This window comes from Fodinibius salicampi, from assembly GCF_039545095.1.
GTDB classification, from domain to species: domain Bacteria; phylum Bacteroidota; class Rhodothermia; order Balneolales; family Balneolaceae; genus Fodinibius; species Fodinibius salicampi.
The window spans coordinates 1-57,671 of sequence record NZ_BAABRS010000001.1; the positions used below are offsets into that span (position 1 = coordinate 1).

General features: G+C 42.4%; 53 protein-coding genes and 1 pseudogene (1 of these 54 running past the window's edge). 26 read left to right on the top strand and 28 right to left on the bottom strand.

The window, feature by feature from the left end; translation table 11 throughout:
* From ABEB05_RS00005 to ABEB05_RS00020, 4 genes are all read left to right on the top strand, one after another.
* Nucleotides 1-181, top strand: a 181-nt coding sequence (locus ABEB05_RS00005) for a hypothetical protein (protein WP_265786351.1), incomplete at its 5' end; no start/stop codon positions are given.
* A gap of 50 nt (nucleotides 182-231) precedes the next feature.
* Nucleotides 232-1,740, top strand: coding sequence for an acyl-CoA dehydrogenase family protein (locus ABEB05_RS00010; RefSeq protein WP_265786353.1), 1,509 nt, complete (start codon nucleotides 232-234; stop codon nucleotides 1,738-1,740).
* Between the two features lie 19 nt (nucleotides 1,741-1,759).
* Nucleotides 1,760-2,446 carry an SIR2 family NAD-dependent protein deacylase gene (locus tag ABEB05_RS00015; RefSeq protein ID WP_265786355.1) on the top strand — a complete coding sequence of 229 codons (687 nt, stop codon included), beginning with the start codon at nucleotides 1,760-1,762 and terminating at the stop codon, nucleotides 2,444-2,446.
* Nucleotides 2,447-2,488: 42 nt separating this feature from the next.
* Nucleotides 2,489-3,424: an SGNH/GDSL hydrolase family protein gene (locus ABEB05_RS00020; protein WP_265786357.1), complete on the top strand. Its 936-nt coding sequence runs from the start codon at nucleotides 2,489-2,491 to the stop codon at nucleotides 3,422-3,424.
* On the opposite strand, the gene ABEB05_RS00025 is transcribed toward ABEB05_RS00020, so the two are convergent.
* Both ABEB05_RS00025 and ABEB05_RS00030 read right to left on the bottom strand, forming a co-directional pair.
* Nucleotides 3,421-4,089, bottom strand: coding sequence for a hypothetical protein (locus ABEB05_RS00025; protein ID WP_265786359.1), 669 nt, complete (start codon nucleotides 4,087-4,089; stop codon nucleotides 3,421-3,423). The two genes, ABEB05_RS00020 and ABEB05_RS00025, sit on opposite strands and share 4 nt — an antisense overlap.
* A 60-nt stretch (nucleotides 4,090-4,149) precedes the next feature.
* Nucleotides 4,150-4,845 carry an SDR family NAD(P)-dependent oxidoreductase gene (locus ABEB05_RS00030; protein ID WP_265786361.1) on the bottom strand — a complete coding sequence of 232 codons (696 nt, stop codon included), beginning with the start codon at nucleotides 4,843-4,845 and terminating at the stop codon, nucleotides 4,150-4,152.
* 198 nt (nucleotides 4,846-5,043) lie between these two features.
* On the opposite strand from ABEB05_RS00030, the pseudogene hisC reads away from it, so the two are divergent.
* The 3 genes and pseudogenes from hisC (at nucleotide 5,044) to ABEB05_RS00045 (ending at nucleotide 11,485) form a co-directional block, all read left to right on the top strand.
* Nucleotides 5,044-6,147 (top strand): annotated as a pseudogene (hisC, locus tag ABEB05_RS00035) (histidinol-phosphate transaminase).
* Between the two features lie 65 nt (nucleotides 6,148-6,212).
* A complete protein-coding gene (locus ABEB05_RS00040) occupies nucleotides 6,213-8,273 on the top strand; it encodes an alpha-ketoacid dehydrogenase subunit alpha/beta (protein ID WP_265786363.1) in 2,061 nt (686 codons plus the stop codon).
* A gap of 161 nt (nucleotides 8,274-8,434) precedes the next feature.
* A complete protein-coding gene (locus ABEB05_RS00045; RefSeq protein WP_265786365.1) occupies nucleotides 8,435-11,485 on the top strand; it encodes a two-component regulator propeller domain-containing protein in 3,051 nt (1,016 codons plus the stop codon).
* Between the two features lie 9 nt (nucleotides 11,486-11,494).
* Here ABEB05_RS00045 and ABEB05_RS00050 read toward each other — a convergent pair whose 3' ends face one another.
* From ABEB05_RS00050 to paaA, 15 genes are all read right to left on the bottom strand, one after another.
* Nucleotides 11,495-12,193: a DNA alkylation repair protein gene (locus ABEB05_RS00050; protein ID WP_265786367.1), complete on the bottom strand. Its 699-nt coding sequence runs from the start codon at nucleotides 12,191-12,193 to the stop codon at nucleotides 11,495-11,497.
* 12 nt (nucleotides 12,194-12,205) lie between these two features.
* The gene (locus tag ABEB05_RS00055) at nucleotides 12,206-12,967 is read right to left on the bottom strand and encodes an enoyl-CoA hydratase/isomerase family protein (RefSeq protein ID WP_265786369.1); all 762 of its coding nucleotides are present in this window, start codon (nucleotides 12,965-12,967) and stop codon (nucleotides 12,206-12,208) included.
* Between the two features lie 113 nt (nucleotides 12,968-13,080).
* Nucleotides 13,081-13,287 (bottom strand): endonuclease domain-containing protein, encoded by a 207-nt coding sequence (locus tag ABEB05_RS00060; protein WP_345694217.1) that lies wholly within the window; start codon nucleotides 13,285-13,287, stop codon nucleotides 13,081-13,083.
* Between the two features lie 221 nt (nucleotides 13,288-13,508).
* On the bottom strand, nucleotides 13,509-15,566 hold the full coding sequence (gene paaZ, locus ABEB05_RS00065) for a phenylacetic acid degradation bifunctional protein PaaZ (protein ID WP_265786371.1): 2,058 nt from the start codon (nucleotides 15,564-15,566) through the stop codon (nucleotides 13,509-13,511).
* 2 nt (nucleotides 15,567-15,568) lie between these two features.
* Entirely contained in the window at nucleotides 15,569-16,006 is a 438-nt protein-coding gene (locus tag ABEB05_RS00070; protein ID WP_265786373.1) for a hypothetical protein, read from the bottom strand.
* 4 nt (nucleotides 16,007-16,010) lie between these two features.
* Nucleotides 16,011-16,604, bottom strand: coding sequence for an acyltransferase (locus tag ABEB05_RS00075; protein ID WP_265786375.1), 594 nt, complete (start codon nucleotides 16,602-16,604; stop codon nucleotides 16,011-16,013).
* Nucleotides 16,605-16,738: 134 nt separating this feature from the next.
* Nucleotides 16,739-17,944, bottom strand: a complete 1,206-nt coding sequence (gene pcaF, locus ABEB05_RS00080; RefSeq protein ID WP_265786377.1) for a 3-oxoadipyl-CoA thiolase — start codon at nucleotides 17,942-17,944, stop codon at nucleotides 16,739-16,741.
* A gap of 39 nt (nucleotides 17,945-17,983) precedes the next feature.
* On the bottom strand, nucleotides 17,984-18,463 hold the full coding sequence (gene paaI, locus ABEB05_RS00085) for a hydroxyphenylacetyl-CoA thioesterase PaaI (protein WP_265786379.1): 480 nt from the start codon (nucleotides 18,461-18,463) through the stop codon (nucleotides 17,984-17,986).
* 33 nt (nucleotides 18,464-18,496) lie between these two features.
* On the bottom strand, nucleotides 18,497-19,675 hold the full coding sequence (locus ABEB05_RS00090; protein WP_265786381.1) for a 3-hydroxyacyl-CoA dehydrogenase NAD-binding domain-containing protein: 1,179 nt from the start codon (nucleotides 19,673-19,675) through the stop codon (nucleotides 18,497-18,499).
* Nucleotides 19,676-19,683: 8 nt separating this feature from the next.
* Nucleotides 19,684-20,469, bottom strand: a complete 786-nt coding sequence (locus ABEB05_RS00095; protein ID WP_265786383.1) for an enoyl-CoA hydratase-related protein — start codon at nucleotides 20,467-20,469, stop codon at nucleotides 19,684-19,686.
* Between the two features lie 20 nt (nucleotides 20,470-20,489).
* The gene (locus ABEB05_RS00100) at nucleotides 20,490-20,903 is read right to left on the bottom strand and encodes a hypothetical protein (RefSeq protein WP_265786385.1); all 414 of its coding nucleotides are present in this window, start codon (nucleotides 20,901-20,903) and stop codon (nucleotides 20,490-20,492) included.
* A 3-nt stretch (nucleotides 20,904-20,906) separates the two neighbouring features.
* Nucleotides 20,907-21,416 carry a 1,2-phenylacetyl-CoA epoxidase subunit PaaD gene (gene paaD, locus ABEB05_RS00105; RefSeq protein ID WP_265786387.1) on the bottom strand — a complete coding sequence of 170 codons (510 nt, stop codon included), beginning with the start codon at nucleotides 21,414-21,416 and terminating at the stop codon, nucleotides 20,907-20,909.
* Nucleotides 21,417-21,489: 73 nt separating this feature from the next.
* A complete protein-coding gene (gene paaC, locus ABEB05_RS00110; protein ID WP_265786390.1) occupies nucleotides 21,490-22,281 on the bottom strand; it encodes a 1,2-phenylacetyl-CoA epoxidase subunit PaaC in 792 nt (263 codons plus the stop codon).
* Nucleotides 22,278-22,592, bottom strand: a complete 315-nt coding sequence (gene paaB / locus ABEB05_RS00115; RefSeq protein WP_265786392.1) for a 1,2-phenylacetyl-CoA epoxidase subunit PaaB — start codon at nucleotides 22,590-22,592, stop codon at nucleotides 22,278-22,280. The genes paaC and paaB overlap by 4 nt, the downstream gene beginning before the upstream one ends.
* Before the next feature lie 50 nt (nucleotides 22,593-22,642).
* Nucleotides 22,643-23,587: a 1,2-phenylacetyl-CoA epoxidase subunit PaaA gene (gene paaA / locus ABEB05_RS00120; protein ID WP_265786393.1), complete on the bottom strand. Its 945-nt coding sequence runs from the start codon at nucleotides 23,585-23,587 to the stop codon at nucleotides 22,643-22,645.
* A 472-nt stretch (nucleotides 23,588-24,059) separates the two neighbouring features.
* Here paaA and ABEB05_RS00125 point away from each other — a divergent pair, with 472 nt between their 5' ends.
* The 5 genes from ABEB05_RS00125 to mddA (ABEB05_RS00145) all read left to right on the top strand — a co-directional run bounded on the left by ABEB05_RS00125 (nucleotide 24,060) and on the right by mddA (ABEB05_RS00145) (nucleotide 30,085).
* Nucleotides 24,060-26,003, top strand: a complete 1,944-nt coding sequence (locus ABEB05_RS00125; protein WP_345694218.1) for a tetratricopeptide repeat protein — start codon at nucleotides 24,060-24,062, stop codon at nucleotides 26,001-26,003.
* Between the two features lie 222 nt (nucleotides 26,004-26,225).
* On the top strand, nucleotides 26,226-26,678 hold the full coding sequence (locus ABEB05_RS00130; RefSeq protein ID WP_265786395.1) for a cupin domain-containing protein: 453 nt from the start codon (nucleotides 26,226-26,228) through the stop codon (nucleotides 26,676-26,678).
* An 84-nt stretch (nucleotides 26,679-26,762) separates the two neighbouring features.
* Nucleotides 26,763-27,263: a hypothetical protein gene (locus tag ABEB05_RS00135; protein WP_265786396.1), complete on the top strand. Its 501-nt coding sequence runs from the start codon at nucleotides 26,763-26,765 to the stop codon at nucleotides 27,261-27,263.
* Between the two features lie 443 nt (nucleotides 27,264-27,706).
* A complete protein-coding gene (locus tag ABEB05_RS00140) occupies nucleotides 27,707-29,326 on the top strand; it encodes a tetratricopeptide repeat protein (RefSeq protein WP_265786397.1) in 1,620 nt (539 codons plus the stop codon).
* Nucleotides 29,327-29,338: 12 nt separating this feature from the next.
* Nucleotides 29,339-30,085: a methanethiol S-methyltransferase gene (mddA, locus tag ABEB05_RS00145; RefSeq protein WP_265786399.1), complete on the top strand. Its 747-nt coding sequence runs from the start codon at nucleotides 29,339-29,341 to the stop codon at nucleotides 30,083-30,085.
* A gap of 81 nt (nucleotides 30,086-30,166) precedes the next feature.
* On the opposite strand, the gene ABEB05_RS00150 is transcribed toward mddA (ABEB05_RS00145), so the two are convergent.
* Entirely contained in the window at nucleotides 30,167-30,784 is a 618-nt protein-coding gene (locus ABEB05_RS00150) for a TetR/AcrR family transcriptional regulator (protein ID WP_265786401.1), read from the bottom strand.
* A gap of 193 nt (nucleotides 30,785-30,977) precedes the next feature.
* Here ABEB05_RS00150 and ABEB05_RS00155 point away from each other — a divergent pair, with 193 nt between their 5' ends.
* From ABEB05_RS00155 to mddA (ABEB05_RS00195), 9 genes are all read left to right on the top strand, one after another.
* Entirely contained in the window at nucleotides 30,978-32,066 is a 1,089-nt protein-coding gene (locus ABEB05_RS00155; RefSeq protein WP_286668526.1) for a class I SAM-dependent methyltransferase, read from the top strand.
* 125 nt (nucleotides 32,067-32,191) lie between these two features.
* Nucleotides 32,192-33,817, top strand: a complete 1,626-nt coding sequence (locus tag ABEB05_RS00160) for a tetratricopeptide repeat protein (protein ID WP_265786403.1) — start codon at nucleotides 32,192-32,194, stop codon at nucleotides 33,815-33,817.
* 101 nt (nucleotides 33,818-33,918) lie between these two features.
* Nucleotides 33,919-34,722 carry a class I SAM-dependent methyltransferase gene (locus ABEB05_RS00165; protein ID WP_265786405.1) on the top strand — a complete coding sequence of 268 codons (804 nt, stop codon included), beginning with the start codon at nucleotides 33,919-33,921 and terminating at the stop codon, nucleotides 34,720-34,722.
* Nucleotides 34,723-34,736: 14 nt separating this feature from the next.
* Nucleotides 34,737-35,264, top strand: coding sequence for an OsmC family protein (locus ABEB05_RS00170; protein ID WP_265786406.1), 528 nt, complete (start codon nucleotides 34,737-34,739; stop codon nucleotides 35,262-35,264).
* The gene (locus ABEB05_RS00175; protein ID WP_265786407.1) at nucleotides 35,261-36,082 is read left to right on the top strand and encodes a class I SAM-dependent methyltransferase; all 822 of its coding nucleotides are present in this window, start codon (nucleotides 35,261-35,263) and stop codon (nucleotides 36,080-36,082) included. The genes ABEB05_RS00170 and ABEB05_RS00175 overlap by 4 nt, the downstream gene beginning before the upstream one ends.
* A 196-nt stretch (nucleotides 36,083-36,278) precedes the next feature.
* Entirely contained in the window at nucleotides 36,279-38,513 is a 2,235-nt protein-coding gene (locus ABEB05_RS00180; protein WP_265786408.1) for an IGHMBP2 family helicase, read from the top strand.
* 296 nt (nucleotides 38,514-38,809) lie between these two features.
* Nucleotides 38,810-39,889, top strand: coding sequence for an alpha/beta fold hydrolase (locus ABEB05_RS00185; RefSeq protein ID WP_265786409.1), 1,080 nt, complete (start codon nucleotides 38,810-38,812; stop codon nucleotides 39,887-39,889).
* A 288-nt stretch (nucleotides 39,890-40,177) separates the two neighbouring features.
* Nucleotides 40,178-40,771 carry a class I SAM-dependent methyltransferase gene (locus ABEB05_RS00190; protein WP_265786411.1) on the top strand — a complete coding sequence of 198 codons (594 nt, stop codon included), beginning with the start codon at nucleotides 40,178-40,180 and terminating at the stop codon, nucleotides 40,769-40,771.
* Between the two features lie 316 nt (nucleotides 40,772-41,087).
* Complete coding sequence (gene mddA / locus ABEB05_RS00195; protein WP_265786413.1) at nucleotides 41,088-41,891, top strand: methanethiol S-methyltransferase; 804 nt, start codon at nucleotides 41,088-41,090, stop codon at nucleotides 41,889-41,891.
* A gap of 84 nt (nucleotides 41,892-41,975) precedes the next feature.
* On the opposite strand, the gene thpR is transcribed toward mddA (ABEB05_RS00195), so the two are convergent.
* From thpR to ABEB05_RS00215, 4 genes are all read right to left on the bottom strand, one after another.
* A complete protein-coding gene (gene thpR, locus ABEB05_RS00200; protein WP_265786415.1) occupies nucleotides 41,976-42,521 on the bottom strand; it encodes an RNA 2',3'-cyclic phosphodiesterase in 546 nt (181 codons plus the stop codon).
* Between the two features lie 13 nt (nucleotides 42,522-42,534).
* The gene (locus tag ABEB05_RS00205) at nucleotides 42,535-44,226 is read right to left on the bottom strand and encodes a S8 family peptidase (RefSeq protein WP_265786417.1); all 1,692 of its coding nucleotides are present in this window, start codon (nucleotides 44,224-44,226) and stop codon (nucleotides 42,535-42,537) included.
* Nucleotides 44,227-44,268: 42 nt separating this feature from the next.
* Nucleotides 44,269-45,087 carry a hypothetical protein gene (locus ABEB05_RS00210; protein ID WP_265786419.1) on the bottom strand — a complete coding sequence of 273 codons (819 nt, stop codon included), beginning with the start codon at nucleotides 45,085-45,087 and terminating at the stop codon, nucleotides 44,269-44,271.
* A 204-nt stretch (nucleotides 45,088-45,291) separates the two neighbouring features.
* Nucleotides 45,292-46,104: a protein-L-isoaspartate(D-aspartate) O-methyltransferase gene (locus tag ABEB05_RS00215; protein WP_265786420.1), complete on the bottom strand. Its 813-nt coding sequence runs from the start codon at nucleotides 46,102-46,104 to the stop codon at nucleotides 45,292-45,294.
* Nucleotides 46,105-46,296: 192 nt separating this feature from the next.
* On the opposite strand from ABEB05_RS00215, the gene ABEB05_RS00220 reads away from it, so the two are divergent.
* The gene (locus ABEB05_RS00220) at nucleotides 46,297-47,016 is read left to right on the top strand and encodes a hypothetical protein (RefSeq protein ID WP_265786422.1); all 720 of its coding nucleotides are present in this window, start codon (nucleotides 46,297-46,299) and stop codon (nucleotides 47,014-47,016) included.
* Nucleotides 47,017-47,048: 32 nt separating this feature from the next.
* Here the strand turns inward: ABEB05_RS00220 and ABEB05_RS00225 are convergent, their stop codons facing one another.
* Complete coding sequence (locus tag ABEB05_RS00225) at nucleotides 47,049-47,429, bottom strand: hotdog fold thioesterase (RefSeq protein ID WP_265786424.1); 381 nt, start codon at nucleotides 47,427-47,429, stop codon at nucleotides 47,049-47,051.
* Between the two features lie 183 nt (nucleotides 47,430-47,612).
* Between ABEB05_RS00225 and ABEB05_RS00230 the strand changes: the two genes are divergently transcribed.
* The 3 genes from ABEB05_RS00230 to ABEB05_RS00240 all read left to right on the top strand — a co-directional run bounded on the left by ABEB05_RS00230 (nucleotide 47,613) and on the right by ABEB05_RS00240 (nucleotide 53,257).
* A complete protein-coding gene (locus ABEB05_RS00230; RefSeq protein WP_265786426.1) occupies nucleotides 47,613-49,412 on the top strand; it encodes an AMP-dependent synthetase/ligase in 1,800 nt (599 codons plus the stop codon).
* A 49-nt stretch (nucleotides 49,413-49,461) separates the two neighbouring features.
* Nucleotides 49,462-51,834, top strand: a complete 2,373-nt coding sequence (locus tag ABEB05_RS00235) for a 3-hydroxyacyl-CoA dehydrogenase/enoyl-CoA hydratase family protein (protein WP_265786428.1) — start codon at nucleotides 49,462-49,464, stop codon at nucleotides 51,832-51,834.
* Between the two features lie 241 nt (nucleotides 51,835-52,075).
* Nucleotides 52,076-53,257: an acetyl-CoA C-acyltransferase gene (locus tag ABEB05_RS00240; protein ID WP_265786430.1), complete on the top strand. Its 1,182-nt coding sequence runs from the start codon at nucleotides 52,076-52,078 to the stop codon at nucleotides 53,255-53,257.
* Nucleotides 53,258-53,278: 21 nt separating this feature from the next.
* Here the strand turns inward: ABEB05_RS00240 and ABEB05_RS00245 are convergent, their stop codons facing one another.
* Complete coding sequence (locus tag ABEB05_RS00245) at nucleotides 53,279-53,824, bottom strand: DUF488 domain-containing protein (protein ID WP_265786432.1); 546 nt, start codon at nucleotides 53,822-53,824, stop codon at nucleotides 53,279-53,281.
* A gap of 84 nt (nucleotides 53,825-53,908) precedes the next feature.
* On the opposite strand from ABEB05_RS00245, the gene ABEB05_RS00250 reads away from it, so the two are divergent.
* On the top strand, nucleotides 53,909-54,769 hold the full coding sequence (locus tag ABEB05_RS00250) for an SDR family oxidoreductase (protein ID WP_265786434.1): 861 nt from the start codon (nucleotides 53,909-53,911) through the stop codon (nucleotides 54,767-54,769).
* A 71-nt stretch (nucleotides 54,770-54,840) separates the two neighbouring features.
* Here the strand turns inward: ABEB05_RS00250 and ABEB05_RS00255 are convergent, their stop codons facing one another.
* The 4 genes from ABEB05_RS00255 to ABEB05_RS00270 form a co-directional block, all read right to left on the bottom strand.
* A complete protein-coding gene (locus ABEB05_RS00255) occupies nucleotides 54,841-55,692 on the bottom strand; it encodes a hypothetical protein (protein ID WP_265786436.1) in 852 nt (283 codons plus the stop codon).
* A 92-nt stretch (nucleotides 55,693-55,784) separates the two neighbouring features.
* Nucleotides 55,785-55,964, bottom strand: coding sequence for a PspC domain-containing protein (locus ABEB05_RS00260; protein WP_265786438.1), 180 nt, complete (start codon nucleotides 55,962-55,964; stop codon nucleotides 55,785-55,787).
* Nucleotides 55,965-56,032: 68 nt separating this feature from the next.
* Nucleotides 56,033-56,698: a CDP-alcohol phosphatidyltransferase family protein gene (locus ABEB05_RS00265; protein ID WP_265786440.1), complete on the bottom strand. Its 666-nt coding sequence runs from the start codon at nucleotides 56,696-56,698 to the stop codon at nucleotides 56,033-56,035.
* Nucleotides 56,699-56,944: 246 nt separating this feature from the next.
* Nucleotides 56,945-57,671: the 3' end of a M56 family metallopeptidase gene (locus ABEB05_RS00270; RefSeq protein WP_265786442.1), read on the bottom strand. Its footprint extends 1,064 nt past the window's final position; 727 of the gene's 1,791 nt are visible here — the last part of the coding sequence; its start codon lies beyond the right edge, outside the window — the gene reads right to left on this strand; the stop codon is at nucleotides 56,945-56,947.

A 57,671-nucleotide genomic window follows, 5' to 3' on the forward strand; every position in this document is an offset into this window, starting at 1 on the left:
GGACGTGACCCTCTGCAGCGCCGATGGTACTGGCCGACCGGCCGGGAGCGTAGGTCCCCGACTGCTCTTTTATTTACCAAGAGGTGATTCCCCACGGGAGTCACCTCTTTTTTTTATTAGATACAATCAGTCTGTTTTTAAAGGTTTTTTTATCCAAAAGATTAAATTCAATATATTGTAGTAATGACTGGACTGGCTTTTGGCTTTAATTCATAACCGTGAGAAAGAAAAATGGAATTTTCTAAGTTTATTAATCGCTATAAAAAGCGGCTATATACGCTTTTTAATGAACAGGAAGATATTAATGAGCTAAGCCTGACCCGTGGGCTGCCCAATGATGTATTTGAGAAGGTTATGGAGTGCAACCCTCTAAGTGTTTTTATACCTGAAGAGTATGGAGGAAGAGGAATAAAAACGCACGAAGCGTTATCTATGTTGGAAGCGAGTTCCTACGAATCCTTACCTCTTTCATTGATGATGGGAATTAATGGAGCTCTTTTTCTTCAACCGGTTGCAAATTATGGTTCAGAGGAAGTAAAGCAGCCTATATTTGATCGATTTGTGAATGATAAATGTATGGGGGGGCTAATGATAACGGAACCTGATTTTGGTTCTGATGCGTTGCGAATGGAAACTTCTTTTGAAAAGGTAGGAGAGGAAGGAGAATCAACTTATGAAGTTTCAGGAACGAAGCATTGGGCAGGGTTGACGGGTAGTGCAGACTATTGGCTTATTACAGCAAGACGAAAGAGCAAAGGAAGATTAGGAAGAGATATCGGATTCTTTATCCACGATAGCCGGAGAGGTGGAATAGAGGTTGAAGAGTATTACAAAAATTTAGGACTTTATATGCTGCCTTATGGGCGCAATAAAATTAACATTTCGGTACCGGAAAACTATCGACTGCAACCTGAGTCTACAGGTATTAAAATGATGCTCGATGTACTTCACCGGAGCCGGTTGCAATTCCCGGGCATGGGTATTGGCTTCCTTAAAAGGATGATGGTTGAAGGCATTACTCACTGTAAAGAGCGATCGGTTGGTGGACAAAGTCTGTTTCAGTACGATCAAGTAAAGAAACGGTTAAACCGCCTGCAATCCTCTTTTACTATTTGCTCGGCCATGTGTGCCTTTACTAGTCAAAATGTACCAATGTCGAAGAATGTTGCCGGAATGGATATAACTGCCAATACGATCAAGACCTATACAACCGATCTCATGCAACAGGCCGCCCAATCGCTCTTACAACTAACAGGGGCAAAAGGATACCGACTTGATCATATTGCCGGACGGGCCCTTATTGACAGTCGGCCATTCCAGATATTCGAAGGATCCAATGATATCCTCTATCAACAAATTTCAGAATCTGTTCTGAAAAAAATGCGGAAACTTAAGCTTGAGAATCTTTACCGGTTTTTAAGTGATTTTAGTCATACCTCCAGGGCATCAGATTATTTTAGTGACATTCTGGATTTCAAAATTGACCAACAGCTTGCACAAGATCGCCTTGTTGAGTTGGGACGAATCCTGAGTCGCGTTATTTCCTTGGAATTTACTCTTCGACTTGGAGATAAAGGATTTAATCAAAAACTCATCCAAAATGCGATTGGAACCCTGGAGGTAGAGGTAGAACAGATGGTAACCTCTTTTATCAGTAATAAAACTCCGGATGTAGTGGAGGATTATGAGGAATCGAGTTCATGGTTAGATTCTATTACTCCACAAATTTTGCATTCCTAGCTTAAGAAGACAGATCTATATGGATGAGGTCGTTGTCCTGACAGGTGCCGGTATGAGTGCGGATAGCGGGCTTAAAACGTTCCGCGATTCGGATGGTCTGTGGGAAGGCTATGATGTGCGCGACGTAGCTACCGTTCAGGCTTGGCAAGATAATAAGGAAAAGGTTCTGGATTTTTATAATAAGCGTCGAAAACAGGCCTTTGAAGCTGATCCTAATGCCGGACATAAGGCACTTGCAAAGCTTGAAGAGAGTTATGAAGTAACCATTATTACACAAAATGTGGATTCCCTACATGAACGGGCCGGGTCAGAAAATGTCGTACATCTGCACGGTGAACTCTCGAAAGTTAGAAGTGAAAAAGATCGGTCCCTGATCTATAATATTGGGGGTCGCCCAATTGAAGTTGGAGATGCCGCTGAAGATGGTAGTCAGCTGCGGCCTCATGTGGTCTGGTTTGGAGAACCGGTACCTAAAATGGAAGAAGCTTATTCCATTATATCCGAAGCGGATATTCTAATAGTTATTGGTACCTCTCTCGTTGTTTATCCGGCAGCAGGTCTGGTTGATTTGGCAGATTCTGATATTCCTAAATATATAATTGATCCCAATAACCCAGAGTTAGCGGACTATACAGGATGGAAGCATATAAAGAAAACAGCTGCTGTTGGAACGCCTGAACTAGTAGATGAATTATTATCATTATAGCAGGCTTATTAATGAATAATATTAAAAGAGTATATACGATTTATGTCTGAATACCGAGCAACAGAAGATGAGAAAGAAGTTTTAGAAAAGTATTTGCTGCAATTTCTAAATTTGGAGAAACGGTATCCCTTATTGCCTGGTATCAAAAATGAAGAGGCAATTGCAGGGCTGATGGGAATTGAACATGATGAATTAAGGAAATTGAGGGATCGGTTTGCTGCAAATGCTAAGGAAGCTGCTATTGAACTGCTGGAAGATGGTGAGGTGGCAGAATGGATCGAAAAACTTCCGTTTGAAAAGGGCGATACCATTGTTGCTCTCGGAGATTCTATTACCGATGATCTGCAGGGGTGGTTTAATGTATTTCAACACGTTCTGGAAATAGGACTGGATACCCCGGATTTAACCTTTGTAAACAGCGGTGTTTCCTACGATACCTCAACAGATGCATTAAAACGTTTGAATAGGGATGTATTGGATCACGATCCGGATTGGGTAATAGTGGCACTTGGGACCTTTGATGCGCAACGTTTGCATGTGGCTCCCGATCGTCCATTGGTTTCGCTGGCGGATTACTGGGAAAATATGAATACTATAGAATCTACTGTTGCCGAGGTTACGGATAATCCACTTATCTGGATGACGCCTCCCCCCGTTATTTCCGAGATGCTGGAAGATATACGGCTATTTAACTTTAATATTTATGAGGAGGACTTAAATGGATACCGTGAGATCCTTACAGGAAAAAAAGGATATATCGTTGATCCTTTGGGAGAACGCATGCATGATGAGGATGATGAAAGCGAGGATGACAATTTACCTTCAGCATGGAATTACTTGAGTGATGGACTTCATCCTTCCCTTTCAGGACATGTAAATACTGTGAAGGAACTTATTCGGTTTCTTGCTTTAGCTAAAGATCCTGAAGAAGGATCAAGCTTTGAGACTCCAGATGATTATGAGCCCGAAATGGATTAAAGTGCAATATTAACATCCATAAAAGTAAAAACCGGATGGTAATGAGCACCCATTGTGGAAGAGGTTAATTCTTTTTTCTCCATGACGGTTGGATTAAAAAGGCCGACTTCCAGAGAGCGATCTTTGTTTTCATAAGTGACAAATCCATTCACTTTCGATGGATTTGATGTGGAGGCTTGGGAAAAATCTGGTCCTTCAGCTAATATGAAAGCGTCAATAAGTCCGAATCCAAACCCGGCCCAAGCTCCAATAGCTGATCCGTATTGCAGTGATTCTACCAGGGGTTCGCGAATAATTAAAGATACAGAGGAGGCGATAAGTGCGCCTCCTGCAGCCCCATAGAGGGTATCCAACAGAGGAATAACCGAAGTATTAGTTGCATCATTGAAGGTAGCTGAAATATAAAATTGTTGTCCCTTATCAATTTTAGAAATATCATGTACTCCAATGCCAATGCCGTAAAGCGTTCCTGCCCCTAATCCGGTACGAACAGGGCCAAAGTAATCGCTGTCCTGTAGAGCCATAGTTGCTCCTCCCAAGAGCACACCGTTAACGGCTCCATTTAATGTATTTTGTCCAACGAGCTTTATTGACTGACCCTGAGTGGGACTGAAACTGAGTGCAATTATTCCAAGTGTAAATAATAGCAGAATTGTTTTTTTCACGGTAATCATATATTGGGTTAATAGTGAGAGATAATTCTTTTAGCTTTTTATTGTGAAAATTTACTCGGGATCTTCCAAAGCTACAGGTAATATTTTTCCATTGTAGAACTTAGACCCATTTAAGGCAAAATCGGTAATATAAGTTCCCATTTCTTCTGGAGAAACAGGAGCTTCGATGCCCGGAAAAGCCTGTTCAAGCATTTCGGTTTGCACAGCACCCAGGCATAATGCATTTGCACAAATGTTATGTTCGGCAAATTCAGTAGCAAGACATTCCGTCAAAATAGAAAGCCCCCCTTTGGATACGCTATAAGCTGCAAGACCCGGAAATTTGGCACTACCCTGAAAGCCGCCCATACTACTGATATTTATAATATGAGCGTCGTTATTAAAAAGGGGAAGCAAATGTTTTGTGATATTTACTGCACTAATCAGGTTACTTTCCATTTGAGAGCGCCAGTCATTCAGGGTAAGTTCCTGAAACGATTTGTTGATTAGTGCACCGGCGTTATTGATAAGAATATCTACTCCTTCATATCTTGAAGTAAGCGTCTGTATTAATTCTGTTACAGATTTTTCCACAGTTAGGTCCGTGGGATTAGAAAAAATATTTTCAGGATATTCGTTCTGTAGTTTCTGTAACGGAATTTTTGATCGTGCTACCGCTACTACCTGATGATTTCTTTCAGCCAGTTGCTTGCAAACCTCACGGCCTATTCCACGGCTGGCACCAGTCACTATTGCAACTTTAGACATATGAATGAGTTTTTCTTTTTGAAAGAATGTAAGAACTCCATTAGGATCTAACAATATGGAATTCGAGCCATAATTTCATTGATTAACATTGTTAAAAAGGGCTATTTTAATCATATTGAATTCCCTGCGAAATGGGGTTAATAAAAAAAGCCAATAGAATTTAACTTCCATTTAAACATAGAGAAAGGTGCATTTTCTATGGATGACCAGCAATTAGTACCATATAATATTCGTGATCTGTCTCCATATGTAGCCGGAAAAACCATCGAGGAGGTTCAGTCGGAATATAATCCTCCGGAAATATCAAAACTGGCCTCTAATGAAAACCGAATGGGATGTAGTTCCGTTGTGAAACCGGCTGTTATTAAGGCAATACAGGAAATACAGGATTATCCGGATCCCATTTCTCGAAAACTAACTCAGGCTTTGGCAGAAAAATATAGAGTAGATCCTGAGAATATTATTTTAGGAGCGGGTTCTGAGAGTTTGATTGCTAATCTTTGTCGCACTTTTTTTTTGAATAATGAGGAAGCGATTACAGCAAAGGCAACCTTCGTTGGCTTTTTTGTACAGGCAAATATCCGTGGCATTTCTATCAAAAAAATACCACTGTCAAAGGATTATCGCTATGATCTGGAAGCAATGGCCGAAGCCATAGAGCCAAGTACAAAGATGGTTTATATCGCCAATCCTAATAATCCTACGGGTACCTATATAACGCAATCGGAATTTGAACGGTTTATGCGCCGCGTTCCAGACAGGGTGCTGGTAATTATGGATGAGGCTTATTACGAGTATGCTCGCGAAGTTTCGGATTATCCTGACTCTCTTAGCTATGATTATAATAATGTTATAACGCTTCGAACATTCTCTAAAGCATATGGTCTGGCGGGCTTACGGATTGGCTACGGTATTGGTTCAAAAAAAATGATCAGTCATATGAAGAAGACAAAGCTTACGTTTGAGCCTACAGCACCAGCCCAGGCTGCTGCTTTTGCAGCTTTAAAAGACCAGGATTTTTTACGAAGAGCTTATAAGCGCGTATCCGAAGGAAAAAAGAATCTGTATCAATTTTTTGAGCAACAGGGAATTGCTTATGCTCCGTAGATAGCTAACTTTGTGATGATACAATTGGAAAGCGAGCAAGGAGCTATTGATTTTACCCAGAAAATGCTGGAAGAAGGAGTTATTTTGCGCCGGCTCCATGCATTTGGCTTACCTGCGTGTATACGAATAACGGTTGGTCGAAAAAAAGAAATGGAACATTTTAAACATGCGTTTAAAAAAATAGCGGATCAATAAAGTGTAAAACTTTATAAACAGCCATGTCAATAAAAGAAGTCGATAATCAGAATAAGTCCCGGAATATGAAAACGATTGATTGGGAGAACATAGCACAGCTGATGCTGTATTCACGGGCCATAGATGATAAAGAGGAAAAGGAACTGGTACCGGATAAAGAGGTGCTATACCAGTTTTCGGCCAGGGGACATGAACTCGGACAGCTTTTGTTGGGAGCGCATCTTTACCATGAGCACGATGCGGCCAGTGCCTATTATAGATCACGCCCCCTGATGCTTTCATTGGGACTTAGTTTGGAGGATGCTATGGCTGCTCCCATGGCCAAATCAGGGGGATATAGTGATGGAAGAGATATCGGTGTCGTATGCAATAAACCTGGCTTGGGAGCTCCTACAGTGCTACCTATGGCTGGTGATGTGGGAGCTCAATACACGCCGGCCATAGGATGGGCCCAGGGCATTCGCTATCATCGAAAGAACCTGGAGAATAAAAACTATGAAAATGCTATTTCTGTAGTCATGGGAGGGGACGGTTCTGTTGCCACCAATGGTTTCTGGTCGGCATTGACTATTGCCACAACGCAAAATCTGCCCATACTTTTTTATATCGAGGACAATAATTATGGTATATCCGTACCTGCAGACTATCAGACGCCCGGTGGAAATATCGCAAAGAATCTCTATTCCTTTAAAAATATGCGGATTTTTGATGGGGACGGAACTAGTCCTGAAGAGTCTGCCGAGCTTATTACTCAATCAGTTAATTATGTGCGTGATCGCAAAGGCCCTGCTCTTATTCATCTAACCATGCCACGTCTGAATGGTCATTCTTATCAGGATAATCAAGCCTATAAACCAGACGAGCTGCTGGAAGAAGAGCAGCAACGGGACCCATTAAATAAACTTAAATCATTTTTAGTGCCTGATCGGGTGTCAGAAGCCGATTGGAATGATCTCAAAGCAAAGGCTGCGGAATCTGTTGATGAGGCAAGTCGGGCTGCGTTGAACAGGCCTTCACCGGATAAAGAACAAGCAACCCGTTATGTATTTTCCGAGTATAAGGAGAATGGGAGTCCTGAAATCCAGTTAGTGGGCGGGCTTGCTCCCTCGGGACACCAATTTCCGGATCAATCTACTGAACCCAATGCTGGTAAGCAGCGAATAAATATCGTTGAAGGAATCCGAAAAACGCTTGATTATGAGCTTGAAACTAATCCAAAAGTAGTAGTATTTGGAGAGGATGTGGGGGCCAAAGGTGGGGTACATGCTGCGACAATGGGCTTGCAAACTAAATACGGTCAGTCGAGAGTATTTGATACAAGTTTGTCTGAAGAGGGTATTATTGGCCGCGCTGTTGGATTAGCATATTCTGGGTTAATGCCGGTAGCCGAAATACAATTTCGAAAGTATGCGGATCCGGCTACAGAACAGCTTAATAACTGCGGCACTATACGCTGGCGAACAGCCAATAAGTTTGCGGCTCCAATAGTGGTACGGATGCCCGGTGGTTTCGCAAAGTGTGGTGACCCGTGGCACAGTATGTCAAATGAGGTGTTTTTTGCTCATGCGGTGGGTTGGCAAGTAGCAATGCCGAGTAATGCGCAAGATGCCGTGGGTTTGTTACGATCAGCAATGCGAAGTAATAATCCCACGATTTTTTTTGAACATCGGAATTTGCTGGATGCAAAATATGCTCGTCGTCCTTATCCGGGGGATAAATTTGTGGTGCCTTTTGGTAAAGCTGAGAAACTTCAGAAGGGAAAGGATCTTACAATCGTTACCTGGGGTGCTATGTGTGAGCGTTGTGAGGAGGCTGCAGGGTTGACAGATTATTCCGCTGATATTTTAGATTTACGAACGTTAATGCCCTGGGATAAAGAATCTGTTTTGGAGTCTGTAAAAACTACAAACCGGTGCCTAATTGTTCATGAAGATACCCAAACGGCCGGCTTTGGGGCAGAGGTTAGTGCAGTATTGATGAAAGAAGCTTTTAAATATCTTGATGCACCTGTTGAGCGTTTAACGATGCCTGATATTCCAATGCCTCATAATGTCGAATTAATGAATGCTGTACTTCCGGATGTTCAGAAAATATCGAATAGTATTGAAAATTTATGTTCTTTTTAAGATTATAATTTCGGCAATAACCACTATAGTTAATTGGGTATTAAAAAATGATAATACCTATTATAAATACTGTTTTTTACTTATTATACAGGCTGATGGATGAGAGTAGGGCTAATCTGCTAAAAATACGGGAGAGTTATGACGGCAATGGATAACAGTTTATGAATTTCAAAAGACTCTTTTTGATCGGGGTTCTCTTAACCCTTCCTCTTTTAGGATATGCCCAGCGATATAATTTGCAAATTTATTCTGTAAATAAGGGATTACCTCATTCGCAGGTCCATAGCTTATTACAAACTTCAGATGGATTTTTATGGGCCGGTACCTATGGTGGAGGACTTGCAAAATTCGATGGGAGAGACTTTACTACTTATACCATCAATGATGGGCTGAAAGATAATAGTATTGAGATTATCTACGAGGACAGTAAGGAGAATTTGTGGGTCTCCACCTATCGCAGCGGTATCGCAAAAATGGTGGGCGATCAATTTGTCTATCCTTTTAATAACAGTATTCTGGATACCTCTGAGGTATATGCAGTTCAGGAAATGAGTAATGGTGAGCTTTGGATTGGAACGTACCGGGGAGGGGTATTTATCCATGATGGTTCGCAGCTAAGAAGATTAACTACTGAGGATGGCCTGAAGAATAATACCGTCTGGGATTTTTGGGAAGCGGAGAATGGAAATATTTGGATAGCAACCGATGGAGGCTTATCCGTTTTAGAGAAAGACGATCTGGTCGAAGGAACTGAATTTAAAAATTATACCGTAGATGACGGACTTAGTGGAGAAAGTATCTATCGGATAGTTCCTCACCCAGAAGATGGAGGGTTATGGTTTGCAAGTAGTAATGGCATTACTACCTGGGATGGCTCTTCTTTTTCAGCTATTACAGAGATAGGTGGGGTTGAACTTGACTATGTGTATGATCTCATTGCTGACTCAGACGGGAATATGTGGATCGGCACCTATGCTGATGGAGTCTTTGTCCATTCTGATAGCACTTCAAGACATATTACTAAAGAAAATGGATTAAGTAGTAATCATATTTACGACCTGTATGAGGGGCACGATGGAAACATCTGGATTGCAACAGATGGGGCTGGCATTAATCGCTATGGTGGAGAAGGATTTACTTTTTATGGAACAGAGTCGGGCCTCAATTCTCCTAAAATTTACAGCCTGTTAGAAGATAGTAGAGGTACTATATGGACAGGAACCAGTAATGGCATATTTTCATTTGACGGGGAGACATTCAATGAGTTGCCGTTCCCTGATAGGTATGAAAATTCAAAAGAAGTCTGGGATATTGCTGAATTACCTAATGGTGAACTATTATTTTTAATGCCGGATAATGCAATTTATAAGTATGATGGACAAGAATTAACGAATTATTCTGAAGGGGAAAACCTGGATTTATGGTTTACGTACGATTTGTACGTTGATCAAGATAGTACAATTTGGATATCCACCGATGAAGGTTTGTTTCAGCAAAAGGAAGGAGAGACAACACATTATGATCGCATAGATGGCCTCGCTTCTAGTATTGTATACCAGGTTTATAAACATAAAGGGTACTTATGGATAGCTACTTATAACGGTATCAGCAGATATGATGGGACAGAATTTAAAAACTATACAACGGCGGATGGTATTGCCCACAGAGAGATTACCTACATAACTTCAGACCGGAAGGGTAACCTATGGCTGGGTACCGCCGGTGGTATAACTCTGATGGAGCTCGATGAAAACGGTGATGTAACCGCTATTGAAAACTTTGGACAAGAGACGGGTATGGAGTTAGTGACAACCCAATATCTGTGGTTTGATAAGTCCGGAATGCTGTGGCAGGGAACCAATGGAGGTATACACCGGTTAGATGTTCCCGGCTATTGGGAAAACGGAGATATGAACCTCATGCATTATCAATTATCCGCCCAGGGAATTGGTATTGAAACAAACCAGGGAGTCGTATTACCTGTTGGAGATAACCGAGCATTATTTGGAACGATGGAAGGGGTTCTGGAGGTTGAGCCAGACAAGATTGAGCAACGGTCAGAAAGTTTAAGCTTGTATATTTCAAACATAAAACGAAATTCGCAGGATGTAGACTGGCAGGAATATACTGATTCGCTTGCCTATAAGTTTGGACGACCATTATTTCCAAGTGTAACTTTTCCGTTTGGACAGCATACCTATTCTTTAAGTTATACTGCCCCGGTTTTCGGAAATGCCTCTAATAAAATATATCGCTATAAACTTGAAGGATTTGATGAAAGTTGGTCGGAACCGACAAGTTCTGAAACAGCAATATTTACTAATTTAGATCCGGGTAACTATAATTTTATTGTCCAGATGAAAAGTGGGAACTCTGAGTGGAAAGACAATGAAGCACAGTTCGAGTTTGCTGTAGCGTATCCTTTTTGGCAAACATATTGGTTCTACGGTTTGGTTGGAATAAGCCTTATAGGCTTGATATATGGATATATAAAATTCCGGGTTGGAATGCTGGAGAAGCAAAGGTTACAAGAGCAAGTGGATGAACAGACTAAAGACTTGCAGGAAGCCTTGGCTGAAAAGGAAGTCCTTATTAAAGAAATTCATCATCGCGTAAAAAATAATTTGGCCGTTATTTCCGGGCTGCTGGAGCTACAGATGGGCTATGCAGATAATAGTTTTGTAAGCCGCGTGCTTTCAGAAAGTCAGCGTCGGGTACAATCCATATCTATGATTCATGAAAAATTATATCAAAATGAGCGCCTGGCAGAAATAGATTTTGAAAAATATGTACACGAACTAATTAATATAATTGCCTATTCTTTTAGTAGTCCGGATAAGGATATCAACATTGATATTGAGATTGATGATTTTAAATTAGGAGTTGATCAGGGTATTCCCTGTGGATTAATCCTGAATGAGGTTGTAAGTAATGCTTTTGAACATGCCTTCAAAGGCCGAAAGGAGGGAACCATAAAGATACGGATGAACGAAATTGGTAAGAAAGTAAGGCTTATAATTAAGGATGATGGCAAGGGACTACCTGAAAATTTTGAAAATATTGAAAGGGATAGCCTTGGTGTAACGCTTGTTGAAACATTAAGTCAACAGTTGCAGGGGGAATACGAAATGACAAGCAATGGTGATGGCCAGGGGACACGCTTCTCGCTGGAATTTGAGAAAGAAGAGGCCCCTCTAAAAGTACCGAGCTAACTACTTGATCTATCTTGATAAGTACGATTGGCGTTTACTTTCCGGCATTTTTTCGATAGCATATCGGACCATTGTGCGGGGCATATCCTCGATATGTTGTTCCAAAAAGCGTTCTTCAACCTCCATCTTCCGTTTTCCCACTTCGCGAAGCATCCAACCTACCGCTTTGTGGATGAGGTCATGCTTGTCGTTTAGGAGAAGCTTGGCAATCTTCAGGGTGTCATTAAAATCGTTGTTTTTAATAAAGTGGAAGGTACTCATAATTGCGATACGGCGTTCCCAAAGATCATCCGATTTAGCCAATGTATATAAAATTGCCCGATTTTTGTCAGCTAGATAACGCCCCATAATATGTTCGGCAGAGGTATCAACCAGATCCCAATTATTGATATAGGCAGTATTGCTAAGGTATAGCTGATAGATTTTTTCCAGTTCTTTCGGATCAGCTTTTTTTGATTGATTTACTAAAATGATAAGAGCGCATAGCCGTTCCTCATGAAATTTTGAATGAAGAAGCTGTTCTGCTTCGGTTAACGAAAGTTCTTTAGATCTTCGGGCAATTTTACGGATTTTAGGCACCCTAATCCCAAGAAACTGGTCTTTTTCCCCATATTCGCCCGGACCTGTTTTGAAAAATCGCTTCGAGTGCTCGGAGACCTCTGAATCAGCTAACTCCCGGAGGGCTTTTTTTACCTCAGTATGATTCATCAGTAATTGGTCTTATGAACTTTTGAATGCTTCAATAAACTCTTTGGTATAGTCTGATAGTACCAGTCGCCCACTAATTTCCGCTCGTTCTTCGAGTAAGGTGTCCCAATTTTCTGTTCCTTGCCAAAGCATTTTTTTGAGCTCCTCCATCGCCTGTGGACTGTAATCCGCAAGTTGATTGGCTAAAGAATCAACCTCTTCATCAAGTCGGTCATGGGAATCCCATACTTTTGAGAATAAACCATTCTCTCGCGCCCAGTGGGCACTGTTCCAGCCCGAGGCATCTACAGAGAGGGTACTAAAAGCAGAAGTTCCTACCTTTCGCTCTACGGCAGGTCCCACTACAAACGGTCCGATACCTAATGCCAGTTCACTAAGTTTAATAGCTGCAGATTCATGCGCTAAGGTATAATCCCCGGCCGATGCGATACCTACACCGCCGCCCACGGTTTTGCCCTGTATGCGGACGATAATAAGCTTAGGACATTTCCGCATGGCGTTGAGTACCAAAGCAAAGCCCATAAAAAAATGTTTGCCTTCATCGAAGTTATCAATGGCCATTAATTCATCAAAAGAAGCACCAGCACAAAAAGCCCCGTCGCCACGACTTTTTAGTACAAGTACATGTGCTTTGGGACTTTTCCCCATTTCAGTAATGGTTTCGGCCAAATCCCGAAGCATCTTTCCCGGCAGGGAATTCCCCTTTGGATGATAAAATTCAATAGTACCAATGTTATTTTTTATGTTGGTCGTAATTTCTCCGTTCTCAGCCATAGATTCAGACAATAATTTTTGAAGATTTAATTAAAGACTTCTGAATTCAGGAGTCCGATAAATTATACGGTATCAATCTGATTTCCCCTCTAGGGAGGGGATTAAGGGGTGGGTTAATCTATATGTCTTGAAACCCACTGTTCAATAACACGCAATATATTATCAATTTCATTTAACACTTCTTTTTTAGAAAATCTGAGAAATTGAACCCCTAATGATTCAAGTTTTCTTTGTCTGGACAGATCATATTTCTGTTGATGGTCATGATACTTTCCATCAATTTCGATAGCAAGCCTTAATTCCTTACAATAGAAATCCACAATATAGCAGTCTATTGGTTTCTGTCGGTCAAAATCATATTAATGAACTTGTTTCTTTCGGAGATACTTCCAAAGTTTTTTTCAGCAGGAGTACTATTATTGCGGAGTTCTCTGGCTTTTTCAACTAGGTGGGGTTCGTAAGGAATGATATTCAATTTTTCCTTGGCCACGATTTACCCACCTCTTGTTCTCCTCCCAAGGAGGAGAGACTCTTTAATTTGCTATTTATCCTCCTCAAAAATATCCATATCCAGGATTTCACGACGTTTAATGAGTGTCAAGATCGTATATTCGGCTACCAATTCATCATCTTTGTTTGTGACCTCTACATCCCAATAAACGATTCCAAAAGGAAATTTATCTTTGGCTTTTTTCTGACGAACCTTTTTGCTTTTTACAACTAGCTTCGCCTGGATGGTATCGCCGGGTGCAACGGGAGCTACAAAGCGGAGATTTTCCAACCCGTAATTGAGTAATACCGGCCCCTCGTCGGGATGTACAAACAAGCCCGCGGCTCGTGAAAGTACAAAATAACCATGAGCCACAATTTCGCCGAAAAGGGATCGCTCGGCAGCTTCCGGATCGGTATGGGCATAAAATTTATCACCCGATAAATCAGCAAATCGCTCAATATCTTCCTCGGTGACAGTGTAAGTATCGGACGTTTTCGCTTCTCCAACACCCAGATCTTCAAAATACTGTTGGAAGGGATGTGTTTCGGCCTCTTTAGTTTCTGCTCCTTTAATATACTGCTGAGTTATATTTTTTAATGTAGTCGGTGAACCCTGCAGAGCTACGCGCTGCATATTATGGATGACAGCCCGAGCACCGCCTAGCTCTTCTCCACCGCCAGCATGACCAGGTCCGCCATGTACCAGGTGTGGCATTGGGGACCCATGTCCCGTTGATTCGTCGGCACAATCTCGATTGACCACCATAAAGCGTCCATGGTAGGGGGCACACCCCAGTGTAATTTCGCGGGCAATATCGTCATCTGCCGTAAAGAGCGAGCCCACCAGTGAGCCATCCGCTTTGTTGGCCAGTTTGATCGCTTCTTCATTGGATTCATAAGGCATTAACGTAGTCATTGGACCGAAGGCCTCCACTTTGTGGACCTCATCCACCTCCAGCGGCTTGTGGCAAAGCAGCACTTTTGGTCCGGTGAATGATACACCTTCGTGCCGGCCGTTACCATTGCTATAGATCAACTGAGTGGTTTCCAGTAGTGAAGAAACTTGTTCTTTAAAACGCTCGGCTTGTGTAGCGCTGGCAAGCGGACCCATTTTAGTTTCCTTTTTAGCGGGATCGCCTATAGAAGTCTTTTCCAGTCGCTTTTTTAATGCGTCAATCACGTTTTTAACTTGATTTTTCGGGACTAATGTCCGGCGAATAGCCGTACATTTTTGTCCTGTTTTTACCGTCATCTCCTCGGTCACTTCATTCACAAACAGGTCAAATTCTTCCATATCTGGGGTGACATCACAGCCCAAAATCGAACAGTTTAGTGAGTCGGCCTCAAGATTAAATCGTACGTTATTGGAAATGATGTTAGGATGGGCTTTAAGCTTTTGTCCTGTTTCCGCGGAACCGGTAAATGAAACAAAATCCTGGCTATTGAGATGATGTAGAAGATCACCCGGCTTATCAGCAGCAATAAACTGGATGGCGCATTCAGGAAGTTGCTTTGACTCTAGCATATCCTTAAAAACTTTATATGCGAGGTATGAACCGGTTGGCGACGGTTTGATGATAGCTGGCATTCCCGAAATAATACAAGGGGCCAGCTTCTCCAGCATTCCCCAGACAGGGAAGTTAAACGCATTGATATGCACAGCTACACCATGACGTGGTACACAGATATGTTGTCCCACAAACGTCCCTTCGCGCGATAGCCGCTCGTGGCTCCCTTCCACATGGTAGGGTAGATCGGAAAGCTCGATGCGGGATTTGCTGGAGAGGGTAAACATGCTGCCAATTCCACCTTCAATATCGATCCAGGAATCCTGCCGGGTAGCTCCGGTATGGGTCGAAAGCTCGTAATACTCTTCTTTGCGCTCAAGTAGGTATTGCGCCAGAAATTTGATCTTGAACGCACGCTCGTGGATGGACATTGCCCGGAGCTTCGGTCCGGCCTGCTGACGAGCATATTCACAGGCGCCCTTATAATCCAAGTCTGCTTTAAGCATATGAGCAACCGGTTCTCCGGTTACCGCGCTGATCAAATCTTGTTCTTCGCCTTCGTCAACCCATTCGCCTTTAACGTAACTTTTTACTTTCATTTTTATTCCCCATTGGATTCTCCCAATCTATGCGGGTGATTATCAGATTCCTGCAATTCATTAAATGCTTTCTGAAACTCTTTCATCAGCTCCATATATTCTTCCGATTTCTTAACCCGTTCTTTTACCTTGCGGCTTTTGAGACTTTCGTTACGCGCCTTTTTTATAAATCGCCAGAATTCGAACTGTACAATATTGCCACTTTCATCTTCAAGAAATATGTTTCCCTGCTCATCTACGCTTTTAAAATAAAAAGTTCCTTTAGCAGAGCCTGACATTGAATCTACATATTTATGATAATTGGCCATACTGAAATTACGTATACCAAATGCCGATATTATTCCCCAGCAATATATCTCATCTCCCTCTTTCCAATGCAGAATGTCAGGATACCAGGTATGCGGTGTTTTCCCTTTTTTATTATTGGTAAAAAGTCCCATAAGATTATTTTTTCCTTTTTTCCCAGGTTTCGTATTTCTTTGACTGACTCGGTCGGACTTCGGGTTCTTCTCGCAACGGTTCACATTCTTTCAACGTATCGTTTAACTGTCCGGGAAGTTTTTGATACAATTTTGTGCCTTCCGTTTTCCATTGGATCATTTCATCCGAAACATCTTTGGCAATTCTTGCAGGATTCCCAACCACTAGTTTACGTTTTGGGATTTTCATTCCTTCTTTTACAAAGGTTAGTGCGCCTACGATACATTCCGTTCCCAATTCGACATTATCCATGATTACAGCATTCATACCCACCAGGCAATTACGGCCGATATGTGCGCCATGAATAATAGCTCCGTGACCGATGTGCGCACTCTCCTCAAGCACAACGGTTACACCGGGAAACATATGGATGGTGCAGTTTTCCTGTACGTTACACCCATCTTTGATCACGATTTTTCCCCAGTCACCGCGAATGGCCGCTCCCGGGGCAATATAGACATTCTTGCCAATTACTACATTTCCGGTGACCGCTGCCTGCGGGTGCACAAAAGCGGTTTCATCAACAACCGGCTTGTATCCCTCAAATTCGTAAATCACGGTTTTGTTAATTGTTATTAGTTAATAGTTCCGATTTTTTTAATTTTTTCTCTCCTTTATAAGGAAGGAAAATTGTTTTGTAAATTTATTTACTATTTACTATTTACTATTTACCTGATTCACCAATAACCAATCTACGTTTTTTCCAGGATCACGGCCATGCCTTGTCCCACTCCCACGCAGAGTGTACAAAGTGCATACTTTTTATTCTGCTCGTGAAGTTCAAACGAAGCCGTTTGGAGCAGTCGCGCGCCCGACATGCCCAGCGGATGTCCCAGTGCGATAGCCCCGCCATGCGGATTCACCCGTGGGTCATCATCTTCAACTCCTAGTTCTCGAAGTACCGCCAAACTTTGAGCAGCGAAAGCTTCATTCAGCTCAATTATGTCGATGTCATTCAGCGTTAAATCCGTTCGCTCTAATACTTTTTTTGTTGCTCCAACTGGCCCCATCCCCATAATGCGAGGTTCAACGCCAACCACTGCCGACGCAACGATTCGTGTCAGTGGTTCCAATTGGAAATCTTTAATGGCAGAATCTCCAGCTACGAGCATAGCACACGAACCATCATTAATTCCGCTGGCATTACCGGGAGTTACAGTTCCGCCTTTACGGAAAACGGCCGGTAGTTTGCTGAGAACTTCAACTGTTGTCTCCGGACGAATAAACTCGTCTTCTTCAAAAATACCAGAATCTCCTTTTTGTTGTGGGATTTCCACTGGCATGATTTCCTTGGCCATGCGTCCGCTTTTAGTCGCTTGGGCCGCTTTTTGTTGCGACCATGCCGCAAATTTATCCTGATCTTCACGACTTATATCATATTTTTCTACAATGTTTTCGGCGGTTTCACCCATCGCTTCGCTGCCATACTCTTTATCCATTTTTGGGTTTATAAACCGCCACCCAAAGGTAGTATCGTGCATTTCGGTAGTACCGGAATAGGGAGCTTCTCCTTTACCCAATACTATCGGACCGCGGGTCATGTGTTCCATACCACCGGTAATAAATAGATCCCCTTCATCCACCTTGATCGATTTGTAGGCTTGGACTGCACTGCTCATACCTGAGGCACACAGACGATTTATGGTTTCACCCGGTACTGAAGTAGGGAGTCCGGCAAGTAACGCGGCCATGCGTGCTACATTGCGGTTATCTTCACCGGCCTGGTTGGCACACCCAAAGATGACATCCTCGATACATTCAGGATCTATATTAGAATTTCGATCCATCAGTTCTTCGATAGTTAATGCCGCTAAATCATCGGCCCTGATAGGAGAGAGTGTTCCCCTATATTTACCTATGGGAGTACGGATAGCGTCAATGATATAAGCTTCAGACATAACTCAGTAGAAGGTTAAAGTTTTGAATATTAAGTAAGATCAATTTGAAATTTCTTCAAAATGGTAATTCTGAGTTCTGAAAACGGTTCCGCGAAATAGTGCTACCTGCTCATTTTTTTGATTTGTAATACTAATATTATAAACGCCAATACGCCGACCAATGCTTAATTCTTCGGTTTCTGCAGTTAGAGTATCGCCAGTCATCACTTTCTTTATAAATGAAATATTGTTTTCCATGGCTACTGCTACTCGTCCATAGCTATTGGAAGCAAATGCCAGGGCGCTGTCGGCTAGCGAAAAAGAAATCCCCCCATGTGAGACATTGAACCCATTAACCATTTCGTCTCGGACTTTCATACCTAATTTTGCATAGCCGGGTTCAATTTCTACGATTTTTATGCCCAGCCACTGGCTGAAGGCATCATCCGCCATCATTTTATCAACCACTTTTTGAGCTAATTCTTCTTTTTGCATTGTTGTATTGCTATGAGTCATCGCTTTCAGCTTCTTTTTAATCATCTTCTGAAAGCTGAATGCTAACAACTGTATTTATCAATAGAAAGTCTCTCCGTTACGGACTTTTTGCTTTAATAGTGGGTTTGGTCGGTATCGATCTTCACGATATTCTGTTTGCAGGGAAGTAAGTCGATCCAGTACATTTACAAGACCAATCTCATCGCCCCACTTCAGTAATCCCTTGGGATAGTTGACCCCTTTGGTCATGGCCAGATCCACATCCTCAACCGTAGCCACATTCATAAATACCGCATCGGCTGCTTCATTGATTAGCATGGCTAAAATGCGATCGACAATTTCTTGTCCCAGGTCTTTGTCCTTGGTTGGTTCGGGATTCTCAGCATTGTCACCATAGTCATAAAATCCTTTCCCTGATTTTTTGCCCAGATACCCAGCCTCAACCATTCGTTTTTGAGTAAATGATGGCTTAAATCGTGGATCATAGAAAAATTCTTCGAAAACGGTTTCGGTTACTTTGTAATTTATATCGTTACCGATGAAATCCATCAGCTTAAAGGGACCCATTTTAAATTTTCCAATCTCTTTCATTGCCCAATCAATAGTAGGAATATCGGCTACCCCTTCTTCGAGTTGACGAATGGCTTCTCCATAAAAAGGGCGTGCAACACGATTAACAATAAACCCAGGAGTATCTTTAGCTAAAACAGTTGTTTTGTCCCAGTTATCGATAAGGGTCCGGGCAGTGTTGACCGTTTTTTCAGTAGTGGAAATACCGGGTACAATCTCGACCAACGGCATGATTGGCGCAGGATTAAAAAAGTGTATTCCCAGGAAACGTTTCGGTTTTTTTAATACTGATGAAATAGCAGCAATCGACAACGAAGAGGTATTTGTTGCCAGAATGCAATCACGCGATACAATCCCCTCCAGCCGTTGAAAGACATCTTGCTTGATTTCCAGATCTTCAATGACCGCCTCTATGACGATTTCGCATTGGTTGAACTTCGTAAGGTCATCCTCAAAATGGATCCGCTCCATAATGCCGTCAACTTCTTCTTGGGTCATGCGGTCTTTTTCAACCTGTCGCTGCAGGATTTTTCGGAGCGAATGTTTGGCATTTCCCAGCTGATCACTGTAGGCATCGTATAAAAAAACCTGGTGTCTATAGGTGGATGCGATCTGGGCAATCCCTTGCCCCATGGTTCCGGCACCTACAACGCCTACAAAGTTATCTTCTGAAAGATATTTTGACATATATACTCTTATTTTCCTTTAAATTCTGGTTTCCGTTTTTCGAGAAATGATTGTACTCCTTCGTGATAATCATCCGTATTGCCTGCTTCGGTTTGCAGTTCGGCCTCCAGTTCAAGATGTTCTTCCAGGTTATTGGAAAAGGATCTGTTAATTGCACGCTTGTATAGACCAAATCCCTTGGTGGGCATTGAGGCCAGTTTTTGACAAATGGATTGAGTTTCTTCTATCAGCTTATCAGTTTCAACGGCTTTATAGATTAATCCGATTTCTTCCGCCTTTTCAGGGGATATCTTTTCGTCTAGCAGGTACATGGCATTAGCACGCTGGAGTCCTACTAAACGTGGAAGGAAGAAGGTGCCGCCGCTGTCGGGAATCAGCCCAATTTTGCTGAAAGATTGTACAAAAACGGCCTCTTTAGATGCCAAGACAATGTCACAGGCCAAAGCAAGATTTGCTCCTGCTCCTGCTGCCGTTCCGTTTACGGCACAAACAACGGGCTTCTCAAGGTGGCGAATCGCTTTGATAATAGGATTATAACTTTTGCGAACGGTTTCACCGAGCTCGTAATCTTCTCCTTTATCGACGACTTCCGGCAAATCTTGTCCGGCACAAAAGGCTTTTCCCTTTCCGGTTAGAAGTACACATCTGATTTTATCATTAGTTTTAGCTTCATTCAGTCCTTGCTGAAGCTGATTTGCCATAGGCTCAATAAAACTATTGAGCTTATTCGGACGGTTTAGTGAAAGGGTTAAAACTGATTCTTCAATGCTGGATGCTACCAGTTGTTCACTCATAAACCCGTAGTGGTTAATTTTTAGTTTTCATCTGGATTATAGCGATTAAAGCGGCTTAAAAATAGTTCATATTCTGTGGCTGTTTCGGGATAGCGCACAGTCGGCCCCGGATATTTCCAGGCATCCTTAAACGAATAGGTAGGATAATTTTCATTATCTCCACGGATAAGGCTAGTACCTATTTTCAGCAGTGTCTTAGTCGTTTTACTAAAATTAATTGACTTGGATGGAGGGGAAATGAAATTGAATTCAGATTGCTGATATCCGGAAGGAGCCAACAAATTCTGCAAAGAAGGGTTTTCTAATTCATTAACTGTTATTGAGGAAGAGGTATAGGGGGCAAGATTGACTTCCTCATGAACCGGTTGCGCAAGAGCACTCACTGAAGTGGATAAAAACAGTATAATGCTAATGAATAGGATCGAATATTTCATGATTTAGATACATTTAAAGTGTTCAAACGGTTCTTCACAATCATAGCAGTAATATTGCGATTTACAAGCGGTTGAACCAAACTCACTTTGCAATTCGGTGTTGGTGGAATCGCAGTAAGGGCAGGGAATAATCCGGCTCGATCCTTTTAGGGTTTTAAAAAAATCGTCCTCTTTTTCGGTCTTACCGGGCGGCGCAATGCCATAATCCTTCAACTTCTTTTTAGCCCCTTCAGACATCCAGTCTGTAGTCCACGTTTCAGAAAAATCTTTCTTTATTTCGTAGTTTTGGATACCGTTTACCTTAAGCGTTTTCTCGATTTCCTTTTCAATGGCTTTCATTGCCGGGCATCCGGAATAGGTGGGGGTAATCCGCACTGTCACTCTATCTTCATTAATTCTAATCTCACGCAATATTCCCAGATCTATTATAGAAAGTACGGGAATTTCCGGATCTTTGACCTCCGAAAGAAGATCCCGGATTGCATCTTTATTATATGTAGTTGCTGTAGGCATGATATTCTGTAACGGTATCAGCTTATGGTTTATTAGCTTTAAGACCAATAACTAATAACCAGTAAACAAATAACTATTCCCAGTCGGCATCGGGATACGACCGCCGCAGGTGTTGCATTTCTGCCAATAAATGTCCCAGATGCTCTGTATGAAGTCCTTGCCGTCCTCCTTCTGCCATATATTGGTCAAAATCCGGAACTTTCAAGGTTGCTTCTTCCAGTGTTTGTATAATTATTTCTTTGCAGTCAGCTTTAAAGCTTTCCGTATCAACTGCTAATCCTTCATCTTGGAGTCGTTCATCAATTTCATCTTGATAAAACAGTTCTCCGATGTACATCCAGATTTCATCAAAAGCATTTTGGAGGCGCTCGTGACTCTCTTCCGTACCGTCACCGAGCCGCAATACCCATTCACGACTGTGACGCAGGTGATATTGTACCTCTTTAAAGTGTTTCTTAACGATGCCGCAAAACTGTTCATCCTCAACATCCGATAGCAGCTGGTACAAATAGTAGCTGTACGAAGAGAATAAAAACTGTCGCGCAATGGTAAAGCCGAAATCACCTTTTGGCAGTTCGGTGATTTTTAAATTTTTGTATTCAACATCATTTCGAAAATAGACCAGATCATCACGGTGGCGGCCTTCACCTTCTATCTCAACGGCATATTCGTATAAATTGGCAGCGTGACCAATGTAATCCAAAGCAATATTAGCTAGGGCGATATCTTCTTCAAGTATGGGTCCATGTCCGCACCATTCAGAGAGGCGATGGCCCAATATCAGGCGGTCATCGGCCAGCCGGATGAGGTATTCAAAAAGCGCTTCCTCTTCGGTTAGTTCTTTGGATGTAGTAGCTGTACTCATGATCGTCGTTTTGAAACTCTTGGGACACTGTAAAATTGTGGATGCCGGTACGGTTTATCATCAGCAGGATCGAAAAATGGTCCCTCATCTTCGCCTTTGGATGCCACAATCTGATTGCTGGGTACCACCCAGATGTTGACCGCTTCTTTTCGGCGCGTATATACGTCACGGGCATTTTCCAAGGCCTTTTCCGCATCCGGGGCATGGAGACTCCCTACATGTTCATGAGGTTTACCGTCGCGAGGTTGAGTAAAAACCTCCCAAAGCGGCCATTGGGTATCTTCGTTTTCGGATTTCTTATTGTTGTTCATAAGACCTATTAGTTGATGGTAAGGTCGTATTGCAATACGACCTTACAGGGTTATGACGCTTTTTCTTCGCTCAATTTCTGTTTCCGGGCGTATTCTTCGGCAGCTTCACGTACCCACTTACCGTTTTCGTGAGCCTCACGCCGTGTGTTTATGCGTTGACGATTCATAGGTCCATTACCTTTGACTACGTTCCAAAACTCATCCCAGTCAATTTCACCAAATACCCAGTGGCCGGTTTCTTCATTGAATTTGAGATCAGGATCCGGAATTTCGAGACCTACCGTATGGGCTTCCTGCACGTGGCGATCCACAAAGCTCTGTCGGAGCTCGTCGTTTGTCTTTGATTTTACGCCCCATTTGATCAGCTCGGCACTATTGGGTGAATCCTCATCATGGGGGCCAAACATCATGAGTGTAGGCCACCACCAGCGGTTGACCGCATCCTGGATCATCTCCTGTTGCTCAGGCGTGCCATCAGCCATGGTAGCCACCATTTCATACCCTTGCTTCTTATGAAAACTTTCTTCCTTGCAAATGCGTACCATTGCCCGGGCATAAGGCCCGTAAGAACTTCGTGCCAGCATGGTCTGATTGATGATCGCAGCTCCATCTACCAGCCAGCCGATGACAGCTATATCTGCCCAGGAAAGGGTCGGATAATTAAATATGCTGGAATACTTGGCATGGCCATTCAGAAGGTCATCGATAACTTCTTGGCGACTGGCACCCAGCGTTTCTGTAGCGCTATACAAATACAGGCCGTGCCCTGCTTCATCCTGGACTTTGGAAAGCAGAATCATTTTACGGCGAAGCGAAGGAGCGCGGGTAATCCAGTTCCCTTCCGGAAGCATGCCAACAATCTCTGAGTGAGCATGCTGAGACATCATCCGGATGAGCTGTTGCCGATATCGCTCCGGCATCTGATCTTTGGGTTCTATAGTTTCTCCCTTGTCGATACGCTCCTGAAAAGTGGTATTGTTATTCTCTTTTTCCATTGGCTGAAAGTTTTATGGAAATATTTCTCTATATAGCCAACATATACAGGAACATGAAATTTAACAAATACATTCATGTTCTTTGACGCTTGAACAGGTTAAGAGCACATTACTCACATACAGGAGGCTTCTCTTAATAAAATCTTCATAGCGTTATACCCTCTTACACGCCGTGTTATAACTCCTAACAAGTCGTGTTACGATCCCTAACCCTACGTGTTATGACCCCTAACGGCTATAGGTTCAAATCTAACCCAGCTATATTAGCTGCTGCAAAAATACAGCTCCACATTCAGCCCCAAAAAATGAATCAAAGAACTTATGAAGATCTTTTCAAAGTCTTCATAAATTTGAAGGGAAATACTTTATTTTTATTAAAAAAGCTGAAAAATTTGTAAGGTGTCATTTGAGGGATTACATATAAAGAGAGAGTATGACTTGGGAGGTTTCTTGAAATAGGGATTATGTGAGCATGCTGATATTAAAACGAATGGTTAAATACTCGGAGAATATATCGCATGGGTATCTACGTTCATGTGTGATATGTGGGTTGATCCTAATCTTATCAGTATCCCACCTTTACGGCCAGCTTGCTCCTAAGACTGATAGTTTAAAAGCACAGTTGCAGGAAGCCCGGGAAGAACAGCGAATTGAGATATTATTGAAGCTTAGTGATCAAGTGCGTCGTTCAGATATGGAGGCGGCCATTGATTATGCGCGGAAAGCGGTTGATCTCTCCGAGAGAGTTGCCGGGGAAGAGTTGCGGGGAGAAAGTCATCGCAATCTGGGGCGGTTACTTTCTATGAACGGAAAACATCCGGTGGGACTTCAACATTTGTCAGAAGCAAAGAGAATTTTTGAACAAATTGGTGCTCAGGATAAAATTGTGGCTACGCTCGAAAATGTAGGTGCGTTATACAGAAGACAGGGTGACTATAGTACAGCCCTGGAATATTATTATGACGCCCTTGATTTGAAAGAAAAGCAAAATAATGAGACCGACCTGCCACACACGCTTATTAATATTGGATATATCAATGAAAAATTGGGTCAGATGTCAAAGGCTATTTCCTTTTATGAAAGGGCATTAGAAATTAGCCAGCGTAATGATAATCCCAATGACATAGCTATTAATGCCGTTCAATTGAGCAATGCATATGACTCCATAGGAGATAATGACCAAGCTCTGGAAATTATGAATATTGCACTTGATGCTTCCAAACGGCTTCCGGGAGAGCACGCTATGGCAAGTATTTTGTTAGAAATTAGTGAGTTATATAGAAACGAAAAATCGTACGATCTGGCCAAGGAAGCCAATAGCGAGGCGCTGGAGTTAGCACAAAATATGTCTGATAATAGGTTAGAGGCTCTTAGCCTAAAGAATATTGCTACTCTACATGCCGAACAGAACAATTTAGAGGCTCAAACTAACTATTTGCTTCAGGCTATTCCGTTGTTCGAAAAAAGTGGAATGCGGGAAGAGGTGATTCAAAGCAGATATCAAATTGCCAGTAACTATCTTATTTCCGGGAGCATTACTGAATCTATTGAGATGACAAAACACGGACTTGATGATGCTGAAGAAATAGAATCCCTGGAACTAATCCGCAAAGGACTTGAAGTACTTACTAAGGGATATAAAAAGATAGGTGATCTGGAGAATGCGTTATTAACGCAGGATGAATTGATTGAAGTTAAAGATAGTTTATTTGATCAGACAAGATCCCGGCAAATAACAGAAATGCAAACTAAATATGAGACGGAACAAAAAGAACAGGAAATTGCATTACTTCAGAAGGAAAGAGAACAGCAAGCAATGCTTCGCAATGCCTTTCTTATTGGGATTCTTCTTATTGGCATCATCGGGATTCTTGTGTATAACAGGCAGCGGCTAAAAATAAAAAAGAAACAGACAGAATTGGAAAATACCCGGCTGAAGGAGCAACAGCTGGAACAAGATCTGGAGTTTAAAAATAAACAGCTAACCACCCATAGCCTTCATCTTGTCCAAAAAAATGAGGCGATGAAGGAGTTGAAGGAGAAGATCAACGAAATGCGCCATAAGGATAATGGCAACGTGAACAGATCATTGCAAAAACTGCAAAATCTGGTAGATTACAGTTATAGTCTGGATGAAGATTGGGAACAGTTTCGTCTTTATTTTGAAGAAGTGCATGATCATTTCTTTGATATTCTCAAAAAGAAATATCCCGACCTGACTCCCAATGAGCTACGTCTTTCAGCTCTGGCTAAATTAAACCTGTCTATTAAGGAAACCGCCACTATTATGGGCATTACTCCCAACAGCGTGAAGACGGCGCGTTATCGACTTCGAAAAAAGCTGGATATTGAAACCGAAGAGAACTTGACAGAGTTTATGATGGAAATTGAAAAAAAAGGTAAGAAACTTAACTGAATCGGTCTATATCACCTGTTATTCCCTCCATTTTCTGATTGTTTACCTATTGTTGACCTGCCTAAAATTGTCCTTCCCCATCAGGAGAGTTAGGTTGCAAGCGTAATTGAGTTAACGGGTATTTCCATTATTCGTATTTATAAGCAAAATCATTAAGAGAGAATTTCTAAAAGTGGAATACCTAATGTCGTAATAAGTCAAACAAAACATACTTCTATCATCATGTCTAAATTCTTAAAACATATTATATCTATAACTATAATTATTTTCTTTTTAATCCCGGTAACCCTTTTAGCACAACAACAAGATGCAGCCTTTACCTTGAGTGCAGATGACGAAAGTCTTGAGTGGGGTAATTGTCCCGCATTTATGCCAGAAAGCTGCAGCCTGTCTGTTTTGCAAGGGAATCCGCAAGAGCCAAGCGCAGATGTGTTTTTTAAGATGCAGGGAAATACGGCAGTACCTAACCACTGGCATCATTCGGCTGAACGAATGGTTTTAATATCGGGGGAAATGGAGGTGGATTATGAGGGACAGGATCCTGTCGTTATAACTCCAGGCATGTATGCCTACGGGCCGCCCGAACTCACACACACTGCTTCATGTGAATCTAATAAACCTTGTGTGCTTTTTATAGCATTTGATAAACCGGTAGATGCTTTTGCTGTTGAGTAAGAAAGGGATTGAGCTGACTGTCTCTTACAACAGTTCTAAGAGTAGAAAACTATTAAGTTAAATAAATAAAAAGAGGTGATATCTATGAAACACCTAAATCTGTGTTTAAAGGAAATTGCTAGCGACCTTCTCGTTTTTTCCCTTGCCGCTGCACTATTATTGAGCGGGTGCGACACTAGTACAAGCGCAGATGAATCAGAAATCCAGATTGTAGATGCCCTCATTGAGCTGGATGGAGCCAGTGAGGAGGCCACTATTGAAGTGGGTAATACGGTAAAATTCTCCGGATTTGCTTTGACCAAATCCGGAGATAGAGTCCCGCTTGCCGAGCTAGGGGAAAACTGGAGTTGGGAGTGGGAATCGAGCGATACTGCGGTGTTTACCGTCGATGATGAAGGCAATGCTAACGGCCAGGAGGAGGGAGAGGCATATTGCGTGATCACGTTATATGGTCCGGATGACGGTACCGAAAGTAATTCGATTAAGCAAGAAACCTTATTGACAACAGACTCTAATCCCGGACTTCCTGAAATGGCTCGGATATTTGTAGGTCGTGACTCGCTATCTGTGACATTTCTAAACTAAATGGATTAGAATAGAAACCATCGATAAACAGATGGAGACAGTAAAAGCAGGGCAATAGAATGGGAAGGAGTACACATCCAATAGGATAAGAGGAAAACCGATTAAGTAGACGACCCATGTGCAACACCAGAGCGGGGGGATGATACCCACTAAAGGAGTAGTTTTTTCAGTATCCGGTCATTCTGAGGTTTTTACACGTTTGTGGGTATTTCTATTTGATGTCCTCCCGCTGAGGACTGGAATGGGGCACAAGATTTCGATTTAATGCCTCATGATCTTCGGGCTCCAACGAATTCCGGACCGGATATTTGGTGGCTGGTCCTTTTTAAAGGTGAGGGATAAGTTCTTGTCAATACAATATCAATGGTTGAATTGTAAAAGATCATCGGGCTGTAAAAGGTTCATTAATGGATTCAAAACTTACATTACAAAAGATAAATAATATGAAAATATCGAAGATAATAAGTTTATGCAGTATTCTGATGTTGCTATTAATTCAGTCTCAGGAGGTAAATGCACAACAGCATAAATATGGGGAGGTGAATTTTAACGTTGATTGTAATGAGGCCATCCAGGCTGATTTTAATCGTGCCCTGGCTATGCTGCATAACATGATGTATGTATCGGCGCGTAAAGATTTCGAAGCAATTGCCGAAGCAGATCCTAGCTGTGCAATGGCACACTGGGGTATAGGCACTACTTTATTTCAGCCTTTGTGGGGTACGCGCCCAAGCCGAGAGGATCTGAAGCAAGGATGGCAATTTACAAATAAAGCGCAGGAATTGGTGGATTCCGACCGCGAAGAATATCTTATCAAATCAACCGCCGAATTTTTCCGGGAGCCAGAATCGGCAGAGTTCTGGACCCGTATTCAACGCTGGGCCGATGCCATGGAAACTGCTTACGATGCTTACCCCGATGATCCGGATATTGCGGCATTATATGGATTATCGCGACTGGCGATTGCTCAGACTGCTGAGGATAGAGATCCGCTGCATGACGAGGCTGAGGAAGTTCTTCGAGCGATTTATGAACAGATACCATCCCATCCCGGGGCTATTCATTATAGTATTCATGCCACGGATGTTGACGGTCGAGCTGAGAATGCTCTGGATATGGTGGAAGCCTATGGCAAAATTGCTCCTATGGTTCCTCATGCTCTTCATATGCCAACCCACATTTATGTCCGCCTGGGTGATTGGGATGAGGTCATTAACTGGAACCAAAAATCAGCGGAGGCAGCGCTCAATCATCCGGTAAATGGAGCTGTTTCGCATCATTATGTACATGCCATAGATTATTTGGCCTATGCTTACTTACAGAGGGGAGAAGACCATAAAATAGACCCTCTCATAGAGAATGTTCAGGATAAAGGACAATATCAGGCGTCTACTGTTAGTGCGTTTCATTTTGCAGCATTACCGGCGAGAATAGCTGTCGAGCGTCGGGATTGGAAAAAGGCTGCTGAACTCCAGCCCCGTACGCCGGAGTATCTGCCCTGGGATGCTTTTTCGTGGGCAGAGGGACTAACATGGTTCGCTCGGGGACTGGGTGATGTGCATACCGATGATATGGAAGGCGCACGAGAAGCTGAGGAAAAACTGGCAGATCTCAGGGAACAAGCAAAAGCGGCTGGAGCCAAAGATATGGCTATCTACATCGAAATTGATCGCCGTATACTTGCGGGACAAATAGCACATGTCGGGGATAATGACGATAAAGCTGTGGAGTTGATAAAATCCGCCGCTGGATTGGAATCTGGTATTGAGAAACATCCAGTATCTCCAGGAGCACTGCTGCCACCCAATGAGGCCCTTGGCGATCTACTTATGGAGTTAAACCGTCCTGATGAGGCACTTAAAGCTTATCAGGCCTCTGATGCCGTTTGGCCAGAACGCTACAATACGTTGTTGGGCGCTGCACGGGCCGCTCAAAAAGCTGGAAAAAATGAGGAGGCTCAGAAATATTATGAAAGGCTTTTGGCTAATACGGGTGAGTCAAACCGCAGCAGTATTGCTGAAGCAAAAGAATTTATAGCTAAAAATAAAATTAATCATAAATGACGAGATGATTTTATGTTTGGACGTATACTTTCTTTCATCTACGGAGTTGTCGACTATATTATCTTTCTGGGTTCTTTCCTTTACGCAATTGCATTTGTTGGCGATTTCTGGGTACCCAAGACCATTAATGCAGGGTCCGAAGCCGAAATTTTTTGGCAGGGATTGTTAGTTAATGCCGGGTTACTAGGCCTGTTCGCCTTTCAACATTCAGTAATGGCTCGTGATGGATTCAAAAAATGGTGGACGAAAATAATACCTAAACCCATTGAGCGAAGTACGTATGTACTGCTCAGTAGCCTGATTTTAATTCTGCTTTTCTGGCAGTGGCGCACCATGCCGGAGGTAATCTGGAGTGTGGAATCAGGAGTATGGCAGGTCGTTTTGTTCGGATTTTTTGGGCTGGGATGGGGGTTGGTATTCCTATCTACTTTTATGATCAATCACTTTGATCTTTTTGGGTTGCGTCAGGTGTACCTGCATTTAAAGGGTAAAGAGATAACACCTATAGAGTTTAAGGAACCCGGGTTTTACAAATATGTACGGCACCCGCTGATGCTGGGATTCATTATTGCCTTTTGGGCGACGCCTTATATGACACTCGGTCATCTGGTGTTTTCAATAGCGACGACCGGGTATATTTTTGTCGGTATATGGTTTGAGGAACGTGACTTGATTCGTTATCACGGGGAGAAGTATAAAGAATACCGTGAACGCGTGCGAATGCTCATTCCTTTTCCCAAAGAGAATTTAGGAGATTAAAAGTTGATCATGTGAAATGCAGTTGTCAGACAATTCAAATCCGAATTTCCATAAAGAGTTGGTGAAATTTTCGGACTGAAACTAGTTACTGCTATCAAATAATAACTGAAGATAACTATGGTAATTAGAAAGTTGCTGGGCAATGACTTTATTTTCGTTCAGGGATTGAGACAAAACGAACGATCCTTCGAAAATCACCATCAGCATGTCCGCCAGGCTTTGAAGGTTCACGTCTTGGCGGGGATGATGCTTCTGTTCGATTTTTTTGAGCTTATCAAGAACCCTCGTCCGCCATAGCAGCATGGATTCCCGTATAATTTCCAAAATTTTGTGGTCGAAAAGCTCCGATTGTTGAAGATAGGAGGCAAACAGGCATCCCGGGAAAGGTTCTTCCAGTGATTCAATTTCCTGTTCAAAAAGTTTTATAAAAATAAGTAATTGTTGTAGTGGGTCGTCACTAAGCCCTTCTGCTTTGACCAGTGTTTGTTCGAGGTGCTCGGCATCCTGGTCTGCATAACGTTGTACCAGCTCTTCTCCCAGTTCTGCTTTGCTGGAGAAGTGATGAAAAAAGGCGCCTTTGCTTACACCTGCCTCTTCGATGACATTACTTACTGTTGTCCCTCCGAATCCTTTATCAAGAATGATCGATTCGGCGGCATTCATGATTTTTGTACGGGTGTTTTCGGGATCTTTGTTCATAATTATTGGTTATAACATACTAATCAGTTTGTGTAAATAATGTTTCTTAAGATACTGAACACTTCTAATTAAGTAAAGAGATGTGGTTTATTGATTAAAAAGAAAAGAGTAGACAATATATTTCTTGACAAAGTAGGTGATATTTTTGTAACATACCGACTAGTTGGTATGTAAAATTTAAAAAGAGGAGATTATGTGTAATACAGCAATCACGATGCCTCAAACGGCAAGCAGTGAGACGGGATTTGACGAATGGTTTGTAACCGCGTTAAATAGCGGTGCTTTAATGATGATGATTTCAATCGGTCATCGCACCGGTTTGTTTGATACTATGAGTGAGATGGATTGGACTGATAGTGCAGGGCTGGCAAAACGGGCGGATCTTAATGAGCGATATGTGAGAGAATGGCTGGGTGCAATGACAACCGGTGGGGTGGTGGAAACAGATAACTCTGATCGTTACAAATTCCCAAAAGAACACGCTCAATTTTTAACGAGAAATACGGAGTTGGATAATTTGGCGGTCATGGGCCAATACATCTCAGTGCTCGGAAGTGTGGAAGATGATATCGTCGAATGTTTCCATAATGGCGGGGGCGTACCGTATGAAAAATATGATCGTTTTCATGAAGTAATGGCCGAAGACAGTGGAATGACGGTAGTGGATGCGCTTGAAGATCATATCCTGCCGTTGGTTCCCGGGCTTACTGAAAAGCTTCAACATGGTATATCCGTTCTGGATGTTGGATGCGGCCGCGGACGAGCAATGCTGAAGATGGCCGGGCTGTTCCCGAACAGTACATTCAAAGGCCTGGATCTGTCAGAAAAAGCAATAAGATGGGCAAGAGATGAAGCAAAGAAACAAGGTCTGAAAAATGTGGAGTTTGAAGTTCGTGACGCCAGTGACTTTGACCAAACAGCTGAACTGGAGGTTTATGATTTCGTGACCACCTTTGATGCTGTTCATGATCAGGCTAACCCGCTGGCAGTGCTCAAAGGGATCAATCGTACCTTAAAGCCGGATGGTAAGTATCTGATGCAGGATATTTACTCTACCGGACATGTGCATGAAAATATGGATCATCCGTTGGGGCCGGCGCTTTATACGGTTTCGTGCATGCACTGCATGTCGGTATCACTGGCCCAGGATAGGGAAGGACTCGGTGCTATGTGGGGCCGTGAGAAAGCACAGGAACTACTGCAAAAAGCGGGGTTTGAAGATATTGATATTCACCAGCTAGATCACGATATCCAGAATGATTACTACGTGATGGAGAAGTAAATAAGCCTCCGGGAAACAGTAATTGAAATTTAAATGGACAATATTCTATGTTTTTGTTTCGAATTAATAAACATATATATCGGACTTGTTTTTATGTAGCTACTCTATCATTTCTGTTAATTGGAATGATTAATTTTGCAGCTTGTTCACAACAGCAAACCGAGAGTAAGCATATTACCGAGGGGCAGATAGCGCCACTTCTCGATGGGATGGGTAATCATCATTTTAAGATTTCTACTAATGACACGCTGGCACAGGATTTCTTTAACCAGGGACTCATCCTTTCCTATGGCTTTAACCATAAAGAGGCGCAACGTACGTTCCGACAAGTAGCAAAATTAGATTCGGAAAATCCTATGGCCTGGTGGGGGGCGGCGCTGGTGTTAGGACCCAATATCAATGCTGCGATGGCAGAAGATAATATCCCCCGAGCTTGGGAAGCACTTCAAAAAGCACAAAAATTAAAGGAAAACGGTACACAAAAAGAGCAGGATTATATTGATGCTCTTTCTTATCGATATTCAAAAAATCCGCCGGAAGATCGCATGCCGTTGGATTCGGCCTATGCCAAAGCTATGGGTGAACTAGCAGGGAAATACCCGGATGATTTGGATGCCAAAACATTGCATGTGGAAGCGTTGATGGATTTGCATCCTTGGAATTATTGGAAACCAAACGGCGATCCTCACCCATGGACACCGGAAATATTGAATATTTTGGAATCGGTGATAGACCGAGATCCTGACCATCCGGGAGCAAATCATCTATATATACATGCTGTTGAAGCGCAAAGGCCTGAGAATGCTTTGTCTAGTGCCAACCGATTGCGGAGCCTGGTACCAGGTGCGGGTCATTTGGTTCATATGCCATCTCATATATACATACGAACAGGAGACTATCATGAAGGTACTTTGGCCAATGAAAGGGCAGTAAAAGCAGATAATAAGTATGTGACGCAGTGTCGACAGCAGGGTATTTATCCGTTGGCGTATGTGCCGCATAACTATCACTTCTTGTGGGCAACAGCCACCATGGAAGGGCGTGGGGAACGTAGTTTGGAAGCCGCAAAAAATACCTCTGAGTTGGTAGACACCAAGACTATGCGTGAACCTGGAATGGGTACTCTGCAGCACTATTGGGTAATCCCCTTATATGATCATGTTCGTTTTGCAAGGTGGGATGAAATTCTATCCTATCCCGAACCAGCCGATGATCTTATTTATCCCCGTGGTGTCTGGCACTATGCGAACGGGATGGCTTATATAGGTAAAGGCGACCTGGATAACGCAGCATCCGAATTAGCCAAATTAAAAACGATTGCTGTTGAAGATACGCTGCAGGAGGTGACTATTTGGGATATCAATACTACTAAGGAACTGATGCAGATTGCCAGCCGTGTGTTGGAAGGTGAGTTAAAGGCTCAACAGGACAACCTTGATAAGGCTATTGAGTTGTTGAATGAAGCCGTAAAAATTGAAGATCAACTTAATTACAATGAGCCGCCTGACTGGTTTTTCCCGGTTCGCCATAATTTGGGATCAATCTTGTTAAAAGCTGATCGACCTGCTGAGGCAGAAGAAGTCTATAGGCAGGATCTCAAGAAATTTCCCGAAAATGGCTGGTCTTTGTATGGATTGTGGCAAAGCCTGCAAGCTCAGGGCAAGAAATCAGAAGCTGATGAGATTAAAAAGAAATTTGAGGAAGCGTGGAAGTATGCCGATGTAAAGTTAACCGAGTCACGTGAATTGTGAAAGTGGGATGTCGCTATGTAACTTTTTAATATTGTTATTTAAAAAGAGTGCATTTGTAAATGATGTAAATTAACGCAATTTAAAACCTGGGAAAGCGTATAATGAGTAAGTTAAGTTTAGAAGAACTGAAGAATACAGCTACGTGGTATCAGGAACTGATGGTTCCGGCATTGTTTGAAAAATGGCCGGATCAGATTCTGGAAGAGGCAAAAATAAAGTCAGCAGAAAAGCTGCTCGATGTAGCTTGCGGTACTGGAGTCCTGGCGATTGCAGGAGCGGAACGATTGGGTGAAAAAGGCTTTACAGCTGGGTTGGATATGAATCCAGGTATGTTGGCTGTAGCTGAAAAACTTGCTCCTGATATAGAATGGCATCAGGGAACTGCGGAAGATATTCCCTGGGGTGAGGAATCTTTTGACGTTGTAGTCAGCCAGTTCGGCCTGATGTTTTTCGAAGATAAGCAGAAGGCTCTCCGAGAAATGTTTCGTGTTTTGAAACCCGGCGGGCGACTTGTTATTGCTGTCTTCGATTCTCTCGACAATATTCCGGGATATAAAATAATGGCCAGGATATTTGGTCAGGTTGTCGGCGAGGAGGTGGAGGAAGCCCTCAGATTCCCTTTTTCTTTGGGAGAGGTCGACGTACTCAAATTCCTTTGTTCTAAGAGTGGTCTTACCGGAGCTAAAATTAATACCTGTGAAGGGAATGCGAGGTTTCCGGATGTTAGAACCATGGTGCTTGCAGATGTCAAAGGGTGGTTTCCGTTGGCTCGCTTTGTACTTGATGAGTATCAGATTGATGAAGTTGTCACCAAGGCCGAATCAGATTTGAAGGAATTTGTCACCACATACGGAGCCGTAGTATTTCCAATGCCGGCACACTTTGTTACGATTACAAAAAACTAAATAAGCATAAAACTATGGCTGATCCAAAAACAATAAAAAAGGCATACGAAAGGAATCGCCGAGCCGTAGAGCTGCGTCCTCAAAAAGGGAAAAGTACTGCAGTTACCAAGGTCCGATTGTTTGATGGGACAACATGTGAGGTGCAACATAAGCACTGGACATTTAAGGTTGATATCGGAATCTCTGAAGGCGGCAACGATGCTGGGCCAGGGCCGGGCATAATGGAACGCGGGGCGCTGGGAAGCTGCTTGGCTATTGCCTATTCACAGCACGCTGCTATTATGGGGGTGCCAGTCGACAAGATAGAGGTGGATATAGAATCCGATTTTGATGCCCGCGGCATGCTTGCTATTGATGATCGTCCGCCGGGTTTCGAAGAGCTCAGGTATAAGGTATACATTGAGAGTACGGCCAGTGAGGAAGAGGTACAGAAAGTCATCGACAAAGCGGACAGGCATAGTCCGGTATTGGATGATTTTAAACGGGCCATCCCGGTTAAGCGCGAAGTAACGATAAAAACCATAAATGAGGAGAGATCATGAGACCCGAATTACAACGAAGAGTACAGCGATACGGATGGGATTACTCTTCCCCATATTATGAAAAGGGCTGGCAACATCAACTGTGGCCGGCTCAAAATCGACTGCTTGAAAAAGCAAGCCTGCAAAAAGACCAAAAGGTCCTGGATATTTCATGCGGCACAGGATTGGTAACCTTTCCAATTGCCAAAGCAGTAGGCGGGAAAGGTGAGGTTACCGGTATCGATTTGTCAGAAGGAATGATTGATAAGGCAGCTGAAGAGGCTAAAAGGAGAGGCTTTTCCAATATTATATTTCAGCATATGGATGCCGAAGAACTGGACCTTCCCGATGAATCTTTTGATGTTGCCATCAACTCACTGGGATTGATGTACTATCCCGATCCTGGAAAGGCCATCCGAGAAATGTACCGCGTGGTAAAGCCGGAGGGACGTGCCACTGCCTTAGTATGGGGGCGGCGAAAAAAATGTGGCTGGACCGATATTTTCCCGATTGTGGACCGGCGGGTGGAATCGGATGTATGTCCGCTTTTTTTCCAGCTTGGGACCGGGGAAACGCTCAAAAAGGTTTTTGAGAATGCTGGTTTTACAGATATTGATTCGGATCGATTTGATATGAAACTGCACTTTGATTCAGATAAACAGGCAGTGATCGCCGCTTTTCTAGGAGGAGCTGTAGCCTTGGCCTATCGTAAATTTGATGAACAAACGAAGGAAGATGCACATGAGGAATATTTAGAATCGATTGATTCCTATCGTAATGAGACCGGTTACGATATACCGGGTGAGTTTGTGATTGTATCGGGTAAAAAATTCGGATAGAACATAACTAAAGAGAGAAAAGTATTGTCAAATCGGTATCTATTATTTTTGTGGGCTTAGTATATCCATTTTTGGGATGGATAGGCGTCGATAGTTTTAATTTTCACAGATCCTTGGAATTCCTGTCACTTTTTTTTGTGTTTAGATGAAGCTAAATCAAACTAAAAAGAACATAAGCAGAGATTAGAATAAGGATATGAGCAATATTTTAATCACTGAATTGAAGAATCAGGGTCCGGGCGATATTCTTGACGCCATTGGCGGGGAAACAGATATTGATCCGGGTATTATAGGCAATATTGATATCAACGGATCAAGAGCTCTTGTAGAAGTAAATAATGGAAAAGCAGAAGAGTTGGCAACTCAGTTGAATGGAAAAAAAGTGGGTCATTCCAGGGTATCAGTCCGGAATATAGAAGAGGAAGATTTTAAGGATATTGAAACCATTTATGACTATGTAGACCGGTTCAAACAACTGGTTGAGCTGGAACGAGAACAGGAAATGCGGGAGCATGAGGAAAGTATCCGTACTCTTTCTGGTAAACAACGAGAGGCTGAAGGGAAAGCTATTCTTTATTTAAGGGGCCGTGACGAAGGCAATGCGCTCGAAGGTAAGCTGGTAAAATTTATGCGACAGCATAAAGGAGAGCCGCTCCCGGAGACTGAAATAGCTGTTGGCGACCTGGTGATGATTTCGCGTAGAGATCCGTTGCTCAGCGACAATCCCACGGGTACGGTAGTGCAGAAAACCAATTATTCCGTTACCGTTGCTTTTGATCAGCCCCGCAGCTTTATTTTTGGTGAAGGATTGCGGATGGATTTATATGTCAATGATATTACTTACCAGCGAATGAAGGATGCATTGACACGGGTGGAGGAAGCAACCGGAAGACTAGCCGATCTTCGAAATATTATGGTAGGCTTGCGTTCACCAAAAGAACCAGAGAAAGCAGAGGTAAATCAGTGGTTTAACAAAGAGCTGAATGAATCCCAAAAGGAGGCGGTAGCCTACAGCTTGGGTGCTGAAGATATTCATCTTATTCACGGTCCGCCGGGTACCGGTAAGACAACAACAGCCATCGAAGTGATTGAACAGGCGGTGGAGGCAGGACAAAAAGTGCTTGCAACGGCCGCATCAAATATTGCTGTTGATAATATGCTGGATTTTCTGTTGGATCGTGAGGTAAAAGCCGTTCGCGTGGGACACCCGGCGCGGGTAACGCCCCAGCTGAAAGAACATACCCTGGACAGCCTGATAGAACAAAATAAACAGTATCGCAAGTCGGAAGAGCTGCGTGCTCAGGCAATTGAGAAGAAAGAGGAACAGGAGGAATTCACGTATCCATCCGGTAAGTATCGTCGCGGTATGAGTAATACCAAGATCAAAGAGCTTGCTGAAGAAGGAGGTAGTTCACGCGGAGTATCCAAAGATAAAATACAGGGTATGGCCCGTTGGATAGAGCTGCAGGATGAGATTGAAGCCCTTTTTGAGGAAGCGGATCGGCTTCGGGAGGAAGCCGTTAATGAAATTCTGGAAACCAAGCAGGTTATTTGTACAACCAACAGCACCGCCGGCAGTGAACTGGTAGAAAACCGCGAATTTGATCTCGTTGTGATTGATGAGGCAACGCAGTCGACTGAGCCGAGTTGTTTGATCCCTATTACTCACGGAAAGAAGATTGTTATGGCTGGAGATCACCGGCAGTTGCCTCCTACAGTGAAAAGTCGGAAAGCCGCTGACCAAGGATTGGAGGACACCCTTTTTGAACGACTTGCTGAGAAGTATCCCGGCATCAAGAACATGCTGGAGATACAGTATCGCATGCACGAAACAATTATGGCATTTTCAAACGAGCAGTTTTATGATGGAATAATTTCTGCCGATGAAAGTGTGAGGACCCATACGCTCGAAGATTTCCAGCTGGATATCAATTTGTTTAACAATAATTTGACGGAGATCCTTGATCCGCACAAACCGCTTGTTTTTGTGGATACTTCCGGACGCGATGCTGCAGAACGAATACGACAGGGATCAACATCCAAAGAAAATCCCGAGGAAGCGCTGCTGGTTGCACAGATGGCGGATAATTTACTGCGATCGGGGATGCGACCAGAGAATATTGCTGTTATTAGTCCGTATAAAGATCAGGTTGATTTACTGGACCGTAAAATTGATGCGGAAAACCTGGAGATAAAATCGGTGGATGGTTTCCAGGGGCGTGAAAAAGAGGTGGTGATTATATCACTGACGCGGAGCAATAAAAATAGAGGCATAGGTTTTCTTAAGGATGTCAGACGATTCAATGTATCGCTAACCCGAGCCGAACGAAAACTTATTGTTGTGGGGGATAGTTCTACAATAACATCCCATGAAATCTACTCCCATTTTATTGATTATGTACGACAGAAGGGAAGAGTGATAGAGTTATAATCATCTTTTACCCTCTGCTTCGCAGCCCGCAGTGCTTCATACTGTCTCAACGATGTGCTGGATGCCGGTATCTGGGAAAAGAAAGTTTCGGCACGATGTGGGGGACGGCGAAAAGAATGCAGGTAGACCAACGTTTTCCTAATTTTACAACAACTTTTCTAAGAAAATTTGATCCACATCCTTGATGGGAAGACTATAATCCAAGATGAAGTAGAAATAGACAAGGGTTATTTATACATTTACTTCTAATAAAGAAAAGAAGGGATGTATCCAACCTGATAAAACGGGGGAGGGTTGTGGAACAAGATATACAATTTTGTACTGCTCCGGATGGGGTTAAACTTGCCTATGCAATTTCTGGAAGCGGACCGCCACTGGTACGGGTTGCCAACTGGCTAACCCATCTGGATCTCGATTGGCAAGGTCCGATATGGTCTCACTGGTTCCGGGAGTTTTCCAAAGAAAATACGTTGGTACGATTTGATCAGCGTGGTTCCGGTTTATCTGATAGTTCTGTTAAAGAACTATCGCTGGAGGCTTGGGTACAGGATCTTGATTCCATAATCGATGATGTCGGTATTGGCAACTTCCCTTTGTTGGGATTTTGTCAAGGAGGACCCATTGCCCTTGCTTATGCAGTTCGCAATCCTGAACATGTAAGTCACCTTATCCTTTTTGACAGTTATAGTCAGGGAAATTTGGCAGATGGTGCTCCATTAGAGAAGCAAAAAGAAGCAAAAGCCCTTACAGAAATGATTGAAGTAGGATGGGGACGGGAAGATACCGATATATTTCGTCGAATTTTTGCAGATCTGCTTATGCCGGGAGCTACACAAGATGAACATAAATGGTTGGCTGAGCTGCAGCATCAAACGGCGTCACCATCAATGGCTGCTCGGCTATGGGAAGCTTATCACAACATTGATGTTGAACATTTGGCCAGCCAGGTAAATATCCCCACGCTAATTTTTCATGTAAAGGGGGATAAGGTGATTCCTTTTGAGGCTGGCCGCAGATTAGCTTCTTTGATTCCCGATGCCCGGTTCGTTCCTTTGGAGAGTGAAAATCATATCCTTTTGGAAGATGATCCCGCCTGGGATCGCTTTTTGGCAGAAGTGAAAAATTTTATTGGTTCTTCTGGATCGGATGCCATAATCGACGATCCGCAGAAAGTTTTTCCCGAACTTACGCCCAGAGAATGTGAGGTGATTGATCTGATTGCGAAGGGATTTACCAACAATGAAATTGCCGACCGGCTGTATATCAGCCAAAAAACCGTACGTAACCACAACACCCGGATATTCAGCAAACTGCAGGTAAATTCCCGTTCCAAAGCTATTGTGTTGGCTCGCGAAGCTGGGTTGGGGAAAGAATAACCTTTTTCTTCCTGGATGGGACAAAAGTCCCAGTCGAATAGAGTTATTTTCCTAAAAAATTGAGACCCTCGTCCCGTGATTTTTTGATGGAGTTTTAATATCTGTCAGTAATATCAGATTAAAAAACGAGCCAGATACTTACAAACCAGTGCTACGCTTCTTTAAGAATCAAAGACTGATTTTAAAAAGTTGTCTATTAAGCAGTTTATGAAACTATAATTACCACCCGACAAAGTAGCTCTGGGATAAACGAGTAATTTCAAATTTATCAAATAAAAACTCATAGAAATGAAATCCAATAATCAACGACCAAAGGAAACAAAACAAGATCCTGAATTTACTGCAAAGCAATTACGCAGGCCTTCAGGAGATTTTGCCATGGAAGTGGGCCAGAAGATGAATCAGGTGAACAAACCACTCTATGATCTTACCTTCGAAGTATTAGAGTTGCAAGAGAATGACCACATATTGGAAATCGGTTTCGGTAACGGGAAGTTTTTTAAGGACCTTTTTTCAATTAAGAATAAAATCCAGGTAAAGGCGATAGACTTTTCCGAGGAAATGGTAGAAGCGGCAAGGGAAGAAAACCAAGAAGCTCTTTCATCTGGAATACTGGATATAAAGTTGGGAAGCAGTGAGGCTATTCCTTTTCCCGATCAATCATTTGATAAGGTATTCTGCAACATGGTAATCTACTTCTGGGATCAGCCGGAAAAACATTTAAAAGAAGTCAGACGGGTGCTGAAACCTGATGGTACATTTTATACAGGTATCAGAACCCGGGAGAGCATGCGTGTTTTTCCTTTTATCGAATATGGATTCAATCATTTATTCAATGAAGGAGTGGGAAGAAATTCTGAATCAAAATGGATTTTCATTTGAAGAGAGATATAACAGGATGGATCCGGAAATAGAAGTTCAGGATAATAAGATTCGCCTCGAATCATGCTGTATTGTAGCAAGGAAAGAAGCAGGCATCTTGTAAAATAGTATGGAACGTGTGGAGTCGGGCTTATATTCGTTATCCAATGTGAGCTGTTCCAATTTAACGCTATACCTTTCCTTTTGATGCTTGGGACAAGAGTCCCATTCAAATAAAGTTATATTCGTCAAGAATTGAGACCCTCGTCTCATGAGATCCTGATGGCATTTTTGTATCTATAAGTGTCATTCAAACAAAAAAAGAGAGGTAAACAAAATGGGTCGAATATTAGCTTTTATCTATGGTATAATCAGCTATGCAGCATTTTTAGCAGCGTTTTGTTACGCAATCGCATTTGTGGGAGATTTTTATGTGCCAAAGACCATCAATTCGGGTGAGGCCGGTACTTTACTGCCTTCACTTCTAATTAACACTGCACTGTTGGGGTTATTTGCCATTCAGCACAGTGGCATGGCTCGACCGGGTTTTAAAAAATGGTGGACAAAAATCATCCCCGAACCAATCGAGCGAAGTACTTATGTGTTGTTGGCAAGTGGCGTATTATTCTTATTGTATTGGCTGTGGCAACCGCTTCCGGCAACTGTCTGGAGCTTAGAAAACGAAATTGGCCGATGGATACTCTGGGGACTGTTTAGTCTCGGTTGGGGATTGGTTGTATATACCACGTTTTTGATTAGTCATGCACACCTTTTCGGTCTGACACAGATCCGAGATTTTATAAAAGACCGTGATCTGTCGGAACCGGATTTTCAAACGCTGAATCTCTATCGTCATATGCGTCATCCAATGATGCTTGGGTTCTTTTTGGCCTTTTGGTCTACTCCGGAAATGACGATTGGACATCTACTTTTTTCTATTGCTACTACCGCTTATATACTTATTGCTCTTCAGTTAGAAGAAAATGATTTGGTTAAGGCCTTCGGAGAGCGATATCGGAAATACCGCCAAAGGGTACCCAAGTTTATTCCAAGACCGGGACACAAAGCATCAATCGATGTAGAAGAAAAAAGCAATGAATCATCCCAGTCTCTATCTGAAACTTTAATCTCAGAGGAATAGCACATCAACAAAGTCATATGCGCGGTGATTTTGAACATGCTGTCAAAGTAAAACGAACAGTATCGATCGATGCTCCGCAAGTAACTATGACTTTTCGAATTTAAATTCATAAAACGGTTGCCATTGTTGAAAATCATGCTTCATCAAAAAGATACTATTTACTTCAAACGAAAAATCGAAAGAACGATCTTGAAACTCCTCCCAGGCACGTTCAAAATTATCAGGAGTCAAATCACGGTAAGCTAGCGTCATATGTGGGGTAAAACTTTTATTAGTTTTGGTAAAACCTAACTCATTTTGCAAGTATTCCATAAGGTTACCGTGCAGTGCTTTCATCGATGATGGATCTTTCACATCTATAAAAATCACATCATCACGAAAATGATTGAATCCGGATAGATGAACGGTAAAAGATTCCTGATCTTCAGCAAAATAGGTGAGATGCGGAACAATAATTTCTTCAATTTTTTCCGGCACTTTAAACGGAATCTGTAGAGTAAAATGAGGTGGTTTATGGTAGGCTTCTTTACTGTCAAACTTATTCATAAACTCTTTCTTCACTTCCTGTACACGATTGGTGATGTTATCGGGCGGTAAGATAGCAATGAAGTATAAACCGTCTTTTGACATAAATTTTTTAAAATTATTGGCTCATTTCTTCTGCTGCCCGTAGCGCTTTATAAACGTTTACGAGACCATCAGAAACAGAAAGCTCTGGAAATATAGTCTGTTCGGATTCCTCAGGATTTCCTTCGCTTGGCACAGTTACTAGCTGATTGGGATATTGTATACTGTTTTCGAGAATAATTTGACGAACTTGTTTAGCAGTTAATTCCGGGTAGTAAGCCATGATTAAGGCGGCAGTTCCTGCCACAACTGGAGAGGCCATGCTGGTACCTGACTGAAATTCATATTTATTATCGGGCATGGTTGAATAGATATCCACGCCAGGAGCGAAAAGATCGACGGTTTCATCTCCATAATTACTGAAATTAGCAATAAATTCTTCATTTGGCTTCCAGGAGGTAGCGCCGACACTCATCCAAAGAGTCGCAGCGGAATCACTTACAGCGCTACCATATTTATCAGTGGGGTAGTTTGCTGTTGTATCGGTATTTTGTGCACTGTTACCCGCCCCGTGTACCATTAGCACATTGTTTTTATTGGCATGAGCTACAGCTTTATCAACCACTTCTTTATGGGGAGAGTAGCTTTTTCCAAAACTCATATTGATGATATCTGCCCCGTTATCTACGGCATAGCGGATAGCATTGGCCACGTCTTTGTCGCGTTCATCACCATTGGGCACGGCCCGGATTGCCATAATATACGTATTGGTAGCAACTCCATTTACCCCAATTCCATTATCACGTTCCGCAGCTATAATTCCGGCGACATGGGTGCCATGACTGGGATCGGGGCCGGCGACATCATTATTTCCATAAATGCGTTCTGATTTGTCCTCATAATTATCCCCAACTATATCCCGCGGGTTGAAGTCTGGGTTGTAGCCATACTTTGCAAATTCATAAATCTGCTTTTTTTGGTCTGCAATAAGGGTAGAATCAATTTCATTTTCGAGGATATAACTCATAACGTTTTTAGCAAAATTCAATTCCTGACTGGTGGGGTCCAGCTCTTGAATGTCTTCATAGGAATAAGAAGAATCGGCGTAATGTTCGTCCAAAATATTTTTTGCCTCCTGCATGCTTTGATTTAGAGACTCAATATTATTGTACTGTTGATGTAACCTATTGACTTCTTCCTCGTAATCGGATTTAATTTGCTTATAATATGAATACTGTTCCTGTTTCTTTTTGCTAAAGGAAGTCGTATCCGCATTTTTAAATTCTTGGTGCAGAGAACGGTAGATTCGGGTAAGCTCAAAGGTATCGTGATTTACATTTTTGCCATCCGATCCTCCAATAAAATTCCACCCGTGCACATCATCCACATAACCGTTGCCATCGTCATCCTTTCCATTGTCTGGAATCTCATCCTCATTGATCCACATGACATCATCCAGATCCTCATGATTAGTATCAACTCCGCCGTCGATAACTGCTACCACAACTTTTTCCTCTGGAGAATTATCGCTGAGTATTTTCGTATAAGCTAGCTCGCTGCTAATTCCTCGAAATTGAGTTTGTTCTTCATCCCAATGATGCCAGCCTTCAGGCGGCTTAAGCATGGTGGAGAAGTCTACTGGCTGATCAACTTTCTCTTGAGGCGTGGTTTTATCTTGGGAGCTATCATTTTTGGTAGCCATCTGGCTTGATGAGCAACCGTAGATGGTGGCAAAAAGCGTTACAATTATAAAGAGTCGCTTGATCATAGATTTCAAAATTTGAGAATATTGATAAGTTTAAAAGAGGTACTATAAATTTTGGACAGATTCTAAAAAACGGTCTGAGGCTTTCTGGTAAGCCGACTGGATGCCTTGACTAACGTTTTTATTCAACCAGTTGCCCGCTTCCGATTCATAAAAAGATTGATACTGTTGCAGTACTTCATTATCCAGCCCGTGATACTTAAGTAAATATTGTTGGGTTAATTCTTGGTCGACTTGTCCCTGCATTCGGTTACGGAAGTTGTTAACAAAGTTGTCTATTTGCGAATCACTGAGCGTCCGTTCATCACTAAGCTTCCCAAATGCAGTAACAATGGCTCGAAAAAGAATAAGCTGGGATTCTGTCTCAGTTTCAGCAGCGGACATACTTGCTACCAAGGAGTTAATGAGCTTTGTCCGTGCATCGGAGGGGGGATTTTGTTCAAGTTCATATCTGTTTACAACACGCTTTCGTATACCCTGAAGGGAATAGAATTCTTGTTCGGCTTCCAGAACTTCTTGAATACTTTCGTCTTTAAGCCTCTTTGTTACTGACTGAGCCTTATTCTCATCAAAATTTTCCCGGAATACCTCTTGTGTATGGTAAACGAGCGAGTCTGCCGTGAAGGCCTGTAGGAATAGATCCATCATCTGGTCATTTTTAGAAGGGGATAATCCGAAGGGATTTTGAGAAAACTGCTCGTGTAACTCCCGGGGATGTTCATTTATTTTCTCTTCGAGAGGTAGTTCCTCAAAAATGTAATTAATGACTTCCGTTTCTGAATCTAAATTAGATTTCTGGGCAGAGGTTATAAATGGTAACAGAAAGAGACAAAGCGTAAGAAGGAAAAATTTTTGATGCGGCATGATCTGAAAAGAATTAAACTTCTGTTAAATCGAGAGTGTACCAAATGAAGCTAAATATAATTAAATAACCCCAAAAATATTTTTTAGGGCAACATAAATGGATGATATTCCATAGAGTGAAGTCAATTTTATAACATAGTGTAGTTTTTAACTGTAGGTATAAAAGAAAATTGTGATAACAATTGATAAGTATTCCAATCTATTCTATGGCGATTCAATTTCTCCTGTCATTGGAACGAAGCGAACCGGAATATTCCGCTGGTAACTGATCTCACCTTCTTGAGATTTAGTGACTTTTGTCAGTATTTGGGTTTCACCGGCTTCTCCCACCGGAGCGACCAGAATGCCTCCCTTTGCCAGTTGATCGATGAGTGGTTGGGGAACCTCTTCGGGAGCAGCGGTCAAAATAATAGCATCAAAAGGTGCATGTTCGGGCCATCCCTTGTATCCATTGCCAATCTTTGTTTTAATGGTATGATATCCCAACTTCTCAAAGCGATTTATAGCTTGTTTAGCCAAGGGTTCTACAATTTCTATGGTGTAGATAGAAGGCGTTATTTCAGACATCACTGCTGCCTGGTAACCGCTGCCGGTTCCTATCTCTAATACCTTTTTACCGGCTTCTAGCTCCAGCATTTCAGTGGTATATCCTACAATAAATGGTTGTGATATGGTTTGGTCGTGTCCAATAGGAAGTGGACGATTTTGATAAGCATATTGCTGATAACGTTCAGGTACAAACAGATGTCGGGGGACATGCCGCATCGCCTGCAAAACGCTTGAATCTTTTACGCCCTGATTTTTTACTCCTTCTTCCACCAGCTGATGGCGCTCCTTCTGGCGTTCTGAGAATCTTGGACGATTCCACTCTATTGTATCAGCAATTTGTGAGTCTAAAGAATCATGAGGGATGGGGATACGCGTATCTTGCTGACTTAAACCGCTGCTTTTCACTGCCCAAAAACTGAATGCGAAAAAAAGGAAAAGTAAAAAAGCGTGTATGTTTAGTATTTTCATGGAGTTGCAGTCTTATTTGGCATCATTACTTTAACAAATTATGCCATTTGTTTAGTTCATGCCACCAATAATGTTAAGGCATTAAATATTATAGTTTGGCAATAAAGTTTGCTCCTCTCTTCGTTATTAGCTAAAGTTTAATATACGGTTAACAACGTTGGATAACGCTTAATATCACTACAGGAGGCTCCAATGAGCAATCATCCACTCAATATAGAACTTTTTACCCAAGTCCAATCAGATTTTGAATCGTCTCAGTACAAAATTTTGGCTGGCTTAAAAAAGATTTCGGCTGATTTCCAGATGAATAAGATTTATCCGCATCTGAGTCATCTGGTTGATCTTTATACCGCTCTGGATGAGATACTGAACAGGCTCCGGGACTTGCGCAACAACTTTCCGAAAAGAATAAAAAAGATCGATTTTGTCAATCAGCGTATAGAGCATGAGGTCGTTTTTGTAGACGGCTCAGATCTCTCGAAAGTAGAGGATCTTATTGAGTGGGCTCTTCCACACCTTAAAGCAAAAATAGAAGAGGGAAAAGCAATTTACGAATTTGTAGATGACGAGATTAAATTAGAAGAGGTGGGCATTGTACCTAATTATACCGACGAAGGGTACTTTTTTGTGCCCGATAATGAAGAATCTAAACTTTTGCTCTTTCAATATGAGGTTACGGTTTTTGAAAGTTCACAGGACAAATACCGGTCTCTTAAAACCGCTCTTCTAAAAGGATTGGCAAAAGGCGAGGCTCATCGTTCTCCGAATGCTATTAAGCTGGATTTGATTAATGAAAACAGGGAGCTGCCCAATCCCGCTACCTTTGCCTTCCAGACGAACCTTGATTTCCCATTTCGGGAGACAATATTTCCAGTTACAAAAAGAAAACTAATGAAACAGCTCTTTAATTAAGTTGGCTTTTTTTAGAATATAGAGTCTGGAGTTTAAATATTAACAACGGCTAACGTACAGCGCGAGACACAAATTAACTTCTCAGATTTATTAAAAATTTTAGTTTCCCAAACGTGCGTCTGCTTGCCAATATGGATTGGAACAGCAATACCTTTAACCGTATTTCCTTTTTTGACTGACCGCAGATGGTTGGCATTTATCTCAACCCCAACAGCTGTTTTCCCTTTTTCCTTTATGTTTAGCCATCCTCCTACAGAGGCCAGGGTTTCAGAGAGGGCAACAGAAGCTCCTCCGTGAAGTAATCCAAAGGGTTGTATCGTATTTTCATTTACGGGCATGGAGGCTATGATCTCGTCGTCTTTAAAGGATTGAAAGGTAATGCCGAGAGCATCTCCCATATTATTTTCGGACATATCCAAAAACTGGTTAACCCGGGATTTGAGATTTGGCTGGATATACATAAATGATTCTGTTACAATTCATTAGCATAAGAAGGAACTGGGTAAGGTAAATAATTAAGAAACAAAAAATGGACTTTTATATCTCCTCCAAACGTTTAAATTACATAGAAACAGTCAAATAAAGAGCAGGCCGACATGGAATATGATCCCACAACAATTATTTCGGAAATAGATAAGGGCATTAGTAAGCATGATCAGGATGTTTATATAGCTACGAAACGCAATGGAGAGTGGATAGAAACCTCAAAAGATGAGTTTACAAGGAAGGTTCGCTATTTTGCATTGGGGCTGTATGATCTCGGAATACGAAAAGGAGATCGGATAAGTATACATGCTGAAAACAGCACTGAGTGGCTTATTTATGACCAGGCTATTTTATCAATCGGAGCAGCGAATGTTCCTATTTACACTACACAGCCCGCCGAGCAGATTAAGTATATCCTGGAAAACTGTGAGGCAAAAGTCCATATTGTATCCAATGATGAACTTTTTGCTGAAAGCAGATCTTTGGTAAAAGAGATAGGAAGTATTAAAGGAGTTATTACCCTGTTTGGTTCAGAAGAGGAGGGGATACATACTTTTGATACCATCATAGAAAAAGGGAAAATTGTTGAAAAAGAGAATCCCGACCTGTTTGAAGAGTTAAAAGAGGAAGTTGAACCTCAGGATCTTGCAACGCTGATATACACTTCCGGAACCACGGGAGATCCCAAGGGAGTAATGCTGACGCACAATAACATTGCTTCCAATTTACTAGCATCTTTGGAACGGGTCCCCTTCGATAAGAATGTGAAGGAAGGCGAACGGATGCTTTCCTATTTGCCTTTGTCGCACGTCTTCGAGCGGCTTATTACATACCTGTATTTACATATGGGATATCCCGTCTACTACATTGAGGAAGTAGATCAAATTCGGGACGACTTTGAGTCAATTCAACCGTTTTTTATGGCAACCGTACCCCGACTGCTGGAAAAAATACATACTGGTATAAAAGTGAAGGGGCAGGAAATGAGCGGCCTGAAAAAAAGGCTCTATTACTGGGCTATAGACAGGGCCGTGAATTATGATCCCGAGAATCCGCCAAGTGGATTAGAGGCCATTAAACATAAAATTGCGGACAAATTTGTGTATTCGAAGATCCGGGATCTTTTTGGCGGGAAATTGCTTGGATTTATTAGTGGAGGTGCAGCCCTTTCGCCCGATATCTTCCAGTTTTTTAATGCTATTGGACTGTATTGTGGTCAGGGATACGGACTTACAGAAACATCTCCGGTTATTTCAGTTACGGATGTGGATCATATGCGGGTGGGGAGCTCGGGAAGACCACTCTCCAATGTTGAGGTGAAAATAGCGGATGATGGGGAGATTCTTACAAAGGGACCCAACGTTATGGATGGGTACTTTAATAATGTGGAAAAGACCAAAGAAGTTATGACCGATGACGGATGGTTTAAAACAGGGGATGTGGGAAAACTAGAGGATAATTACCTGTTTATTACAGATCGAAAAAAATCGGTGTTTAAATTATCTACGGGTAAATATATAGCTCCTCAAATCATTGAAAATAAATTAATTAACAATGGCTATATAGATCAGGCAGTCGTGATCGGTTATAAGCGAAAGTTTTGTTCAGCTTTAATTGTACCTAATTATGAGAATGTAGAAAAGCGGCTGAAAAGTAAGGGTAAATCGGTATCGGATGAACCTAATAATGATGAGAATGTCAGAAAGCTCATCCAAAAAGAGGTCGATAAGGTGAATAATGAACTCTCACCTTGGGAAACCGTCAAGAAATTTGTAATCCTCAATGAGCCATTTACGATTGAGTCGGGTGAGTTGACTCCGACTATGAAGACGAAGCGCCCGGTCATTAATGAACGCTACGAGAAGGAGATCAATTCAATGTATGAAGAGGCGGAAGACGAAGAGGAGTAGTAAGGTGTCGGTATTATAATTTTAATATGAACTTATAAGAAAATTATTCATGAGTACATCAAAGTATGCTATTCAAAAGGTCGCAGTATTGGGTTCCGGAACAATGGGAAGTCAGATTGCCGCTCACTGCGTAAATGCTGGACTTGATGTTTGGCTACTCGACCTGAAAGATGAGGAAAGCGATCATCCCAACCAACAGGTGATTGATAGCATCAAGAAGCTTAAAAAGATGAATCCTTCTCCTCTGGGATTACCGGAATATGCCGACCGCATTAAGGCAGGAAATTTTACGGATGATTTGGACGTATTGGGAGAAGTAGACTGGGTCTGTGAAGCCATTATTGAAAAAATGGATATCAAAAAGCAGATGATGAGTGATATCGAGGATGTCCGGAAGAAAGGAACCATTGTTAGTTCTAATACCTCAGGGTTGCCAATTGGAAAAATAAGCGAAGACTGCTCGGACGAATTTAAGCAGCATTTCCTTGGGACCCATTTTTTTAATCCGCCTCGTTATATGAAGCTTTTGGAAGTCATTCCCACAGAATCCACGGCCGATGAAGTTACGGAGTATATGTCCCGTTTTTGCGAGCAGGATTTGGGCAAAGGGGTTGTTCAATGCAAGGATACTCCCAATTTTATTGCCAACCGCATAGGTATCTTTTCCATGGCTAATCTTATGCCTTACTTCTTTGAGGGTAGTTTTCGTGCCGAAGAAATTGATTTTCTTTTGGGCACGCTCACTGGTTATTCAAAAGCCGCTACTTTTCGTACGGCCGATATGTCGGGTCTGGATGTGATTCATCACGTTGCATCAAATTTGTATCCTGCTATTCCGGACGATGAATGTCGCGAAGTATTCGATTTGCCTGATATTTTTGAGCAAATGGTGGAGGAAGGCAAGCATGGTAATAAAGCGGGGGAAGGTTTTTATAAAAAGGTTAAAACTGAGACAGGTAAAGAGTACAAAGTCATTAATCCCGAAACGGGCGAATATGAATCCCAAATAGATCCGGAGTTTGAGAGTGCATCTGAAGCTGAGAAGAAATTTGATTCACCAGAGGAGCGTCTTCGATTTTTAGTTAACCAAGATGATAAGATCGGGCAGTTCCTGTGGGATATTCACCGTGATTTATTGCTTTATTCTGCGAACCGAATTCCGGAAATAACGGATTCTGTTGAAGCCATAGACCGGGCCATGAAGTGGGGCTTTAACTGGCAATTAGGTCCCTTTGAACGGTGGGATGCTATCGGGGTGCCTGAAAGCGTAGAGCGAATGCAGGATGAGGGGATAGAGGTTCCGGAGTCAGTACTCAATATGATCGAAAGAGGGCGCCATCAGTTTTATGACTATGAGAAGGGAACCGTTTACAATTTGGCTATCGGTGAAGCGCAAGAGCTTAGTCCACCGGCTGAAGGAGCTATTCAGGTTTCCGCACTCAAAGCTAATGATAAAGAGGTCTTTGGAAACGAGAGTGCCGGGTTATACGATATGGGAGAGGGAATCGCTTTATTTGAATTTCGAACCCGCAAATACACGCTTGGTTTTGAGCTCGTACAATCGCTCGATAAAGCGTGTAATATTGTCGAAGATCAATTTGATGCCCTGGTTATTAGTCACGATGGTGATAACTTTACCTATGGAGCCAACCTGATGGAGGCAATGCAGACATGGCAGAAGGGAGATAAAAAACGCGTGCGTGAAGCAGCAAAGAATTTCCAAGATGTAGCTGTTGGATTGCGTTACCGTCCATTTCCAGTGGTAATAGCGCCATTCGGTCGTTCTCTGGGAGGAGGAGTAGAATTTGTTTTACATGCCGATAAAGTGATAGCTCACCATGAACTCTATGCCGGCTTGGTAGAAGTAGGGGTAGGATTACTTCCGGCCGGAGGGGGAACCAAGGAGATACTTTATCGGACAATGCAACAGCTGATGGAAGATGAGCAGACTGATCCCATGCCGAATATTAAAGAGAAATTTAAAACTATTGGTATGGCTAAGGTCTCTGACGGAGCCCCAAAAGCTAAAAAAATGGGATATCTTCGTGAATCGGATCAGGTGGTTATGAACCGTGATCTATTGATTGCCAATGCTAAGGCTGAGGCTCTCCGGATGGCTGATGCGGGCTATCATCCACCGGTTAAGCCTCAAATAAAAGTGCTCGGTAAACAGGCATTGAGTTCATTGAAAATGATGCTGCATATTATGCACGAGGCTAATTTCATTACTGACTATGATAAAGTAGTGGCAGAAAAGGTAGCTTATGTAATGAGCGGTGGAGATTTAAGCGAACCGCAGGAAGTGCCAGAAGATTATATTTTGCGACTCGAGCGCAAAGCTTTTATCGAACTGCTGGAGGATGAACGAACACAGGCCCGAATCGAGCACATGCTCAAGAAGGGAAAACCACTTAGAAACTAGTTAACTGTTATTAGTTATTAGGAAAATGGGACAGAAAAAAAGAGCTAAATTCTTTTGAGGACTTGAAAGTATTGAGAAAGAAGAGCTTAGGAAATTGAGAGAAGAAGTTAGCGACTGTCAAAAATTGTTAAATGGATATATCAGATATTTGAAGAAAGCCAAGAAAGATTCGATGGGTAAGGAAAATGAAACGGTTTATGAATCTTTTCCAAATAACGTATAACTACTAACAAACAACAACATGAAAGATGCCGTAATTGTAGCTGCTGCACGAACGCCAACCGGAAAAGCTAATAAAGGATCACTACGCTTTACACCGCCTGATACGCTGGGTGGAGAAGTGATCAAATCATTGCTTGAGCGGGCACCGAATCTGCAGCCCGATATGGTGGATGATGTTATTTTAGGATGTGCTTTCCCCGAGGCGGCACAGGGTCTCAATATCGCACGCCAGTGTGCGGCACTTGGGGGGCTTCCATCTTCAGTTCCTGCCGCTACGATGAATCGGTTTTGCTCTTCCGGATTGCAAACTATTGCCCAAGCCGCAGAACGCATTATGGTAGGAGGGGCAGAAGTGATTATTGCTGGGGGAGTGGAATCAATGTCGTTGGTGCCCATGGGAGGCTACGTTTCGCGATTAAACCCTGAGTTGGTGGAGAACTATCCTGAAATTTATATCAACATGGGCTTGACAGCTGAAAATGTGGCCGAAAAATATGATGTGAGCCGTGAAGACCAAGATGCCTTTGCGTATCGCAGTCACCAGCGGGCTTTAAAGGCATGGGACGAAGGGTATTTTGATAACCAGATAGTACCTATAGAGGTCAAGGAAAAAAAGGTAACAGCCCGTGGTGAAGTCGAGGAGCAAGAATTTTTATTTGATACCGATGAAGGTCCACGGAGTGATACTTCAGAAGAGATTTTGGCAAAGCTCAATCCTGCTTTTAAACAAGGGGGGACCGTTACCGCGGGAAACGCATCCCAGATGAATGATGCTGCAGCGGCCGTAATTGTGATGAGCCGTGAAAAAGCCGATGAGCTGGGACTTCAGCCCATTGCTAAATATCACGGTTTTTCAGTAGCAGGGGTTCCTCCTGAAATTATGGGGATTGGTCCTGTAGAAGCGGTACCCAAAGTACTAAAACAGACCGGATTTGACTTGAAAGATATCAATCTGATTGAGCTCAATGAGGCATTTGCTGCTCAATCACTGGCCGTTATCCGTGAGCTGGATCTGGATGAAGATATAGTCAATATCAATGGTGGAGCCATTGCTATGGGACATCCACTCGGATGCACCGGCGCGAAACTAACTACCCAAATTCTGCACGATTTGCAGCGCCTTGACAAACAGTTTGGAATGGTTACAATGTGTGTAGGTGGCGGTATGGGGGCTGCCGGTATTTTTGAAAACCTGAACTAGATAGGAAGCAGCGAGCAAAAGTTAATCTTTGAACAATCCTTGTTGTCTGGACGGATAAACAACCCGTTTATCTTCCATGATTTGTGCCATATCCCTCAAGGAGTGTTTTTCAAGTTGACCGGGCCCTAAAATGTGGTTGACAGGAATCTCTCTTGCCACAAGAGCATCCGCGATGAGCTGTCGATGACACTGCCAGTAAAGTGCCTCGGCACACATAAGTGCGTATCTTGTATTTTGGGAAAGTTTGCTAAGTTCGTTAATGACTTCCTGAACTTCAGAGGTGTTAATATAATCCGAATAGGCTTGGAATCCTTCGCTTTTCCAGCCGTCATTGTTACTGTTTTTCTCAGGCTTTCCACGTCGTCCGCCTAATATCTCCATATGCCGGTAGTTGATGTTCCCCTCTTGGAGTGATTGTTCCAGGTTGCCCTTGTTAAAGTGGGGATGCCTGCGAGAACCGGGAAAACGGCGGACGTCAATCAGCAGTTGGATATGATTTCCCGTTAACAGGCTTATAAACTCTTCGATTTTGCGGGTAGAATGACCGATAGTGTAAGCAGTATTCATGGTAAAATATCCTAAATTGAATCTGATTACCATTGTTCAAAATAATAAATTGAAGCAAATAGTTTTTAATCTGGATTATAAATTATGTTTACTGAAGATACGTTAGCGGGAGAAACCATTTTAATTACCGGCGGTGGAAGCGGACTGGGATTGGCGATGGCCAAAAAGTTTGCTTCACTGGGCAGTAATATTGCTATTTGTGGCCGGACAGAGGAGAAGCTCCAAAAGGCCGTCGAGGGGATTGAAGAAGCCTCCAATGATAGTTCAGCTAAATATTATGTGGCTGATGTACGGGACTACGAACGTATTCAGGAGATGATTTCCGAGATAATAGCTGACTTTGGTGAAATGACCGGCCTCGTCAACAATGCGGCCGGTAACTTTTTATCAGCCTCCGAAGATCTGAGTCCCGGCGGATTTAAAGCCGTGGTCGATATTGTCTTGCATGGGTCATTCAACTGTACTCATGTCTTTGGCAATTACCTTATTGATGAGGGAAAGGAGGGAAATATTTTGAATATGGTTACCACTTATTCAGAATCTACCGGCTCGGCATTTGTGTTGCCTTCGGCCTGTGGAAAAGCAGGAGTTCTTACGATGACCCGCTCATTAGCTTATGAATGGGCCACCTATGGTATCCGTCTGAATGCCATTGCCCCGGGACCATTCCCCACCAAGGGCGCCTGGAAGCGTTTGGTTCCGGATAAAAGCGCAGAGGAGAAGTTTCTGTCCAAGATTCCGGCCGGCCGGTATGGTGATAAGGAGGAATTGGCGAATCTTGCTGCCTTCTTAATGTCTGATATGGCCCCTTATATTACGGGAGAATGTGTAGTTATTGACGGTGGAGAGCGGCTCTCAGCGGGACAGTTTAATTTTATTGATAAGCTTGGTTCGCGAGAAGAATTGAAAGCTTTTTTTAAAAAGATGCACAATAAGGGTGGCTAACAGTTTTACGATGCATAGTTGGCAGTGAGCAGGTGGAGGTTAGCCGTAGACGATAATCATCAAGAAGTATTCTATCTTCTGCGCAGCCGCTTGTCAATTTTATCAAGCGCTTTGGTGAGCTCCATTAAATGATAGCCGTTATAGATAGTTGGACGGTTCAGTTGAATTGATTTAATAAATTCAACTGCTGAAAGTTCTGCTGATTTTGAGGCGTCAAATGATTGGGTATTAAAGAAAAGATGCTCTCCTTCTTTTTTTTGTCCCAGTCGTACGGATTGTTCTAATACGTTACAGTCTGAGATAAAATTATTATCAGCGATAATTCGGTGGTGAGAATTCGTTAAGGCAGTCCCGCTCACGTAGATATTGGATGTTGCCCCACTGTCAAAGCGAAGAAAAAGGTGCATTAAGTGGGTATCTGCACTGCCTAATTGAACTGTTTTAAGGTCTATATAATGGACTGTACCTTTAATCCACCTGAGGCAAAAAGCGAGTTCATCAATCCATAGAAATTTAAAATCCGAATCTGATTCGAGCCGTTGATTATAATTAAGTTCTCGCACAATTTGTATAAAAGTCGGCTTTGTAATCTTTTTTGCTGTCCATTTTGATGCAGGAGCCAGTGAGGGCCAGTGGGAGAATTGGAGTAAAACATTCGCCTCTTCAGAGGCATAGTAAATTTTTTCAACAATATCGGAATCGGTTGGAAGGGGACCTACCAAGAAGGTATGTAAGCCCATTTTTACCGCATTTAATAGGTGATCAAGCCGGTCTTTAGACTGATCAACCAGTATGCAGGCATCAACCGGATGGATGTTTTTAACAGAAGGGGCAATGGTTACTTCAGAAACGGATTGGTGGGTTCGCAAATGATTTTCCCAGGCAACCGCACGTTCAGCGGGTCCAACAATTCCTATTTTCATATATGAATGCTTAATAAGTATTAGCTAACTCATAATTATGAAATAGGAATCTAATTTCAAAACATATAATCCAGCATTGTCGAACTTACACCTTAGTCTGGCATCACAAACATGAGAATGAGATAAATTAATAATGGAAATCCACTTAAAAAGGTGGCCACTACAAATAGTATTCGTACGATAGTAGGATCCCAGCCTAAATATTCGGCAATTCCTCCGCATACACCGGAGATCATTTTATCGCTGTGAGATTTTCTTAACCGAGCACCCATAACTTTAGCTGTTAAATTAGTTTTTTGTTTTGCTTTGTATTACGAGAAACTAAAACAGATGTTTCATATTATTTAATGTTTAAATAAAAAGAGAATCCAAAGTAATAAAAAGGAAAAAGAAAGGAAGTGTAAATAAGGTAAGGAGGGGAACTATCAAAAAAGTAAAGCAAACATCCTATTTGAATAATAAATATTAACCCTAAGAAAAGGGTTAATTTTCGTAAGTAAACTGTGCGGGAAGGATATACAAATCTAACGGGAAGAAAGGTGGTGACAGCAAAAGTCAGTAGAATAGCTGAGGCAAAGAGTGTAGGTAATTGCAGCAGGAATATATAAAATACCACAATGTTCCAGTAAGAGGGAAAGCCCAGGAAAAAATGGTTGTCTGTCTTTGCTTGTGTATTGGTAAACCCAAAGGCACTGGCAGTTGCACAGATGAGCAGCACCCAAAAGGGAATCTGCATCGTGGCATAGATCCAAAGGAGGGGAGCCACTGTCCAGGTGAGGAAGTCGACAAGATTATCCATCAGGGCACCGTCGATTTTAGCAGCGTGTTGCTTAGTTCCGGCGGCGCGTGCCAATGCGCCATCCACGGAATCGATCACCGCGGCTGCAGCCAAAGCCCACAGCGCCTCCTGATAATATCCATCATATATTAATATGAGGGACCATAATCCAACGGCAGCTCCTGAGGCTGTAAGCAGATGGACACTGTAAGCCGCTAACTTCCTCACAGATTGAAAATTAAGCTGTTAGAAATTTCTTTGATTACTGCTAAAATATAGAAAAAGCGGAACCTATGAAGCTCCGCTTTTAATTACAAATAAGTTCAGGCAGAAATCAAAACTTATTCAGATAAATAGTGTGAATAATTTTCAAAAGTTGGCAAAATGTATGCAACTACTAAAAAGCAGGACGGATTAAGTCTCGCTTTAAATGAATAACAATTTTACCAAACCATGTATGCACCTGATTTATCACTAGTAAGTATTTACCACCATACTATCCAAGTTATTATTGACAGGCTGTATATTTTCAGGATCTTCACCAGATAATTCCTGGGATGTATTATCATTTCCTTGTATCCTAAAGATAATAGGTAAAGAATATTGTACCCGTACCGGCTTACCGCGTTGTGTGCCCGGTTTAAATTCTGCTTCTTTAACTACTCTAAGGGCCTCTTCATCCAAAGATTCACTGACGCCCCGTATTACCTCCGGGTCCTCAACTTCTCCCTCTTCATTTACAATGAATCGTATAATAACACGTCCCTCATCTCCGGCTTCTCGGGCTTCCTCCGGATACCTGATTTTAGTGAATAGTGATTCAAGGCCACCAACTAATTCCGGCATTTGTTCTACTGCGACGAAATACTCTTCTTCAGGGGACGGTGGAGATGACTCCGGGGAATCCGGTGAATTTGAGTCAGTTCCTCCCGGACCAGTAGGAGGCGGAGGAGTCGGTGCTTCCTTCAGGTCAGAAAATACGGTTTCTTTATTAATATCATCCAAAAACTGAATCTCTAGGACCCCATTTCTTCCAGCTTCACCATATTTATCCAAGGCTTTCTGGTTCTTAAGGACATTAATAGATTTGATATACTTTGATTTGATCCGGGATAATGCATCGGGAGGATCGGTTTCGGTCACTTGTTCACCATTTAATACATAAAGCGGACGTTCTTTTGCATCCGGATTGGCAGACATT

What these genes read in the sequence shown, in the direction of transcription:
- ABEB05_RS00010 (WP_265786353.1), top strand. Translation starts at nt 232, where the DNA reads ATGGAATTTTCTAAGTTTATTAATCGCTATAAAAAGCGGCTATATACG.
- ABEB05_RS00015 (WP_265786355.1), top strand. Translation starts at nt 1,760, where the DNA reads ATGGATGAGGTCGTTGTCCTGACAGGTGCCGGTATGAGTGCGGATAGC.
- ABEB05_RS00020 (WP_265786357.1), top strand. Translation starts at nt 2,489, where the DNA reads ATGTCTGAATACCGAGCAACAGAAGATGAGAAAGAAGTTTTAGAAAAG.
- ABEB05_RS00030 (WP_265786361.1), bottom strand. Translation starts at nt 4,845, where the DNA reads ATGTCTAAAGTTGCAATAGTGACTGGTGCCAGCCGTGGAATAGGCCGT.
- ABEB05_RS00040 (WP_265786363.1), top strand. Translation starts at nt 6,213, where the DNA reads ATGAAAACGATTGATTGGGAGAACATAGCACAGCTGATGCTGTATTCA.
- ABEB05_RS00045 (WP_265786365.1), top strand. Translation starts at nt 8,435, where the DNA reads ATGAATTTCAAAAGACTCTTTTTGATCGGGGTTCTCTTAACCCTTCCT.
- ABEB05_RS00050 (WP_265786367.1), bottom strand. Translation starts at nt 12,193, where the DNA reads ATGAATCATACTGAGGTAAAAAAAGCCCTCCGGGAGTTAGCTGATTCA.
- ABEB05_RS00055 (WP_265786369.1), bottom strand. Translation starts at nt 12,967, where the DNA reads ATGGCTGAGAACGGAGAAATTACGACCAACATAAAAAATAACATTGGT.
- paaZ (WP_265786371.1), bottom strand. Translation starts at nt 15,566, where the DNA reads ATGAAAGTAAAAAGTTACGTTAAAGGCGAATGGGTTGACGAAGGCGAA.
- ABEB05_RS00070 (WP_265786373.1), bottom strand. Translation starts at nt 16,006, where the DNA reads ATGGGACTTTTTACCAATAATAAAAAAGGGAAAACACCGCATACCTGG.
- pcaF (WP_265786377.1), bottom strand. Translation starts at nt 17,944, where the DNA reads ATGTCTGAAGCTTATATCATTGACGCTATCCGTACTCCCATAGGTAAA.
- paaI (WP_265786379.1), bottom strand. Translation starts at nt 18,463, where the DNA reads ATGATTAAAAAGAAGCTGAAAGCGATGACTCATAGCAATACAACAATG.
- ABEB05_RS00090 (WP_265786381.1), bottom strand. Translation starts at nt 19,675, where the DNA reads ATGTCAAAATATCTTTCAGAAGATAACTTTGTAGGCGTTGTAGGTGCC.
- ABEB05_RS00095 (WP_265786383.1), bottom strand. Translation starts at nt 20,469, where the DNA reads ATGAGTGAACAACTGGTAGCATCCAGCATTGAAGAATCAGTTTTAACC.
- ABEB05_RS00100 (WP_265786385.1), bottom strand. Translation starts at nt 20,903, where the DNA reads ATGAAATATTCGATCCTATTCATTAGCATTATACTGTTTTTATCCACT.
- paaD (WP_265786387.1), bottom strand. Translation starts at nt 21,416, where the DNA reads ATGCCTACAGCAACTACATATAATAAAGATGCAATCCGGGATCTTCTT.
- paaC (WP_265786390.1), bottom strand. Translation starts at nt 22,281, where the DNA reads ATGAGTACAGCTACTACATCCAAAGAACTAACCGAAGAGGAAGCGCTT.
- paaB (WP_265786392.1), bottom strand. Translation starts at nt 22,592, where the DNA reads ATGAACAACAATAAGAAATCCGAAAACGAAGATACCCAATGGCCGCTT.
- paaA (WP_265786393.1), bottom strand. Translation starts at nt 23,587, where the DNA reads ATGGAAAAAGAGAATAACAATACCACTTTTCAGGAGCGTATCGACAAG.
- ABEB05_RS00125 (WP_345694218.1), top strand. Translation starts at nt 24,060, where the DNA reads ATGCTGATATTAAAACGAATGGTTAAATACTCGGAGAATATATCGCAT.
- ABEB05_RS00130 (WP_265786395.1), top strand. Translation starts at nt 26,226, where the DNA reads ATGTCTAAATTCTTAAAACATATTATATCTATAACTATAATTATTTTC.
- ABEB05_RS00135 (WP_265786396.1), top strand. Translation starts at nt 26,763, where the DNA reads ATGAAACACCTAAATCTGTGTTTAAAGGAAATTGCTAGCGACCTTCTC.
- ABEB05_RS00140 (WP_265786397.1), top strand. Translation starts at nt 27,707, where the DNA reads ATGAAAATATCGAAGATAATAAGTTTATGCAGTATTCTGATGTTGCTA.
- mddA (WP_265786399.1), top strand. Translation starts at nt 29,339, where the DNA reads ATGTTTGGACGTATACTTTCTTTCATCTACGGAGTTGTCGACTATATT.
- ABEB05_RS00150 (WP_265786401.1), bottom strand. Translation starts at nt 30,784, where the DNA reads ATGAACAAAGATCCCGAAAACACCCGTACAAAAATCATGAATGCCGCC.
- ABEB05_RS00155 (WP_286668526.1), top strand. Translation starts at nt 30,978, where the DNA reads ATGTGTAATACAGCAATCACGATGCCTCAAACGGCAAGCAGTGAGACG.
- ABEB05_RS00160 (WP_265786403.1), top strand. Translation starts at nt 32,192, where the DNA reads ATGATTAATTTTGCAGCTTGTTCACAACAGCAAACCGAGAGTAAGCAT.
- ABEB05_RS00165 (WP_265786405.1), top strand. Translation starts at nt 33,919, where the DNA reads ATGAGTAAGTTAAGTTTAGAAGAACTGAAGAATACAGCTACGTGGTAT.
- ABEB05_RS00170 (WP_265786406.1), top strand. Translation starts at nt 34,737, where the DNA reads ATGGCTGATCCAAAAACAATAAAAAAGGCATACGAAAGGAATCGCCGA.
- ABEB05_RS00175 (WP_265786407.1), top strand. Translation starts at nt 35,261, where the DNA reads ATGAGACCCGAATTACAACGAAGAGTACAGCGATACGGATGGGATTAC.
- ABEB05_RS00180 (WP_265786408.1), top strand. Translation starts at nt 36,279, where the DNA reads ATGAGCAATATTTTAATCACTGAATTGAAGAATCAGGGTCCGGGCGAT.
- ABEB05_RS00190 (WP_265786411.1), top strand. Translation starts at nt 40,178, where the DNA reads ATGAAATCCAATAATCAACGACCAAAGGAAACAAAACAAGATCCTGAA.
- mddA (WP_265786413.1), top strand. Translation starts at nt 41,088, where the DNA reads ATGGGTCGAATATTAGCTTTTATCTATGGTATAATCAGCTATGCAGCA.
- thpR (WP_265786415.1), bottom strand. Translation starts at nt 42,521, where the DNA reads ATGTCAAAAGACGGTTTATACTTCATTGCTATCTTACCGCCCGATAAC.
- ABEB05_RS00205 (WP_265786417.1), bottom strand. Translation starts at nt 44,226, where the DNA reads ATGATCAAGCGACTCTTTATAATTGTAACGCTTTTTGCCACCATCTAC.
- ABEB05_RS00210 (WP_265786419.1), bottom strand. Translation starts at nt 45,087, where the DNA reads ATGCCGCATCAAAAATTTTTCCTTCTTACGCTTTGTCTCTTTCTGTTA.
- ABEB05_RS00215 (WP_265786420.1), bottom strand. Translation starts at nt 46,104, where the DNA reads ATGAAAATACTAAACATACACGCTTTTTTACTTTTCCTTTTTTTCGCA.
- ABEB05_RS00220 (WP_265786422.1), top strand. Translation starts at nt 46,297, where the DNA reads ATGAGCAATCATCCACTCAATATAGAACTTTTTACCCAAGTCCAATCA.
- ABEB05_RS00225 (WP_265786424.1), bottom strand. Translation starts at nt 47,429, where the DNA reads ATGTCCGAAAATAATATGGGAGATGCTCTCGGCATTACCTTTCAATCC.
- ABEB05_RS00230 (WP_265786426.1), top strand. Translation starts at nt 47,613, where the DNA reads ATGGAATATGATCCCACAACAATTATTTCGGAAATAGATAAGGGCATT.
- ABEB05_RS00235 (WP_265786428.1), top strand. Translation starts at nt 49,462, where the DNA reads ATGAGTACATCAAAGTATGCTATTCAAAAGGTCGCAGTATTGGGTTCC.
- ABEB05_RS00240 (WP_265786430.1), top strand. Translation starts at nt 52,076, where the DNA reads ATGAAAGATGCCGTAATTGTAGCTGCTGCACGAACGCCAACCGGAAAA.
- ABEB05_RS00245 (WP_265786432.1), bottom strand. Translation starts at nt 53,824, where the DNA reads ATGAATACTGCTTACACTATCGGTCATTCTACCCGCAAAATCGAAGAG.
- ABEB05_RS00250 (WP_265786434.1), top strand. Translation starts at nt 53,909, where the DNA reads ATGTTTACTGAAGATACGTTAGCGGGAGAAACCATTTTAATTACCGGC.
- ABEB05_RS00255 (WP_265786436.1), bottom strand. Translation starts at nt 55,692, where the DNA reads ATGAAAATAGGAATTGTTGGACCCGCTGAACGTGCGGTTGCCTGGGAA.
- ABEB05_RS00260 (WP_265786438.1), bottom strand. Translation starts at nt 55,964, where the DNA reads ATGGGTGCTCGGTTAAGAAAATCTCACAGCGATAAAATGATCTCCGGT.